Source organism: Microlunatus phosphovorus NM-1, from assembly GCF_000270245.1.
Lineage (GTDB): Bacteria > Actinomycetota > Actinomycetes > Propionibacteriales > Propionibacteriaceae > Microlunatus > Microlunatus phosphovorus.
The window spans coordinates 4,776,068-4,830,906 of sequence record NC_015635.1 but is presented as its reverse complement, the minus strand read 5'-3'; the positions used below and the strand labels follow the sequence as shown (position 1 = coordinate 4,830,906).

Here is a 54,839-nt window from a genome sequence, read left to right as displayed (position 1 = left end):
AGGAGGTCCTGCGTGATCCACTGGGCGTCGCGGCGGTAGATCCCCACGTGGGGTGCCACGTGGCCCGCTCCGGCGGCGGCCCGGTCGGCGGTGAAGTCGGCCAGTTCGTCGAGACGGGCGACAGTGGCGCGGAGGATGTCGGTCGTCTCGATCACGATCTGGTCCCCAGCTGCGGCGTACGCGCCGGCGAGCAACTGGAGTCGTCGCTGCCGTTCCTCGGCTGTGATGGGCCCGATGCCGGTGTCTTCGGCCGCGCTGAGCGGCACGATTCGATAGGCGAGGTAGGCCAGATCCCAGACTCGAGGGCCGGGGGAGGCGGTGTCGAGATCGATCAGGCCGCTGAGCTGGTGATCGTCGTCGAAGACCATGTTGTACGGCGCCATGTCGTTGAGGCAGATGACCTCGTCGGGCTCGTGCGGCCGGAGCTGCCAGACCGCATCCGAGCGATCGAACGTCGTGCTGGCCCGGTGGATCCTGGCGAGCAGCGCTCCAGTCTCTGCCAGCAGACGATCGGTCCAGACCCAGCGCGGCAGGGGATAGGCGGGCACTGTGCCAGGCAGGTACGGCAGCACCTCGCGTCCCCGCTCGTCGAACCCGAGCGGACGGGGGAGGCAGTCGATCCCGGCGCTTGCGAGGTGTTCGAGGAGCCGGTGGATCGTCGGCGTCCATGGTCCCGCGGTCCGGTGCACGGTGTCGCCGCGGCGGACGACGGCGTTCATGTTGCCGCCGGTCAGGGTGATCTCAGGCTCCTCATCAGCTGACCTGGTGCGTGCCGGTTCGTCTCTGCTCCTCTTGTCCATGGCCCTCCTGGTCACCGGGGTGAGGCGGAACCGGTCAGTAGACACCGGATCGGTGCCCGATCGTGATCGCGATGATGACCAAGGCGTGGTCGCGAATCTCCACGATCACGCGGTAGTCACCGATCCGGTACCGCCAGTACCCGGCGAGCTTGCCCGTCAGTCCTTTGCCGCGAGTGCGTGGGTCTTCGAGTTCGCAGACCTGGTCAAGGTGGGCCCGGACGCGATGCAGTGTCTGTTGGTCGAGCTTGCGTGCCGTTTTGTCGAACTGGGGTGAGGTCTCCAAATGCCAGTGCGTCACACGCCCAGCTCATCCCACAACTGCTGAGCTGGACGGGATCTCTTGCCCGAGGCCTCCCACTCGCGCACGGCCTCATCAGCCCAGTACTGCTCTTCGAGGTCCTCCAGATAGGCCTCGATGGCTTGGCGCACATAGAAGGTCTTTGAGCGACCAGTCCGCTCCGCGAGCGCGGTCAGACGTGCTTCTTCGTCTTCGGTCAGCCGAATGGACAACGGCATTGGGCCACCTCCTGCGGTCTGCGATACATGTATCGTACTAGGTGATCTCGGTTCTCGTGGGTGGAAATGGCGTTCGCTCTGCGATGCGGTGGTGGCTCCTCCTGAGTGGCAAGCCACTAGCTTCGCAGCGCGTACCAGCGAGCTCGGTCTCGAGCTCCTCCCCTTCATCAGGTCAGGCTAGGGCACCCGAGAGGGCTGGCGATTCCGGTGCGTCCGAACTCCACTCATGACCATAAGTACAAGTAGACACTTGTGCTATCGTGCCCAGAGTCGGCAGGTCGAACGAAGGGGAGTCGTGAGCGCACAACCAGGTCGAGATCTCGATCGGGCGTTGCGCGCGCTGGCCGATCCGAACCGACGTGCGATCTTGGCTGTGGTGAGGACCGGGCCGCGAGCTGTCGGTCAGATCGCCGAGGAGGTCGGGCTGTCGCAGCAGACGACCTCGCATCACCTTGGCGTGCTGCGCTCGGCTGGCCTGGCCACACAGACCAAGGACGGCACGCGACACCTGTTCGTGGTGAACACCGACGGTCTCGCGGCGGTGCGGTCCTATCTGGATGACTTCTGGCCGACGAAGTTGGCGGCTCTCAAGGCTGCCATCGAGAACCGGAAGCCGAATGCCGATGGCTGAGTACGCCACCTCGATCGAGATCGACGCAGCACCTGAGGTCGTCTTCGACTATCTGACCACCGAAGCCGGCATGACGGCATGGATGGGCCAGCACGCCCGTCTCGACCCGCATCCGGGTGGCGAGTTCGCGGTCGACATCGCCGGGTATGCGGTCCGCGGTGAGTATCTGTCGGTCGAGCCGCCCACGCGAGTGGTCGTCTCCTGGGGCATCGTCGGCACCTCGGATCTTCCGGTCGGCGCGTCGACGGTCGAGTTCCGGTTGGCCGCGATCGCGCGGGGTACGCGGCTCGAGCTCATCCACTCGCAGCTGCCTGACACCGCCGTTGCCGGTCATCGGTACGGCTGGGAGCACTTCGTACCCAGATTGGCCGCTGCTGCCGCGGGGACACCCTTCGGCCCCGATCCCTGGCGTCCGATGACCGAGTGAGTTCGAACCGAAGAAGCACGTCCAACCAGGAGCGAGACAACCAGAGCCGAGGAGCCACCCGATGTCAAAGAGTTCTGCAGCAGCAATCGTGCAGGAATATCACCAGGCCTGGACCGGCGGTGACGTCGACCGCGCCATGGCGTACGTCGCGGCCGATGTCGTGTGTCGCGCTCCGGGCCAAGATCTGTCCGGAATCGAGGCCTATCGCGCCTTTCTCGCCGGGTTCGCACCGATGCTCACCGGGATCGGCGACATCGCCGCCTTTGCGGAGGGGGAGCGGGTCGCGTTGTTCTACTATCCGCGAACTGCGGTGACCTCGACGGCTCCGGCCGCGGAGTGCTTCACCGTCCGGGACGGCCAGATCGTCGAGAACGTGCTCATCTTCGACCGGCTCTCGTACGCGCCCCCGGCTGCGGGGGAGCAGGAATGAGGACACCACTGCCCCACCCGGATCTGCTCGAGCGGATCCGCGCCGAGCTCGCAGCTGAGCCGTCGACCATGGAGAAGGCCATGTTCGGCGTGCGCTGTTTCATGGTCAACGACAAACTCGTCGTCGGGGCACGCAAGAACGGTGATCTGCTGGTCCGGGTGCCGGCCGAGCGCCATGACGAGCTGCTCGACCAGCCCGGCGCATCCCAGTCAGAGATGGGAGCTGGGCGGTCGATGGGGCCGGGCTGGATCTCGGTCGCGGCACAAGCGCTCGACACTGACGAAGCGCTGGCGTACTGGGTGGAGATTGCCCTGGACCACAACCGACGGATCACCGGCGCTCACTCCTGATCCTCCCGCGCGCCCTGCTGCTCGCGGTGGGTGCGATAGAGGCGGCGACCGCCGACGGCAGCGAGGAGTACGCCGCAGCCGCCGAGGACGACGCCGAGGAACAGACCCAGGTGGATCGGGCTGATGGCGGTGCCGCCGCTGCCCGGCCCCAAGGAGGTGCCGACCAGGAACCCGAACATCGGCGCCAGCAGCGCCATCACGGCACCGATCAACGTCGGCCACAGGCCGCGCGGCGCAGCTTCAAGGACGACCGGACGTCCCGGCTGTGGCGTGGTTGGTGATGTCATGGATGAGACCTCTCTGAGCGGTGCTCTGCTGATCGCTGTACGCGGCGAGGAAGGGGCCGACGATGTCCATCGGCAGGGGGAAGACGATCGTGGAGTTCTGGTCGGCGCCGAGCTCGAGCAGGGTCTGCAGATAGCGCAGCTGCAGCGACGCCGGGCACTCGCTCAAGGTGAGCGCGGCATCGCGGAGCTCCTCGGACGCCTGCAGCTCACCATGGGCGCTGATCACCTTGGCGCGCCGCTCCCGTTCGGCCTCGGCCTCCCGGGCCATCGCCCGCTGCATGATCTCGGGGATCTCGACGTCCTTGATCTCGACCACCTGGACCTCGACACCCCAGGGCTTGGTCTGCTGCGCGATCGAGGTGGTCAGGTCCTCGTTCAGATCCGAGCGATGGGCGAGCAGCGTGTCCAGCTCGGCCCGGCCGACCACCGACCGCAAGGTCGTCTGGGCGATCTGGGAGGTGGCCACGGCATGGTTCTCCACCGCCATCACCGACAGCACCGCGTCGGTGACCCGGAACATCACCACCGCATTGACCCGAGCGGTGACGTTGTCCCGGGTGATCACCTCCTGCGGCGGAATGGTCAAGGTGACGACCCGCAGATCGACCCGGACCAGCTTGTCCAGGCCCGGCAGCAAGAACAGGATCCCCGGTCCGAGCGGTCCGCGCAGCCGGCCGAGCCGGAAGACCACAGCCCGCTCATACTCCCGGACGATCCGTACGCTGGCGATCAGCAGTCCGATCAGCGCCAGGATCGCGAGCGGGATGAGCACCACGGTCGGACTCATCGGTTCCTCCTTTGGGACTCGTCGTTCACGGAGCTACCAGTCACCGGGCCACCAGTCATGGGCCCTCCATTCGTAGTGCCTCCATCCGTAGGGCCATGGGTGACAGACACGATCGGCAGCCGATCCGAGCGATAGCTGGTCCGCCGGGCGTGATAGCGGCGTGCGATCTCCTGCCGGTCGGCGACGTTGTCGTCCGTGCTGCGGGTCAATACTCCGGTCGGGTCGGCCGGCGTCCGGCGCAGATGCGCCCACAAGGGGAGCGAACCGAGGACCAGCAGGACGACGGCGATCGCCAGCAGCACCCCGTCGATCAAACCGGGCGCAGCGAAGACGGCAGCGAGCGGCCAGGCAGCAGCCATCACGGTGACGGCGCAGGCGATCCCCCGATGGAACCTGGCCGACTCCGAGGCGGGCCACGGGTCCACCTGTCGTTGGACCTCCCGGCCGCTCGCTGACGTGGTGCAGCTCTCGCGTACCGGGCAGGAGTTGCAGACCGTAGGGCTGCCCCGATAGCGCATCACCCGGTTCTCCGGATCGAAGGAGTGGGGCCAGAGCCACTGGTCCTCAGGACACACCCAGGCGTCGTGATCGGCGTGATAGCGAAAGCCGCCACTGCGCTGCTGCTCGATGTTCGTCGCCGCCCGCCGGGCCAGCCGGTCGATCCCGTACGCGACCGCGAGCAGCACAGCCGCGTAGCCCAGCGCAAACCAGGTGCTCGGCGCGACGGCCGCCAGATCAGGCATCGCTCAGCCATCCACGTCGCCGGCCCGAGCCAGCCCGGTCCGATCCGCACGCGCCTGCTCGTGCTCCTCCACGAACAGGGTCTCCGGCTCCAACGTGTGGGTGGTGGCCGGGATCGCGTACCGAACACCGAGCCAGCAGATCCAGATGAACGGCAGGATGCCGCCGACCAGGAACAGCACGTCGCCGGGCAGTCGCAGCCATTCGAGTACGGCGTTGCCGGGTTGCGAGATGTAGCCCAGGGTCCGAGCCTCGTAGTAGCCCTCGTTGACCGAGTGCCACAGCTGCAGCACGCCGAGTGGCAGCAAGGTGGCGAACACCATCCAGGCCAGACCGATGTTGAGCGACCAGAACGACAGCTTGGCCAGCCGGTCCGGCCAGCGCTCCGGCGGGATGAGATAGCGCAGCGCGAACAGCGCCAGGCCGACCGCGAGCATCCCGTACACGCCCATCATCGCGCCGTGCGCATGGTTGGCGGTCAGCGCGGTGCCGATCTGGTAGTACGACACGATCGGCAGGTTGATCAAGAAGCCGAAGATGCCGGCCCCGACGAAGTTCCAGAAGCCCACGGCGACCAGGAACATCACCGCCCATCGGTGTGGGAACGGGGCGCTGCTGCGGGAGTCCTGGCGCGAGCCGAGCTGCAGGAACGTCCACGCCTCGACCGTCAGGAAGGTCAGCGGGATCACCTCCAGCGCGGAGAAGAACGCGCCCAGCGCCATGTGCTCGACCGGGGTGCCGGAGAAGTAGAGGTGGTGCATGGTGCCCAGCACGCCGCCGGCGGAATACAGGATGACGTCCAGGAAGATGATCTGGATCGCGATCTGGCGGCGCACCACGCCGAGCATCACGAAGATGTAGGCGACCATCACCGTGGTGAACAGCTCCAGGAAGTCCTCCACCCACAGGTGCACCACCCAGAAGCGCCAGAACTCGGCGACGGTGATGTGGGTCTCGGTGCCGGCGAGCAGACCGACGGCATAGAACGCCGGGATCGCCAGACCGGAGTAGAAGAACAGCCACGGCATGTTGAATTTGCTCTCGGTCCGCAGCCGGGACCGGATGGCGCGGAAGATGATGATGATCCACAAGAACAGCCCGACCACCAGCAGGAACTGCCAGAACTTCGGCAGGTCGAGGTACTCCCACTGCTGGTCGGCCAGGATCGAGCCCTTCGCCCACGGGACGCCGAAGGTGCTCAGCGCCGTCCCGGTCAAGGTGCCGGCGACCACGATCGCCAGCGCCCCCAGCAGGCCTGTGGCCAGCCAGGACTGCTTCTTGGGCTCGCGGCCGGAGATGATCGGCGCCAGGAAGATGCCGGCGGCCAGGAAGGAGGCCGCGGTCCAGAAGAGCGAGAGCTGGACGTGCCAGGTGCGGGCCAGGTTGAACGGCAGCACCCGCGCCAGGTCGAAGCCGAAGAAGCTGCCCAGGTCCGCCCGATAGTGCTCGATGGCGGCACCGAGGGTGGCCTGGATCAAGAAGAGCACCGAGACCACCAGGAAGAACCAGCCGGTGACCCGCTGGGACGGGGTGATCGCCACCTCGCCCGGCTGCAGGAAGGACAGTGTCGGTGCCTCGTTGCCGTGCCAGCCGATCTTGCGGCTCCACCGTCCATAGAGGGCGAACAGCGCACCCAGCCCGGCGAGCAGTGCCACCAGCGACATCGCCGACCAGACCAGGATGTCGGCGCTCGGCGTGTTGCCGACTCGGCTCTCCGAGGGCCAGTTGTTGGTGTAGGAGTAGCTGTGACCAGGGCGTTCGGCCGCCGCTGCCCAGGCGGTCCAGGCGAAGAACGCCGTGATGTCATGGATCTCGGCCGGGTCCGTCATCATCTGCGGGATCAAGCCGTATTTGGTGGAGTCCTCGCCGAACACCGTGGCGTAGTGCCTGGTCAGCTTGTCGAAGGCCGCGGCCTGCTCCGGGGTGAAGACCAGGACGCCGCTCGGCTCGTCGAAGCGGTTGGTCCGCAGCATGGTCCTGACCTCGGCCGCGGCATCGTTTGCGCCTTGGTTGCGGAGCTGCTCGGTGATGTCCTCGCTGGACAGTCGCAGATACTCCGCCGTGTAGTCGGGCCCGAGGTAGCCACCATGGCCCAACACCGACCCGTACTCCTGCAGGCCACGGCGCAGGAAGATCGCCTGCCCGTTGGTGACCTCCTCGCCGGTGAAGACGGTGGTGCCGTCCTCGGTGACCACCTTCGCCGGGAGCGGCATCCCGTCGGTGTAGGTCCGGTAGGCGAGGATGCCCATCACCAGGAAGCCGAACACCAGGACCAGGGCGACACCTTGCACCCAGGCCTTGGAGATCACGATGCTGGCGCGCTCTGCCATGTCGCCCCTTCCAGTCGCGGAGAGTCCAGTTGGGCACATCACGACGACGCGTGCCGGGCTATCGACCGTGTTTATTCGGTGTTCACTCGGTGGCGGGGGTGTCCTTGGCCCTGTCCGGCCGGTCGGTCGTGTCCTCCCGGTAGAGGTGGGCGATGCAGGTGGCAGGCCCGACGAAGGGCCGGAGCTCGCGCAGCCGTAGCGGCCCGGGTGCCTGCGCCAAGGTGTCGCGCAGTAGCTGGGCGTGGACGGCGCAGGCGAGCTGGGGATCCTCCTCGAGGATGCGATAGAAGGGGCAAGGCACGAGGTCGACCTCGAGGCGCTCCTGGTCCACGACCGGCTCCAGTCCGGAGTCGTCCAGGTGCAGATAGAGCGTGTCGAGCTGATGCAAGGCGGCCTCGCCGAGCTCGGCGCTGGTGGTGTCGGGCGGCAGAATCCGGCGCAGCGTGTCGCCCCGCTCCCGGGCTCGTTCGACCCGTTCCTGGGCCGCGCTGCTGGTGGCGGGATCGACGACCGGCCGGTACGTGGTCGGTGGCCGGCCCCGCCCGCCAGTGTGGGTCGCTTCGGCTGTGACGAGTCCTTCGTCGGCGAGCGCTTGGAGGTGCTCGCGTACGGTGTTGACGTGCAGCCCGGTGTGCTCCGCGAGCACCTTGACCGTGCAGCCGGGTGCGGCCTGGATCCGACGCAGCAGGCGGATCCGACTCGGGTCCGCCAATCCGCGGAAGTCTGTCCGTCGCCTCGGCATCTCGTCATGCTGCCTTGTGGGCCGCTGACCTCGGCAGGGCCGAATCGATGAATCCGCCGGGACCTTCGCCCCTCCCCGACCCGGACACGGTCATCATTGGCCCGTTGGCGCCAGGCGTGCTGGATCTCGTACGTTCGTGGCCCGGGGGCGCGAGCCGTTCGGAAGTTCCGTCTGGCCTGCGGTCGTTTGTGGCCCGGGGGCGCGAGCCGTTCGGAGGTTCCGTCTGGCCTGCGGTCGTTTGTGGCCCGCGGGCGCGAGCCGTTCGGAGGTTCCGTCTGGCCTGCGGTCGTTTGTGGCCCGCGGGCGCGAGCCGTACGGAGGTTCCGCCTGGCCTGCGGTCGTTTGTGGCCCGCGGGCGCGAAGCGTGCGTGATTCCTGCGTGACCGGTGCGTCTGTGTGGCCCCCGGGCCAAGGACGTGCGTGTTCCACGCTCGACCTGAGGTCATCTTGGGCGGGCGAACGTATCCGGAGTGCGCCCAGCCTCGGCGCGCATGTCGCCCGCGTGCGGCCGAGGTCCACATCGCGCGCCCGGCCTCGTGCGCATCGCGGACGTTCCTTTGCCGGGCACCGTGACGGGTCTCGGGTCAGCGGTTGTCGGAGCGGACCTGATTGACATAGTGGCCCAATGGCAGCGACAGTACGCCGGCTCGATCCAGATGACTGGCGAATGCTGCGGTCCGTCCGGCTGGAAGCGCTGAGGGAATCGCCCAAGTCCTTCGGCGGAAGCCACGCCGAGGAAGTCAGCCAGGATGAGTCGTACTGGAGAGGGCTGTTCTCGCCGTCAACTGCCCTGTTCCAGGCACAGATCGAAGGTGACTCGGTCGGCCTTGCGGTAGGGATCGCGGCCCGCCCGGACGACGTTGATCCCGAAGCCGCCCACCTCGGCTCCATGTGGGTCGCTCCCGCGTCTCGAGGGTCAAGGGCCGCCGATCTGCTGGTCACCGCCGTCGTTGGCTGGGCCCGTGAGACGGGGCACCCTCGGGTGGTGCTCTGGGTCTTCGACGACACTCCTCGCGCAGCGGCGTTCTATCGTCGGGCAGGCTTCAAAGAGACCAGCCGAACGAGAACGGACGACACTCGTTCACGAACGATGCGGCTCCTGTCAATGACCGTTTGACGTTTCGCGCCATGCCCTGTCGCGAGAAGTAGCTTCTGGTTCGGAAAGCGGCCGATTTCGGAACCGCAAGGTACTTCTCGATGAGTTGGCTTGGCTCCACGTCAGGTGTGGACAACGGACCAAAGGTTCGCCGGGGACGGCGCCGGCGGAACCAGCCGACGAGGTCAGTCGACGACGAGGGTGAGACTGCCGAACGGGGGAATGGGGATCTCGTGCAGACCGCTGCCCAGGAGTCCGATCTCCGTGACGACCGCGGCCGACGCGGCTCGGATGACGATGCTGCTGACCTGGAGGCCGTCAGCCACGCGTACCACGACGGAATCGGCCGAGGTCGCGTTCAGAACGGTCACCTCGCCCGCGTCATCGAGCCCGACCACGGCAGGCACGTACCGGCCGACCACCCGGCGACCGAGATCGGGTCGGGATGCCTCGACGAGGTCATAGCAACGCTCGGTTCCCTGCACAGACAAGGATCCGTCCAAGGTCACCGGGGCCAACTGCTGCCACAAGTCCAGCAGCCCGGCCAACGCCTCGGTCTGTTCGGTCGACAGCTCGGCCAGCTTCATCGAGATCTGCGGCACCGAGAACCAGCAGCCGTACAGCTGCTGCGCCACCGCCTCCGCCCCGCCTGTCGGACCCCACATGAGCATGTCGCCATGCACCACCTGGCCCACGGCGAGCAATCGGGAATCCACGGTTCGGCGGCGATTGACCACGGCGTCGCCGGGACAGTCGGCCGCCCGCAGGATCTGCCCGTACGCGGCGATGGCCGGACTGACATACGGCTGCCGGAACTCGACGGCCAGGTCGCTGCGGCCGACGGCGGCCAGTTCGGCCCGGATCAGCGCCAGCAAGGCCTGCATCGCCTGACCGACATCGTCCAGATCGCCGGTCGATGGCGTGCCCCGATAAACCATCGCATCGTCCAGGAAATCGATCTTGAGACCGGCCAGGTCGTAGTCGACGACCAGCCGTACGCAGGTCGCAGCCAGATGTTCGCGGACCTGCCGATGGCGCGGGTCGAGCACGTAGCAGCGTAGGTGGTCGACCCACTGCGGCGCGCACTCCTGCAGCGAGCTGAACACCGCCGAGTCCGGCCCGAGCAGAAGCGGCGCGATCCACAGCACGACACCGGCGCCGTGCTCCTGGACGGTGGCCGAGAAGCCTGCCAGGTCAGGGAACTTGTCGGTGTCCGGCACCCAGTCGCCGCAGCCGCTGTAGCCGCGACCGAAGGCGAGCCGCTGCCAACCGTCGTCGACGAACACCGAGCCAAGACCCAGCCGCGTGCCGAGTGCGATCTCGGCTTCGACGCCGGCCTGGTCGAGGTCCTGGGTGAAGGTGTACCAGGTGGAGTAGACCGGTCGGCGTGCCACGGCGGGCACCGGTAGCGCGGGTGTCTCGAGCCCTTCGGTCAGCCACGCCGCGAGGGTGCCGATCGCCTCGGCCACCGGGGCTCGGCTTGTGCTGGTCATCAGCCGTAGCCGGCGTTCGGCCGGCAGGGCGCGCGCCCGCAGTTCCAACGCGAAAGTCTTGTGCTCCTCGGAGACGCCGTACCTGATCTCCAACTCGTCGACCAGTTCGTCGAGCGCCCAGCTGAACAGACTCTCACCGGCCGCGTCGTACAGGCAGCCGACCGGCGCTCCGCAAACCAGGCTGGTGGAGGTCCTGGCCGCCCAGTCCGGCGGCAGGGTCCGATACTCACCGGCCTCGGGATGCCAATAGCCGATAGCGGCACCCAGCTCCACCTCGACCCGCAGCTCCAGCGCGGCACCGGCCTCGACGAGGAGCTCGAACGGCCACAGTTCGTTGGCGGCGGCCTCCGTGCCTGGTCGGAGTGTGGTTCCGGCGCCGACCCGGACGAGTCGGAAACCTCCCGATGACGCGGAGTGGGCAGGTGTTGTTGTCATCGCGGACCTTCCGGTGCGGTAAGAGCGATCAGGTGTTTGAGGGCTTCGCGGCGGCTCAGCGGGCTGAGTGAATGCTCGTCGGCATAGACCAGGACCCAATCCGAGTCGATCCGGGCATATTCGCGCAACGCCCAGCCGATCGCCTTGCGGATGAAGAAGTCCGGGTCCGCAAGGTTCGGCTCGATCACGCTCGCGAGCAGGTCGCGGTCCAGCCGGTCGCGTCGGCCGAGCTGGGACAAGATCGCGATCCGGCGGATCCACAGATCGTCGTCCCGGCACCAGCTGAGCACCAGCGCTGCGGTCAGCTCGGGATGCCGGTCGTGCAGCTCCGCCAGTCGATGCGCCAGCTCGTCGGTGATGTCCCACCATTGGCCGGTCCGCACCATGTGCTCGATCAGCCCCAGATTCGCCAGATCGCCCCGGACCGGCGGCAGACCCAGCAGGGCCATGGCTGCGTACCACTCCTCGCGGAACTCCGCGGTCTCCCACAGTCGCTGTGCCGCGTCCCTGATGGACGCCGGGTTCTTCAGCGGTCTTCCGGCGGCTCGGGCTATGCGCCTGACCTCCGGTACGCGAACCCCGAGAAAGGGCATGGCCGACTTCATATAGGCCTGCTGGCCGGGTGCGCGAGCGGGATCGGCGGCCGCTCGAAGCTCGCGACGGATCTCACCCTCGACGTCCACCGCACGATCCTGGCACGGGACCCCGACCAAGATCACTATCCTGCCCGGGTGACTTCTGCTCGATCGGATTCCACCGCTCCCGTCCGGCTGCTGCTGGTGGGCATGGGCAACATCGCCGGTGCCTGGCTGCGAGCGATCAAGACACTTCCCGGGGTCCAGCTGGCCGCGGTCGCCGAGCCGCGTACGGAGGTCGCGACAGCCAAGCTGGCCGAGTTCGGCCTGACCGCACCGATCGAGCCCGACCTGACCACCGCCATCGGCCGACACGATATCGACGTGGTCGCCAATCTGACCCCACCGGCGGTACACGGGGCGGTGATCACGGAGGCCCTCCTGACCGGCTGCGATGTCTTCTCGGAGAAGCCGCTCTCCACCTCACTGACGGAGGCGTACGCGCTCGCCGACTTGGCCGCCGAGACCGGCCGTGCGATCTCGGTGATGCAGAACCGCCGGTACGCGCTGGCGATCCGCGCGCTGCGGGCCCGGGTCGCCGCCGGCCAGTTGGGCCGGCTCTCGGCGTTGAGCGCCGACCACTGGATGTCGCCGCACCACGACGCGCCGTACCTCAATCTGCTGCCGCATCCGCTCCTGGAGGACATGAGCCTGCACACCTTCGACCAGGCCCGGTTCCTGACCGGAGCAGAGGCGGTCCGGGTGCTCACCCACGAGTACAACCCGTACGGCTCCTGGTATCACGCCGGCGGCGCAGCGACCGCGCTGTTCGAGATGTCCGACGGCTCACTGTTCAGCTATCGGGGCAACTGGGCGACCCCGGGCTTCGCGACCAGCTACGACGCCGCCTGGCGGCTGAGCGGAGAGCAGGGTACGGCGATCTGGGACAGCTGGAGCGAGCACGTCCGGACCCAGACCTTGTACCAGATCGGCCATGGCGACGACCACGATCAAGATGCGACCGACTGGTCGGTCGAGTCCGAGCCGGGTCAACTGCGCGGCCACACCGCTGGGCTGGCCGCGATGCTCGATGCCTGGCGGCAGGGCCGACCGGCCGAGACCTCCATCGCCGACAATCTCGGCACCTTGAGCATGCAGGCAGCCGCGATCGCCAGCGCTGAGCGGGGCGGTTGGGTCGACGTCGCCGAGGTCGTCGACGCGGCGCGCTCTGCCGACTTCAGGAGCGCTGCGTCGTCTGCAAGAGGCCACGTCCAGCGCGGATAGCGGTGCAAAGGTCGGGCTCAGGGATTGGTGCGCAGTTCCAAGCTGAGCTGGTCGGCGTCCAACTGGGTGAGAGTGTCCTCCAGCACCGACGACGGATAGGTGCCCAGATCGCGGATCCGCAGCAGTTCCTCGCGCTGCAGTTCGATCAGGGCCAGCCGTAGTTGGCCGCGCTCGCTGTGCAGATTCGTGCCTTCGGCGGTGTGCTGATCGTCGGCAGCGGCCAGCGAACTGATGATCTTGAGGGCCCAGTCCACCGCCAGCGGCGAGAAGGCCGTGCCGTCCGGTTTGGTGAGCGAGTTGTCGGAGAGCCGTTCGGCGGCCACGTCGCTCAGCTCACGCCGCAACTCGTGCAGCTTTTCCTGATGCTCGTCGGGCTCGGTCCGGGCCAGCCCGAGGAGTCGGACCAGCCACCCCAGCGTGCCGCCCTGGACCAGCAGCGTGCCGGCGGCGACGAAGAAGGCGATCAGGATCAGCGAGGCCCGTTGCGGGGTGTCGGCGGGCAGCGACTGGGCGGCGGCCAGCGTGACCGCACCCCGCATCCCCGCCCAGACCAGCACGATGCCTTCCCGCCAGCCGAACGCCTGTGCGGACAGGTAGTCCAGGTCGGCGATCTGGCGGGTCAGATACGTCGACAGCTGTGCCGATCGCGCACTCACCCTGGCCTCGTGTTCGGCCTTGTCGGTGCCGGGGCGACGGGTTGGTGGTGATAGATCGCCGGCATCCAACCGATCTTTGATCGCGGCGATGCGTGCCCGGGTTTTCGGGTTGCGACGCCCGCGGCGGGCCAGCAGCCACAGCGATGGTGCGACGAAGGCGGCACGCAGCACGATCACCATGACCGTCCCAAGGGCGGCCAGCCAGAGCGCGGTCTGGATGCTGCCGTGTTCCTCGTGGACCTCGAGCACCAGCCCGTACAGCTCCAGGCCCATCAACAAGAAGATGGCGCTCTCCAGCAGCATCTCCAGGGTCTGCCAGACCGCCTCGGTGGTGAGCCGGTCCTGGGGCCGCAGCCGGCTCGGCGAGCCGTGCCCGGTCACCAGACCGGCCACGACGGCGGCGACCAGACCGGAGGCGTTGAGGTGCTCGGCGGGAATGTAGGCGACGAACGGCACCACCAAGGAGATGGCGACACTGCTGGTGGTGTGCGGGATACGCGCACGGACAGCCAGGTTGAGCTTGCCGATCACCAGTCCGATGCCCACCGCGACGACGACCGCCCAGAGGAAGTCACCGGCGATCTCGCGGGCCGACAGCAGCGCAGTGGCGGCGGTCGCCGAGCGTAGCAATACCAGGGCCGAGGCGTCGTTCAGCAGGCTCTCGCCCTCGAGCACGGTGGTCAGGCGGGACGAGACGCCGGCGCGTTTGACGATGCTGGTGGCGACCGCGTCGGTGGGGCTGAGGATCGCGCCGAGGGCGATCCCGGTGGCGAGGTCGATCCCGGGAACGAGTCGGCTCATCACGTACCCGATCACCACCGCCGAGGCGATCACCAGCAACACCGAGTACGCCGAGATGGTGCGCAGGTCGCGCCGGAAGTCCATCGTCGGCATGTTGACCGCGGCCGAATAGAGCAGCGGCGGCAGCACGCCGCCGAGGATCCACTCCGGCTCGATCTCCACCGGGGCGACCATGGGCAGGAAGCTGATCCCGATGCCGAGCAGCACCAGCAGCAAGGGAGCGGCGATCCTGATCTTGGGTGCGATCACATTGACCGCGACGATCGCCACGATTCCGATCAGCGCGACCTCGAGCAGATCCATGGTCACTCAGATCCAGCTGCGGAACCACATTCGCGCTTGCCACTGCGCGTACGTGATGGGTTGGCCGGACAGGATCGGATAGAGCCAGGCGAAGTTGGCGGCGACCAGGGCGACGAAGGCGCCGGCCAGGACCCCGCCGAGCAGTCGTCGATCACCTGCTCGGGCGTCGCCGATCACCTTCCCCAGACACAACGCGACCGCCATCACGGTGAACGGGATCAGGGCGATCGCGTAGAAGTAGAAGACCGGCCGGCTGTCGTAGGAGAACCAGGGCAGCCACACGCTCAGCACTCCGACCACGGGGATGCCGAAGCGCCAGTCGCGCGCGCCGACCCACAGGATCACAGCAGCGATCAGGGCAATGACGCCTGCCCACCACAGCACCGGCGTACCGATCGCGAGCACGGCGCCGACGCATTTGTCGCCGGTCGTGCAGCCGTCGGTGCCGGCCGGCAGGTCGCCCTGGTAGTACATCGACAGAGGCCGCACGACCAGCAGCCAGCCGATCGGCTTGGCGTCGTAGCTGTGGGTGGCGTGGTTGATGTAGTCGCCGGTGTGGAAGCCCCAGATGTCCTTGTGGTACTGGATGAGCGAGGCCAAGCCGTCGCCCAGGAACCGGCTGGTCCAGGCGTCGGGATGCTTGCTGCCCCAGTCCCGGTCGTAGCCGCCGGTGCTGGCCAGCCAGCTGAACCAGGTGCTGAGGTACACCACTGCGGAGAGCAGCACCAGCGAGACGAACGCGGGAATGCCGTCGCGGAGGATCGCCGTGTACGAGCGGACACCGGCGCCGGCCAGGCGGCGGGCGCCGACATCCCAGGCCAGGCTGAGCAGGGCGAAGGCGGCGAGGACATACAGGGCACTCCACTTGCTGCCCAGGGCAAGGCCGAAGCAGAGCCCGGCGGCGATCCGCCAGGGTCGCAGGATCAGCGCCGGACCGAACCGGCCGCCCAGGTCCAACAGGCCGTTGCGTTCGAGGTGGTCGGCGAGCCGGTTGCGGAACCAGTCGCGATCGGCGGCCAGGCAGGCGACCGCGGCCAGCGCGAAGAACGCGAGGAAGATGTCGAGTAGGGCGACTCGCGACATCACGAAAGCCAGGCCGTCGAAGGCCAGCAGCAGCCCGGCGATGCCGCCGATCAGCGTCGAGCGGGAGACTCGCCGGACCAGCCGGGTGAGGACCAGCACGAGCAGGGTGCCGACGATCAGCGGGCCGATCCGCCAGCCGACCGAGGTCATGCCGAAGAAGTGCTCGCCGAACGCGATCAGCCACTTGCCGAGCTGCGGGTGGACGATGAACGCGGCGGAGTCCTTCATCACGTCCAGGTTGCCGGCGATGATCTTGGCATTGGCATCGTCGGGCCAGGACCGTTCATAGCCGAAGCGCAGCAGTGAATAGGCGTCCTTGGCGTAGTAGGTCTCGTCGAAGATCAGCGAGTTCGGCCGGCCGAGGTGGACCGCGCGCAGCACGAAAGCGATGGCGGTGACGGCGATCGTCACCAGCCAGCCGGTCAGCCGGTCGGCCATCGGTGGCACCCGAAGCCGCTCGATGGTCGTCTTCTCGGGCGGCGGAGGCGGTGCCGTCAGCCCCACCTGGGACGCGACGTCCTCGGGCGGGGCGAGCACACTCACGGGGAAGAGTGTATGTAGGGGAGTTATGAGTGGAGTACTGCTGCTGGCGGGTACGCCGATCGGTGACGCGGCTGATGCCAGCCCGGCCCTGATCCGGGCGCTGACCGGGGCCGATGTGATCGCGGCCGAGGACACCCGTCGGCTGCGGATGCTGCTGACCAGACTCGGGATCGAGACGTCGGCGCGGATCGTCTCCTACTTCGACGGCAACGAGGTGGCCCGGACCCCCGAGTTGGTGGCCGCCCTGGTCGACGGCGCCACGGTGGTGGTCGCCACCGATGCCGGGATGCCGTCGGTCTCCGATCCCGGCTATCGGATCACGGTGGCGGCGATCGGGGCCGGAGTGCGGGTGAGCGTGGTTCCGGGGCCCTCGGCTGTGCTGGCTGCACTGGCGGTGTCCGGGCTGCCGGTCGACCGGTTCTGCTTCGAGGGTTTCCTGCCGCGCAAGGCGGGGGAGCGGTCTCGCCGGCTGGCCGACCTGGTCCGGGAGCCGCGGACGATGGTGTTCTTCGAGGCACCGCATCGGACGGCGGAGATGTTGAGTGCCGCCGCCGAGGTGCTCGGTGCGGACCGGCCGGGGGTGGTCTGTCGGGAACTGACCAAGACCTATGAGGAGGTCGTCCGTGGTGGGTTGGGGGAGCTTGCGGCTTGGGCCGCCGGTGGTGTGCGTGGTGAGGTGACGATCGTGATCGCCGGCGCGCCGGGCTCCACCGAAGACGACCTGGCCAGGGCAGTGCAGCAGGTCCAGGCGCTGGTCGCCGACGGCGCTCGGCTCAAACAGGCCGTCGCCGACGTCGCGGCGGCCACCGGAGTGCGCAAGAACCGGTTGTACGACGCAGCGTTGAGCGCGAGAGATCTGCCAGAGTGAACCCGTGAACCTGCCGCCGCTGCCTGAGCCACTCCCGCACCCGGTGATCGACTCGCACTGTCATCTCGACTCCGCGTTCGAGGTCAGTGGGCTGGATCCTGCGGAGGCGATCGAGCAGGCGGCGCAGGTCGGGGTGACCCGGATTGTGCAGATCGGCTGCGATCTGGCCGGCGCCCGGTTCGCGGTGGAGGCGGCGGAGCGGTGGGACAGCGTGATCGCCGGCGTCGCGATCCACCCCAACGACGCAGCCCGGATGCGGCCCGACGAACTGCCGCTGGCCTTGGCCGAGATCGAGCAGATGGCCCGTCGCCCTCGGGTCCGGGCGATCGGTGAAACCGGGCTGGACCACTATCGGACCAGGGACGAGGCCGGACACCAGACCCAGCGCGATGCCTTCGCCTGGCACATCGCCCTTGCCCAGGCGACCGGCAAGACGCTGGTCATCCACGACCGCGACGCGCATGCCGACGTGCTCGACGTGCTGGATGCCGAGGGCGTGCCGGAACGGGTGGTGATGCACTGCTTCTCGGGCGATGCCGACTTCGCCCGGGCCTGCCTGGACCGTGGCGCCTGGCTGTCCTATGCCGGTCCGATCACCTTCAAGCCCAACGAGCAGTTGCGTGCGGCGCTGCGGATCACCCCGCTGGATCGGATCCTCACCGAGACCGATGCTCCCTACCTGACTCCGGTGCCGTATCGGGGTCGCGCCAACGCCTCCTATCTGATCCCGCACACGGCCCGGTTCATGGCCGAGGTGCTGGATCGCGATCTCGTCGAGGTCTGCGGGGCGCTGGAGCAGAACGCGTACGCCGCCTTCGGCGGACCTTGGGGCTGAAGTCGCGGTGGAGTCGGGCAGCGATGGAACTGGCTGAGATACGTCGGAAGCGCCGAATGGTGCGGCGCTACGACCCGGCAGCCCCGGTGCCGGAGGATGCGCTGGAGCGGATCCTCGACGCCGGTCTGCGAGTGCCGTCGGCGGGCTTCACCCAAGGAGTGAGCCTGCTGGTCCTCGACGGGCCGGACAAGCAGCGCTACTGGGAGATCACCACGGACCCGGAGGCACCGCCGGATCGTTGGCTCGCCGGAATGCAGACCGCGCCGGTGCTGATCGTCGTCTGGACCGATCGCACCGCCTACCTGGACCGCTACGCCGAGCCCGACAAGGGCTGGATCGATCGCGATCCCGTGCGGTGGACTGCCCCCTATTGGTACGTCGATGCGGGGATGAACACTCTGGCGCTGCTCTATGCCGCCGTGGACGAGGGGCTGGGTGCGTGCTTCTTCGGTGTTCCCCCGGACCGGATCGGACCGGTCCGAGCCGCCTTCGGCGTACCGGAACATCACGAGTTGATCGGGGTGGTCAGTGTCGGCCGTCCGGCAGAGGTTGCCGCCAGGTCACGACGCGGCCGCAGGTCGGCCGAAGAGCTCGTCCACCGAGGGTTGTGGGGGCACGCCGGATAACAACACGAGGGTCATTTCGTGACGATTTGGGCGCGTGTCGCCAGACCGTTATGATTCCGTGATCGTGGGCCCTTGAGGTCCCGTCCCATCACTGACATCAAACCGCCCGGTGCTGTCCACTCCGGGCCAGGAGTTCACGTGCGGAAGATCATCCCCGTTGCCGCGGTCGGAGCGACGGCCCTCGCCGTCGCCGGTACGACGTTCGCCTATGCGGCGCTGAACAACGACGTCACGCTGGCAGTCGACGGTCAGGCGCAAGAGGTCTCCACCATGAGCCGTACGGTCGGTGATGTCCTCGCCGGTCAGAACATCACGGTGGGCGAGCACGATGTCGTTGCACCGAGCCTGGACGCTCCGGTCGTCGACGGCACCAAGATCGCCGTGCAGTACGGACGCCAGGTCACCGTCACTGTGGACGGCGCGAAACAGACCTTCTGGACCACCGCGACCAGCGTCGACCAGGCCCTGCAGAGCCTGCAGTTCGACTCCGCCGGTGCCGATCTGTCCACCAGCCGCAGCGCCGGGATCGGCCGCGAGGGGCTCGACTTCACCGTGAACACCGTCAAGGCGATCACCGTTGATGCCGGTGGCAAGGAGCGGAAGGTCAAGACCACCGCGCTGACGGTGGGCGACGCCTTGAACGACGCCGGGATTGCGGTGGACGCCAATGACAAGGTGAGCGCCAAGGAAGCCGCCAAGGTCGCCGACGGGATGTCGCTCACGGTGGTCAAGGTGGACATCAGAACCGTGACCAAGACCAAGAAGGTTGCGTACCGCACCGTCAACAAGAACACCGATTCCCTCGCCAAGGGCAAGACCAAGGTCCAGACCGCGGGCAAGACGGGCGAGCGGGTGGTCGTGCTGACCGAGGTCCGGCACGACGGCAAGGTCGTGAAGCGGACCGAGAAGTCCTCCAAGATCACCAAGAAGGCGGTCGACCGGGTGCTGCTGGTCGGCACGAAGGAAGACTCCATGGCCGCCCCGTCGGTCGCCGGGAACTCCGTCTGGGATCGGCTGGCGCAGTGCGAGTCCGGTGGCAACTGGTCGATCAACACCGGCAACGGCTTCTACGGTGGTCTGCAGTTCACCGCCTCCACGTGGCGGGCGATGGGCGGCACCGGGTTGCCGCACCAGCACAGCCGGGAGACCCAGATCGCGGTTGCCAAGAAGCTGCAGGCGCGGGCCGGCTGGGGTCAGTGGCCGGCCTGCACCTCCAAGCTCGGCCTGCGCTGACCTCGCGGTTCTGCACTGACCGGGCGGGTTCTGCACTGACTGGTCGGGTTCGGCACTGACTGGGCGGGTTCTGCACTGACTGGGCGGGTTCTGCACTGACTGGACCGGATACTGGTCCGGTGGAATCCCGCCCCGGTCTGCTCTCGGCGAGCGCTGTACGTCGGCTCGCAACCCGACTCGACCTGCGACCGACCAAGCAACGCGGTCAGAACTTCGTCACCGACGCCAACACGGTACGCCGGATCGTCGCGCTGGCCGGGGTGCAGCCGGACGACGTGGTGCTCGAGATCGGGCCCGGACTGGGCTCGTTGACCCTGGGGCTGCTGGAAGCTGCCGAGCGAGTGGTGGCCGTGGAGATCGATCCGCTGTTGGCGGGCGCGCTGCCCGACACCGTTGCCGAGCGGCTGCCGGCTCGGTCGGCCGCGCTGTCGGTGGTCGAGGCGGATGCACTCCGGGTTGCTGAATTGCCGTACGAGCCCACCCGGGTGGTGGCCAATCTGCCGTACAACGTGTCGGTGCCGGTGCTGTTGCACTTGCTCGCCACTTTCGAGAGTTGGCAGCACGGCCTGGTGATGGTGCAGGCCGAGGTGGCTGACCGGCTGGCCGCCGGGCCAGGGTCGAAGACGTACGGCATCCCCTCGGTGAAGATGGCCTGGTACGCCGCCACGGCGCGGGTCGGGACGGTGCCGCCGAGTGTCTTCTGGCCGGTGCCCAACGTCGACTCGGGACTGGTCTCGATCACCCGGCGCCCCCCACCGGAGACGACAGCGACCCGGGAGCAGGTCTTCGCGGTGATCGACGCGGCGTTCGCGCAGCGCCGCAAGATGCTGCGTTCCGCGCTGGCGGGGCTGGCTGGTTCGTCCGCGGCTGCCTCGGCTGCGCTCGAGGCGGCCGGCGTCGATCCCCAGGCCCGCGGCGAGGTCTTGGACGTGACCGCGTACGCGCGGATCGCCGAGCAGCTCACGGTGGCTGCCGGCTGAGATTCGGAGCATCCCCGGCAGCGCGGTGTGAGGCCCGGCTGAGCCGCGGGCTAGCCTTCGGTTGATGTCTGCCCCGATCACGCCCGTGCCCGCTGGCGTCCGCGTCCGCGTGCCGGCCAAGATCAACCTGGCGTTGTGCGTGGGGCCGCCGCGACCCGACGGCTTCCATCCACTGGCGACCGTCTATCAGGCGGTGTCGCTGTTCGACGAGATCCAGGCGGTCTGGGACGAGCCCGGCGTATTCACCGTCTCGGTGAGCGGCGAGGGCGCCAGTCAGGTGCCGTGCGACGAACGCAACCTGGCGCTGCGGGCGGCCCGGCTGCTCGCCGCGAAGCACGGCGACGGCCAACCGCTCGGAGTGGCGCTGTCGATCCAGAAGTCGATCCCCGTCGCCGGTGGGCTGGCCGGCGGATCATCCAACGGTGCGGCGGCCCTGTTGGCCTGCGCCGACCTGTGGGCGCTGGACGTGTCGCTGGAGCAGATGCTGGCCCTGGCCGCAGAACTGGGCAGCGACGTGCCGTTCGCATTGCTCGGTGGTACGGCGCTCGGTGGCGGCCGGGGCGAACAGGTGGTCCCCGCACTCGCGCGCGGGTCCTATCACTGGGTGCTCGGTTTCGGCTGGACCGGATTGTCGACGCCAGCGGTCTATCGCACCTATGACGAGCTGCGGCCCGATGCGACCAAGCCCCAGGTGCCGGCCGAGCTGATGGCCGCCTTGCGGGCCGGTGATGCCGGCCGGCTGGCCAAGGCGCTGGTCAACGACCTGCAGGAGCCGGCCTTCCACCTGCAGCCGCAGCTTCGCCGTACTCTGGAGACGGGGCTGGACTACGGCGCGTTGGGTGGGATCGTCTCCGGCTCCGGCCCGACCTGCGCCTTCCTCGTCGCCTCGGAGGCGGCCGCCATCGACCTGTGTGTGGCGCTCACCGCCGATGGTGTGGTGCGCACCGCCCGGCCAGTCGTCGGACCCGTGCCGGGGGCACGGCTGCTCGGCTGAGCTGACCGGTACGCCAACCACATTGCTGGCTCAGCCCCCGATGTCGGGGACAAGCCAGCAACTTGTGTGCCGATGGTGGGTTCAGGAGTCGAAGTCGGTGCCGTACCGGGCCAAGAGCTCGCGGAGCGCGACGGTGATGGCCTGCCGGTGCTGCGGAGCCAACTCGGCCAGGATCTGCTGCTCCGCCGTCATCAGATCGGCGAAGGCCTGATCGACCGCCTCACGACCGGACTCGGTCAACGCGACCACGACGGCCCGCCGATCCCCGGGATGGGGGTCGCGGGTGACCAGGCCACGGGCGCTGAGCCGGTCGATCCGGTTGGTCATGGTGCCCGAGGTGACCATGGTCTCCTTGAGCAGCTGACCGGGGGACAGGTGGTGGCTCGGGCCGGCTCGGCGCAGCGCGGCGAGCACGTCGAACTCCCAGGACTCCAGGCCCGAGGCCGCGAAGGCTGTGCCGCGTACCTTGTCCAGGTGCCGGGCCAGCCGGGTCACCCGCGAGAGCACCTGCATCGGGGAGACATCGAGGTCAGGGCGTTCCCGCCGCCAGGCCTCGACCAACCGATCGACCTCGTCGCGCAGCTGTCCCGATGACTCAGGAGACTCGGACGGCGCAGCGGGCACGCATCGCAGTGTAGAAGGCTCGAACCTGCGGGTTCGGAACGGTCAGCGCGCGGTGCGGGCGTTCTCCAGGTCCGCGTCGGTCTTGGGGAGCGTGCTGGCCAGGAACACGACGCCGACGCACAGCAGGGCGGGCACCACCATGGCGTGCTGGATGCCGACGTGATTCACCAGGAAGCCGATGATGGCGGGCCCGGCGAGGAAGGTCGCGTACCCGAAGGTCACCACCACGGCGAGCACTCGGCCGCCGCCCAGGTGACCGGCCACCGCATAGACCTGCGGGGCGATCATGCCGACCCCGAATCCCACCAGTGCCCAACCGACGACGAGCAGCGGCAGCGAACTGACCAGGGCGACCATCGCATACCCGACGGCCGCGCAGGCGCCGCCGTACCGGACCACGGTGCGCCGACCGAAGCGGGCCACCAGGCCGTCGCCGAACAGCCGGATGATCACCATGAAGCCGCTGACCGCGATCAGGCCGAGGGCGCCGACCGTGGGGTCGACCTGGGCGACATCGGTGACGTGCAGGGACGACCAGTCGACCGCCGTACCCTCCGACAGCCCGAACGCCATCGACATCAGACAGAGCACCCAGGCCATCGCCGGGATCTTCGTCCGGGCGCCGCCGTCCGTGGAGTGGCTGACGACCGCAGCCTCCGGTGCGATGCGGACCAGCAGGACGAGCACGGCCACCGCGATGGCGGCGAGGGTGACCATCACCGGCAACACGATGCCTGAGCCGGTGATGCCCAGCGCCTTGGCCATCACGAGCACCACACCGGCACCGACGAAGTTGCCGATCGAGAAGAAGGCGTGGAACCGGCTCATGATCGGCCGGCGGCGGGCGGCTTCGACCTGCACGCCCAGGGCGTTCATGGCGATGTCCATGGCGCCGTTGCCGAGCCCGAACAACAGCCCGGCGACGATCGCGATCGGGTACGTGGGCGCGAAGGCCAGCACGACGGCAGCGGCGATCAGCAGCGGCAGGCCGGCGAAGACGATGCGACGTGCCCCGATCTTGTCGGCCAGCCGGCCGCCGATCTGCATGGTGGTGATGCCGGCCAGTCCGCCGCTGAAGAGCATGATCGCGATCTGAGTGGCATCGAGATCCAGCCGGTCCCGAACCGACGGGAGACTGCCGCCGTAGCCGCCCAGGAGCATGCCGTTGACGGCGAACATGAGGAGTACGGCGTTGACGGCCGTGCGGCTGGACAGCGGGGTGGCGGCGCGAACGGGCCGAGTAGGCAGGGTGGGGGCCTGAGGCACGGGAAGTGTAGTCCTGATTCGATGTTTCTGTAACGTTCTAGAGGGAACTCTAGATCACTGCCTCGGCATCGCGCAAACCCTCCGGAATCGCGGTTGTCTGTGGCCCCGTGGCGGCAGACGTCTGCCCCGTGCGCGTGGTGGGTGATCGTTCTTGGCCCGGTGGCGCCAGGCGTACGAATTTGCCACCGGACCTGGGGTCGTCTGTGACCCGGCGGCGCCTGGCGCGGCGCAGCTCAGGGATCGGTGACCAGCCGCGGCTTGGTGTCGAGGTGGGCCAGGCCGTTCCAGGCCAGGTTGACCAGGTGGGCGGCGACCTCGGACTTCTTCGGCTTGCGGGCGTTCAGCCACCACTGGCCGGTCAGAGCGATCATCCCGACCAGCATCTGGGCATACATCGGGGCGGTCTTGGCCTCCAGCCCGTGTCGCTTGAACTCCGTGACCAGCAAGCCTTCGACCTGAGAGGCGATGTCGCTCAGCAGACTGGCGAAGGACCCCGAGGAGCTCGCGACCGAGGAGTCGCGGACCAGGATCCGGAATCCGTCGGTGTGCGTTTCCACATAGTCCAGCAGCGCCAGCGCGGCCTGCTCGACGAGTTCCCGGGAGCGTCCGCCGGTGGCCAGTGCATCCTCGATCGAGGTCAGCAGATAGCTGACCTCGCGGTCGACGACGACCGCGTACAGGCCCTCCTTGCCGCCGAAGTGTTCGTACACGACCGGTTTGCTGACCTGCGCGGCGGCCGCGATCTCCTCCACCGAGGTGCCTTCGAATCCCTTCTCGGCGAACAACGGCCGAGCGATCTCGATCAGCTGCTCACGGCGCTCGGTGCCGCGCATCCGGACCCGCCCGGGCCGGCGCGCCCGCGTGGGTTCCCGCTGGGCAGGGGCGACGCCGCGGTCACGAGAGCTGGTGGCCATGGGCACAGTCTTGCTGATCGTGTTTCGCGAGCTGGTCGATGGCGGTCCGCAGGCTTGTGGCGGCAGGCCGATCGGTGGCTGAGGATGCAGCCTGGCGCTGAGATGCGTACGCTGGTCCCCGCCGTGGGGCTCCCTGCTTGTAAGGCAGGTGCTCTACCCAGCCGATCCCCGGTTGGTCTGCCGGCAGGGCCCGCCTGACTTTGAATCAGGATTAGCGACGTAGGTTCGACTCCTACCCGGGGAGCAAGGTGTGGGGATATCCCCACCATCGATTCGCCAGGTAGCCTGATCGTGCGTCGGCGCGGTTTCCGGGACCGTGGAGACATGAGCCAATCACCGTCGTACGAACCGAATCCCTACAGTGCTTATCCGATTCCATCCAGTGGGCACCCTGTTCTCTACAGCGAGCACGCCACCCCGGACTTCTTGTACGAGCCGACGCCGGAAGCCGACCGCGATCATGGAACCGAGCCGCAGAACGACGGGACCTCGGTGATGGTGCGCAAAGCAGGCCGGAACCTCGCCGTCATCTGCGGTCTCTTCTTCGTCTCTCTTGCGGCCTTCATCGTCGGGGTGACGCTGTTCAGCCTTGGCGTGAGCCTGGTCGTCGTGGTCGTCGGGCTGTTCATCCTGGTCGGCTGTCTGGTGGCGGCCGGCGCGACTGCCCGAGCGACCAAGGGCCTGCTGGCGTACGCCGGGGTCGAGTTGCCTGCCACGGCCTATCCGTCGGCGGGCGGGAGTTGGCGGATGCTCGGTCGACTGCGCGATCCGCAGTCGTGGCGTGACCTGATCTACACCGTGGTCGGCTTCGTGCTGAGTACGTTCACCTTCTCGGTCGCGGTGAGCTGGGTGTTCGGTGGTCTGGGCGGCCTCACCTACTGGTTCTGGAGTCGCTATCTGCCGGACGACAACCAGGGCCTGCCCTATCTTCTCGGGTTTCCCGGACGTTTCGCCGATGTGTTCTTCAACACCGTGCTGGGATTGATCCTGGTCATGTCCGCTCCGGCAGTGTTGCAGGGCCTGGTGCGGCTGCACGAAGTCGTGGCACGTGCTCTGCTGGTGGACGAGAGCTCCGCGCTGCGGGCCCGGGTGAGCCAGTTGACCACCAGCCGCAGCGCCGCAGGTGAGGCGGAGACACAGACCCTTCGCCGGCTGGAGCGCGATCTGCATGATGGGCCGCAGCAGCGACTGGTACGGCTGGGGATGGACATCTCCAGTGCCCAGCGGCGGATGGGCACCGATCCCGAGCAGGCCCGGCGACTGCTGGACGAGGCGTACCAGCAGACGCAGGAGGCATTGAGCGAGATCCGTCAGCTGTCCCGTGGCATCGCGCCGCCGATCCTGGCCGAGCAGGGACTGGCCGCCGCGATCACCGCCTTGGCCGCCCGCAACACGGTGCCGACTAGTGTTGATGTCGGCGACGTACGGCTGTCCGACGTGGCTCAGAACGCGGCGTACTTCGTCGTCGCCGAGGCGCTGGCGAACATGGAGAAGCACAGCGGCGCGACCCGATGCAGCGTGGAGATCCACCCGCTCGGCGGGGTCGTGGTCGTCGTGGTCACCGACAACGGCGTGGGCGGTGCCTCATTGTCTCGTGGGCACGGGCTGGCGGGTCTGGCCGATCGCCTGGCTGGGGTCGACGGCACCTTGACCGTGACCTCACCGGCCGGTGGGCCGACCCAGATCACCGCCACCATTCCGGCCGCGCTCGGCTGATCGCCGCCTCACGAATTTCTGGTTTCTGGTCACCGTGACACGTGGACAGGACGCCGGAAATCGGGCGGGCAGGGGTGGCACTGGTTGAATCGGGCACCATGCGGGTGCTGGTGGCCGACGACTCGGTGTTGCTGCGAGAGGGACTGCTGCGGTTGCTGGATGAGGCCGGCCATATCGTGGTCGCGGCCGTCGGGGATGCTCCGTCGCTGGTGTTGGCTGCTGCCGAGTATCGGCCGGAGGCGGCGGTCGTGGACATCCGGATGCCGCCCACGATGACCGATGACGGGCTGCGCGCTGCGATCGAGGCCCGGCGGGCCGACCCGGACCTGGCGGTGCTGCTGCTCTCGGCGTATGTGGAGAAGTCGTACGCCGAGGCGCTGCTCGCCGATGGCCGGGGTGGAGTGGGCTACCTGCTGAAGGACCGGGTCGCCTCGCTTGAGGTGCTGACCGATGCGCTCACCACGATCCGGGGCGGCGGCACCGTGCTCGATCCCGATGTCGTCGCTCAGCTGCTGGTCCAGCGTCGGGCCGATCCGTTGGACCGGCTCACTCCGCGGGAGCGTGAGGTGCTGGCCCTAATGGCCGAGGGACGCAGCAATGCCGCCATCGCGGACCGGCTGGTCGTCTCCCCAGGAGCGGTGGAGAAGCACATCGGCAACATCTTCGCCAAGATCGACCTGCCCGATGCCGGTGGCGACAATCGTCGGGTGCTCGCCGTTCTCGCCTGGCTTGAGCGTCGCTGAGCCTGCTGATCTGACTGACCCTGGTTCGTCCGGCTCTTCTGCGCCGGATTTCTGGTCTCTGGTCCACGTCACAGGGGGACCAGGGACCAAAACCGCGATCGAGGGGCCGGCGGATTGGTGCACCGGCCACGCCGGTAGCTGAACAGCCGGTAACGTGTGCCAGCGGAGAGGTTCGCACCCGCACCGAGGAGCGCTGTTGTCTGGTCTGACCACCGATCTGCCAGAGTCTGCTGATTCACCCGACCCCACAGCTGCATCCGACCCAGCTGCCCAAGACCCAGCCACCCAGTTCGATTCACCGTCTGGTCCCACGCCACCGGTGGTCATCGTGCTCGCGGCCGGCGGGGGCACCCGGATGAAGTCCAGCAGATCCAAGCTGCTGCACGAGGTCGCCGGCCATTCGCTGCTCGGCTATTCCGTGTCGGCGGCGACCGAGATCGGCCCCGAAGAGGTCGTCGTGGTGGTCGGTCATCAGCGCGACCAGGTGCAGGCTCATCTCGCCGAGATCGCGCCACACGTCCGTACGGCCGTGCAGGAGGAGCAACTCGGCACCGGACACGCGGTGGAGTGTGGGCTTGCGGCGCTCGCCGACCTGGCCCAGCTGCCGCCGGAGATCGTGGTCACCTACGGCGACGTGCCGATGTTGACCAGCGAGACCCTGCTCGATCTGCTCTTCGAGCACCGCACTCAACGGGCCTCGGTCACCGTGCTCACGGCCACCATCGCCGACCCGACCGGCTACGGCCGGATCGTCCGCGACACCGACGGCCATGTCGCCCGGATCGTCGAGCACCGCGACGCCGACGACGAGACCCGCGCCATCACCGAGATCAACTCCGGCATCTACGTCTTCGACTCCGCAACGCTGGAGGCCGGTCTCGGCCAGCTCGACACCGACAACGATCAGGGCGAGCTCTATCTGACCGACGTGCTGGCGTACGCACGCTCGATCGGCGGAGCGGTCGCGGCGCACCGGATCGCCGACCACTGGCAGACCGAGGGGATCAACGACCGCGTCCAGCTGTCGGCGATGAACGCCGAGATGAACCGGCGCATCCTGCTCGACTGGATGCGCGCCGGCGTCACGATCCTCGACCCGGCGACCACCTGGGTGCACTCCTCGGTCGATCTGGCACCGGATGTCACGCTGCTGCCCGGCACCTCACTGGAGGGCGCCACCTCGGTCGCCGCCGGCGCCACGATCGGCCCTGAGGTGACCCTCAAGGACGTCGAGGTGGGCGAGGGTGCGACCGTCGTCCGGGCTCACGCCGAGCTGAGCGTCATCGGACCAGGCGCCGACGTCGGTCCGTACGCGCGGCTGCGGCCGGGCACCCGACTCGGCGCCAAGGGCAAGATCGGCACCTTCGTGGAGACCAAGAACGCCCAGATCGCCGAGGCGGCGAAGGTGCCCCATCAGACATATGTGGGCGATGCCGAGATCGGCCGGGGGGCGAACATCGGCGCCGGTGTGATCTTCGCCAACTATGACGGGGTGAACAAGTCGACCACAGTCGTCGGTGACTACAGTTTCGTCGGCAGCAACTCCGTCCTGGCCGCTCCGGTGGTGGTGGGCGACGGCGCGTACGTTGCCGCGGGGTCGACCATCACCGGCGATGTCGGCTCTGGTGATCTTGGTGTGGCACGAGGCCGGCAGCGCAACATCCGCGGTTGGGTGCTGCGCAAGCGAGCCGGTACGAAGGTCGCCGCCGCGGCGCAGGAAGCGCTCGACAGCGCAGCAGGAACGTCGGACGAGACTCCGGCGGCAAGGGAAGCGAAGGAATCGAACGGTCGATGACGACCGCAGCGAATCGATCGGCGACGGAGCAAGCAGCGATGGCGGAGTCACACGTGAGCGGTGTCAAGAAACCCAACGACAAGCACCTGATGCTCTTCTCGGGCCGGGCCTACCCCGAGTTGGCGGACGAGGTGGCCACCTTGATGGGGGTCGACCTGGTGCCGACCCGGGCCTTGAACTACGCCAACTCCGAGACCTATGTCAGGTTCGAGGAGTCCGTTCGCGGTTCCGACGCCTTCGTGATCCAGAGCCACGCCGCTCCGGTCAACGAGTGGGTGATGGAACAGCTGATCATGGTCGACGCCTTGAAGCGGGCCTCGGCCAAGCGGATCACCGTCGTCGCGCCGTTCTACCCGTATGCCCGGCAGGACAAGAAGCATCGCGGCCGCGAACCGATCTCCGCCCGGCTGATCGCCGACCTGTTCAAGACTGCCGGCGCCAACCGGCTGATGTCGGTCGACCTGCACGCCGCTCAGATCCAGGGCTTCTTCAACGGGCCCGTAGACCACCTGTGGGCACTGCCAACGCTGGCTGACTACATCACGGCTAAGTACGACACCTCGACGATGACGGTGGTCTCGCCGGATGCCGGCCGGGTCCGGGTGGCCGACATGTGGAGCGACCGGCTGCACAGCGCGCTGGCCATCATTCACAAGCGCCGGGACCCGGACGTGGCCAACAAGGTGGCCGTGCACGAGGTGGTCGGCGACGTCGAGGGCAAGGTGTGTCTGCTGGTCGACGACATGATCGACACCGCCGGCACCATCTGCCAGGCCGCCGAGGCGCTGATGTCGCGCGGCGCGGCCAAGGTGATCGGCGCCGCGACCCACCCGGTGCTGTCCGGACCGGCCATCGAACGGCTGCGGAACTCGGCCTTCGAGGAGGTCATCGTGACCAACACGCTGCCGATCCCGCCTGAGCGACGCTTCGACAAGCTGACCGTGCTGTCCATCGCGCCGCTGCTCGCGCGGGCCATTCACGAGGTGTTCGAGGACGGCTCGGTGACCAGTCTGTTCGGCGGCCAGAGCTAGCGTCCTTCGCTGCTCTCCAGATCGCCAGACGTCGAGCGAGTCAGCGGGGACTCGGCGTAGATCGTGCGGAGTCTCACCGCTCCTCGCCGGCCGTTGTCTCGACCCGTCCCGCCAACGCGAGTATGAGCGGCTGCCTGCCCTGATCACCTGACGCCCTCGGCCTGGCATGGCATGGCATGGCACGAGTCTGACTCGACGTCGGCCAGATCCGTTCTGAGCGCTGACTCGATTATGCCCTTGACTTTAGTCCCCTGGGGACTGACACTGATCATATAGTCCCAAAGAGACTAAGCGATCGGGAGTCACGGATGGACCTGCGTGCCATGGCTTTGCTGGCGGGGAGCGCGTCGACGACGTTGTTCGTCGTCAGCTACCTGCCGATGCTCGTCCGTGCCATCCGGACCCGGGATCTGCGGTCGTACAGCCGCTCCAGCCTGGTGATCGCGAACGTGGGCAATGTCGTCCAAGCCTGCTACGTGATCAGCCTGCCGGTCGGGCCGCTGTGGTTCCTGCACGGCTTCTATCTCGTGGCCAGCGCACTGATGCTCGGTCTCCACCTTCGTCACGGCGCCCGCGCGGATCCAGACGGCGCCCCGCCACCGCCCTCAGCAGGCCAGCAACCACCTGGAGCAAACCCATGACCATGTCCACACCGGCACCTTCCACGTCGGCACCTTCCACGCCGGCACCTTCCACGCCGGCGACTACGGCACCCGCGATCCCGTTCGCCGGGCTACGGCGTCTGCGCGCCGCGATCCGCGGCGAGGTCTACCTGCCCTCCGACGAAGGCTTCACCGCCACGGTCAGAGCCTGGAACCTCAACGGGATCCACCATCCGGCGGTCGTCGTGCTGCCGTCCGACACCGACGACCTTCGCGCGGCGATCGATTGGGCGGCCGGTGCCGGCGTCGGAGTCGGTGTCCAGGCGACTGGCCACGGCATCGCTCGGCCCTGCGACGGCGGCATGCTGGTGAACACCTCGCGCCTGACGCGACTGCAACTCGACCTCGACCGCCGCCGGGTGCGCGTAGGAGCGGGGGTCGGCTGGCGCAGCGTGGTCGAGGCGGCGGCGCCGTACGGGCTCGCCGGTCTCCATGGCTCCAGCATCTCGGTCGGCGCCGTCGGCTACACGCTCGGCGGAGGCTTCGGCTGGTTGGGACGCCGTTTCGGGCTGGCGGCGCACTCGGTGACGGCAGCCGAGATCGTCACCGCTGACGGCCGGGTGCGCACGGTCTCCAGACATCGCCATCCGGATCTGTTCTGGGCGGTGCCCGGTGGCCTGAGCAATCTCGGCGTCGTCGCCCACCTCGAGTTCGCGCTCCACCCGGTGCCGATGGTCTATGCCGGCAATCTCTTCTATCCCCAGCGACGGCTCGGCGAGCTGCTGACCTTTTTCGCGGACTGGAGCCGCCGTACCCCCGACGCGCTCACCGCGGCGGTGACCGTACGCAGGTTCCCGCCAATCCCGGCCGTGCCGGAGCCACTGCGCGGCCAGGTCTGGGCAGCCCTGCGAGGTGCCTACTGCGGCGATCTCGCCCAGGGCCGCCGCCTCGTCGACGAGGCTCGATCCGCTCTCGGGCCGGCCACGGTCGACACCTTCGCACCGCTGCCGACGAATCGGCTGGCCGAGGTGAGCGCCGATCCGGTCGACCCGCTGCCGGCTCGTGGCCATCATGAGTTGCTGGCCGACCTGACACCGGAGGCCATCGACGACCTCGTCCAGTTCGCCGGCGCCGAGGCGGCCTGGCCGCTGGTGATGACCGAAGTACGACAACTCGGCGGTGCCCTGTCCGGCTCGCCGGAAGCACTGAGCCCGATGGCTCACACGACAGCCCGCTTCAGCCTGAACGCGATCGGGGTCACCGCTGACCCCGATCAGCAGACCAGGGTCCGCTCGCATCTGACTGCGCTCGCGGACCGGATGGAGCGTCACGCCACCGGCGACACCTACCTCAACTTCCTCGACCTGGACGCCGCCACGCCGGCGCGCATCCGAGCCGCCTACCGGCCCGCGGACCGGGAGCGCCTCCGCGGCCTCAAACGCCACTACGACCCGACCGATGTGTTCCGCTTCGGTCGGCCACTACCACCCGAAAGGCCCCACTCATGAACAGCACAGTCCTCGTCACCGCTGCCACCGGCACCGTCGGCCGGCATCTCGTGCCGCAGCTCCTCGACCGAAGGACGCAGGTCCGCGTCCACGACCGGTCTCGACCCATCGCTCCCCAGCTGAGTGGCGTCGATGCCGTCTTTCTGGCCTGTCCCAACGTCGGAGAGCAGGTGGCGTACGAGTGTGCAGTCGTCGACGCCGCTGCTGCGGCGGGCATCGGCCGGATCGTGAAGCTGTCGGCGCGGGGCGCGCGGCTGGGGTCGCGAGTCGCCTTCTGGGACTGGCACGCGCAGATCGAGCGGCACCTCGCCGACCTCGACGTCCCAGCCGTGGTCCTGCGGCCGGGCTTCTCGATGGCCAATCTGCTGGGCCAGCTCGACACCGTACGCGACCACGGCGTGCTGCCGGTGCCGGCCGGCGATGCGCGGGTCGCGATGATCGACCCGGCCGACGTCGCCGCTTGCGCGACCGCGGGCTTGCTCGACGCGGTCCCGCCGGGCTGCTACGAACTGACGGGAGCGGCGGCGATCGGTTTCGCCGAGGTGGCCGCCGCGCTCACGGCCGTGGTCGGCCGCGAGGTGGCCTTCGTCGATGTGCCGCCGGAGCAGGCCGTGCCGGCGATGATCGCCAACGGCCTACCGGCCTTCGCCGCCGCACAGATCTCCCATGTCTTCACTGAGCTGCGGGCGGGCGCCCAGCGTGAGGTCACCACCGAAGTGCAGCGGTTGACGGGTTGCAGGCCGGGCAGTCTGGTGCGTTTCCTGGCCCGGGTCGTTCCCGCTGAGCATCGATCCGATGTCGGGAGCCGGTCGGCCTGACCGCTCGGATCCCTGCTCGAGTCGGGTCCAGCGGCCCCGACCAGGACTCAGCCGGCTGCTCGCTCGACTCGCTCCCGCGCCTGCTCGACTGTGGCCTGCAACGACGCCAGATCTGGTTGGGCCGCGGCCGGATCGTCGGGCCATTGGGCGACGACCTCCTCGGCCCAAGCGGCCCAGCGGTCGAGCAGCTCCAGATAGTCGTCCAGGAACCGGCCGGTCAGCACCAGAGTGGCCAGCCGCTCCGGATGGGCGCCCACCCCGGCGAGATAGCGGGAGCCGACCTCGACGTTGGGCCTGGACTGCTCGACCACCCAAGATCGCAGGCCCGCCAACGTGGCCCGGACGTCCTCGGTGGTGCCGTTCTCGGCGTAGAACACCTTCAGCAGGTGCTCGGACTCGAACAACGGTGGGACTGACTCCTGCGTCAGCCAGCGGGCGAGGGCCGTGCGACCCGCAGGGGTGATCGAGTACACCGTGCTCCGTCGCCGACCCGTGGCGCTTGCCGTTGCCTCCGCCAGCCCGGCCGCAGCCAGCTTCTTCGGCTCCTCGAACAGCTTGCTGCGGGTTCGCGGCCAGAAGCGGCTCAGCGTCTGGTCGACCTGCTTGGCCAGTTCGTAGGTCGTCCACGGTTTCACGGCCAGCAGCCCGAGAATCGCGTACGACGTGGACGTCAGCGCCTTGGCGGTCGGCATGGCTCTCCTTGACACTCGACTGTCAGAGGACAGGTTGTCCCCAGGGGACTGTACGACGCAGAAGTGGGGTCTAGCACGGATGGTCTCGAGCCGGTCGCTGCGGTGAGACTGCTGAATGGATCGGTGAGCACGCCGAATCCGTGACGAGCGTCGAGGCGGAGGTGGCTATCGTGGCAAGCTCTCGCGTCCGCGGCGGCGGCCCGGCGCGCAACGTATCCTGGGCACCGGTTGGCCTATGCGCGGAGGATAGGTGGCATGCAGGCGAGCGACATCGCGGTCGAGGTTCCGACGGTCACCCTGGACGATCCTGTCACCAGGGCGGTCAAGATCATGGCAGATCGGCAACTGCCGGGTCTGATCGTGGTCGATCGGGCGTCCCATCCACGAGCTGTGCTGCCCGGCAGCCAGGTGTTGCGGATGATCGTGGCGCAGACCTACCAGCGCGATCCTGCGCTGGCCAGGACCATCGACGAGGCCCATGCCGACCTCTTCTGGCAGGAGTTGGAGCACCGTACGGTCAGCGACTGTCTGCCGCCGCAGCCCTCGAAGAAGGTCGCCGTCCAAGCCGACGCGACGCTGCTCGAGGTGGCCGGCGTGATGGCCCGGATGCACAGCCCACTGGTGGCCGTCGTAGCGCCGGACGGCCGGCTGTCCGGCTGCATCACGCTCAGTGCGCTGCTGATCCATCTCGATCTGCCCGACACGACTGGCTGACCGTACGCGGTCCCAGGATCGGCCTCGGGATCGAATCCAGATCTGACGCGCCAACCCGGTTCGCATCCGAGCTGCAACCAGTAGGAGGGTCGTGTCAAACGACGACCTACTGCGCGGCACCCGAGCACGCACCGGACTGCGTTGTCGTCGTCGCGGATAGAACCCCGCTATCCGACTCCTCCGACGCCTTGTCCGGCACGCGCTCGGGCGCCTGCTCGCTACGGCCGCCGTTCAACACGACCCTCCTAGGCCGGGGGCGCTGATGCAGGCCGCACTGGCGCTGGCAATCTTCATCGTCGCGTTCGTGTTCATCGCCACCGAGCGCGTCGACAAGGTGAAGGTCGTGCTGATCGCGGCCGCCTTGATGGTCGTCACCGGCATCGTGCCCGGCTCAGAGGTGTTCTTCTCCGAGCACGAGGGGATCGACTGGAACGTCATCTTCCTGCTGCTCGGCATGATGATCATCGTCGGGGTGATCAAGCAGACCGGTCTGTTCGAGTACTTGGGCATCTGGGCGGCCAAGAAGTCGCAGGGGAAGCCCTATCGACTGATGGTCATGCTGATGCTGATCACGGCCATCGCCTCGCCGATCCTGGACAACGTCACGATCATCATGCTGGTCGTACCGGTCACGATCGTGGTCTGCGACCGGCTGCACATTCGCGCGCAGCCGTACATCATCGCCGAGATCCTCGCCTCCAACATCGGCGGTGCCTCGACCTTGATCGGCGATCCGCCCAACATCATCATCGCCAGTCGGGCCGGGCTCAGCTTCAACGACTTCCTGATCCACATGGCGCCGATCGTGATGGTCGTCTTCGTGGTGTTCGTGCTCTTCGCCAGGTTCTTGTTCCGGAAGGACTTCCAGTACAACCCGCGGTATGCCAGCGCGGTGATGGCGCTGCAGGAGAAGCGGGCGATCACCGACCCGAAGCTGCTGGTCAAGTGCCTGGTCGTGCTGGCGTTCGTGATCCTCGGTTTCGTGCTGCACACGGTCCTGCACCTGGAACCGTCGATCGTCGCCCTGGTGGGCGCGCTGGTGATGGTTCTGGTGACCCGGAGCGACATCTACGACATCGTGCCCGAGGTCGAGTGGCCGACCCTGGTGTTCTTCGCCGGTCTGTTCGTGATGGTCGGCGGTCTGGTCCACACCGGGGTGATCAAGGCCATCGGGGACTGGGCGGTCGGCATCGTCGGCCATGACTACTTCGCCGCCGCCACCGCGCTGCTGTTCGGCTCGGCCATTCTGGGTGCGTTCTTCGACAACATCCCCTATGCGGCCACCATGGCCCCGATCGTGGAGGATCTGGTCTCCCAGGGCACCGATCCGGCCGCCGGTGGGGCGTTGTGGTGGGCGTTCGCCCTCGGCGCCGACTTCGGCGGCAACGGCACGGCGGTGGCGGCCAGCGCGAACGTGGTCGGCATCGGCATCGCCGGACGCGCCGGTCATGCCATCACGTTCTGGGAGTTCACCCGGAAGGGCATCGTCGTGACCCTGCTCAGCACCTTCATGGCCTGGGTGTACGTGGCCCTGCGCTACTTCACGTAAGGCTCGGTCATGGTTGCACTGGTGCTGGCCGCCGAACGGGAGCACGACGGCCTCTACGCTGGCGCGATGGCTGTGCTGTCGCGGTTGCCGCTCTACTGGCGGGTGTGCCTGATCAACGGAGGCCTGTTCGCGCTTGGGACGCTGGCGCTGGTGGTCACGCCGGCCACGGTGTCCTCCCGGGCGGTGGTGTCGGAGATCGTCGTGCTCGTGGTTGGGCTGCTGGCGATCCTGGTGGCCAACGCCGCACTGCTCCGCTCGGTGTTGGCGCCACTGGATCAGCTGAGTGCCACCATGCCCAGCATCGATCTGCTGGAGCCGGGGCAACGCCTGCGGGTCCGCGGACACGGCCCGGTGGTCGAGCTGATCGCGAGTTTCAACTCGATGCTGGACCGGCTGGAGGCCGAGCGCGCAGCCAGCACCCGCCGGGCGCTGCAGGCTCAGGAGGCCGAGCGGCAACGGGTCGCCACCGAGTTGCACGACGAGGTCGGGCAGAGCCTGACGGTGGTGCTGCTCGGGCTCCGACGAGCACTTGATGCCGCGCCGCCGGAGCTCGGCGAGGAGATCCGTTCGGCGCAGGAGACCACCCGGACCAGCCTGGAGGAGGTGCGGCGGATCGCGGGCCGACTGCGGCCGGGGCTGCTGGAGGATCTCGGGCTGATCAGTGCGCTGACTGCGCTGACGTCCGAGTTCCACGCGTACAGCAAGATCGAGGTGCACAAGGGGTTCGCGCCCGGGCTGCCGGACTTGTCGCCCGAGGTCGAGCTGGTCGTCTATCGGGTCGCGCAGGAGGCGCTCACCAATGTGGCCCGGCATGCCCATGCGCACCTGGTCGAGCTGTCGCTGTCCCGGCAGGGCAGCGCAGTCGCGCTCCGGGTCGCTGACGACGGCATCGGTGCCGACCGGATCGTGCCGGCGTCCGGGATCCGCGGAATGCGCGAGCGGGCGGCCATGATCGACGGCCAGCTGAGCATCCGTCCCCGGGTCGGTGGCGGCACGGAGCTCCGGCTGCTGGTGCCCTCGCAGGTGGCCGAGAGAGCTGGGTCATGACGGGTTCGGAGAAGGCGGTGGCGCGGGTGCTGCTGGCCGACGATCATGTGCTGGTGCGTCGCGGGGTCCGGCTGATCCTGGACGCGGAGTCCGATTTCGAGGTCGTGGCGGAGGCCGGAGACGGTGCTGAGGCGGTCGAGCTGTTGCGGCAGCTCGAGGTCGATCTCGCCGTGCTCGATGTGGCGATGCCGAGGATGACCGGGCTGCAGGCGGCCCGGGAGATCTCCCGGCGCTGGCCCCGGATCCGGATCCTGATCTTGTCCATGCACGACAACGAGCAGTACTTCTTCGAATCGTTGAAGGTCGGGGCCGGCGGCTATGTCCTGAAATCGGTCGCCGACCGGGACCTGGTCGAAGCCTGCCGCGGTGCGATGCGCGATGAGCCGTTCCTCTATCCCGGGGTCACCAGCACCCTGATCCGTACCTATCTCGATCGACTCCGCTCCGGTGAGCGGCTGCCCAAGGCCCAACTGACCCCGCGGGAGTCCGAGATCGTCAAGCTGATCGCCGAAGGCTATTCCTCCAAGGAGATCGCTTCGGCCCTGACCATCAGCGTCAAGACCGTCGAGCGGCACCGGGCGAACATCCTCGCCACACTCGGGATGCGCGACCGTACCCAACTCACCCGGTACGCCATCCGTGCCGGCCTGATCGAGCCATAGGCGCGGCGGCGAGTCTTCTGTCCCTGCCTCCTGCAATGCGGAGGGTGTTCGCCGATGCTGAAGTGAGTGCTCACTCACTGGTGCGCTGCGGTGGCTTCGAGTGACTTGAAGCAACCCCTGCGCACCAGTGGATGAACCTCATCCATGCACCGCACTCCCATTCGTCCGGCTACGCGCGCCCGACATGGTGGTCGGAATGCGGCGTATAATGTGGTGTATGCGTCGGACCAATATCTACCTGGAAGACCGTCAGACCGAGGCGCTCGATCGGTTGGCGGCGGGGGAAGGCGTGTCGCGGGCCGAGGTCATCAGGCGGCTGCTGGACCGGGCGCTTGCCGGGAACGACGACAGGCTTGCGGAGGATCTGGCCGCCATCGACTGCTCGTTCGGCGTCTTGGCGGAGTTCGATGTTCCGGATCGTGAGGCAGGCGCGCGCGAGGAGCATCTCGCGCGCATCTGGCAGGTTGGCTCAGCTGGGGTCGACGCATGATCCTGGTCGACACGGATGTGCTGATCGCTCACCTGGGAGGGGTCGAGGCGGCACGTCGATGGTTGCGTTCGGCGCGTGACTTGGCACCGCTGCATGTGAGTGTCGTGACGATCGCCGAACTCATCGGCGGCATGCGTAGCAGTGAGCGTCGCGAGGTCTGGACACTGCTGGCCTCGTTGCATGCTGAGCCGGTCACCGAAGTGATCGCCCGACGAGCCGGTGAGTTCAGGCGAAACTATGCGCGTGGTCATTCCGGGATCGGGATTGCGGACTATCTGATCGCCGCGACCGCGGACTACCACGGTGCTGACCTGCAGACCCTCAACGTCCGCCACTTCCCGATGTTCCCCGACTTGGAACCGCCCTTCACCCTGTAGTGCTCGTCCGTCCGCCTGGCAGTCCCGGGCCGGATGGGCTAAGGTTGACCGGTTGCCTGGGCGAGGGTCGATGCAGACCGTGATCGACGAGGTGGATCGAATTCCTGGTCTAGGCGCGCCCAATCTGACAGTCGCCATTTGCTACAGAATCCATCAGTCCAAGGAGTTCCGTTCGTGCCCGAGGTCAAGCTCACCGCCGAATTGCGTACCGAGTTCGGTAAGGGTGCTGCCCGCCGGATCCGCCGCGCCCACAAGGTTCCCGCCGTTCTCTACGGCCACGGCACCGATCCCGTCCACATCACGTTGCCGGGTCACGAGACCCTGCTGGCTCTGCGCCAGGCCAACGCGCTGCTGTCCATCGACGTCGACGGCAAGTCCCAGCTGGCGCTGCCGAAGCAGGTGCAGCGGGATCCGATCAAGCACAGCATCGAGCATGTCGACCTGGTGCTGGTCCGGCGTGGCGAGAAGGTCACCGTCGAGGTGCAGATCGAGATCGAGGGCGAGGCCGCTGCCGGCACCCTGGTCGACGTCATCGCCCCGACCGTGTCCATCGAGGCCGAAGCCACCCATATCCCGCAGCAGATCGTGGTGTCGGTCGAGGGCGCCGAGGCCGGCACCCAGATCACCGCTGCCGACCTGCAGCTGCCGGCTGGTTCGACCGTCCAGGCCGAAGCCGAGACCCTGATCGTCAACATCACCAACGTGCCGACCGGCGAGCCTGAGGACGAGACCGCCGAGGGTGCCGAGGCCGAGGGCGCCGCGTCCGAGGAGTCCTGACCCTCAGGTGTCAGCGTGGCTTGTGGTCGGGCTCGGTAATCCGGGTCCGGCCTACCGCGGGCACCGGCATAACGTCGGCTATCTGGTCGCCGAGGCGCTGGCTGCCCGGATCGGCGCGCGGTTCAGCGCACCACGGGGCATGCGGGCCGAGGTCGCCGAAGGCCGCCTGGGTCCGCTGGGGCCGGATTCGGTGAAGCTCGCGATCATGAAGTCGCGCAGCTATATGAACGAGACCGGCGGGCCGGTCTCCAAGGTGCAGTCCTGGTTTGGGGTCCCCACCAGCCACCTGATCGCCATTCACGATGAGCTCGACATCGACCCCGGCAAGATCCGAGTCAAGTTCGGCGGTGGCGACAACGGCCACAACGGGCTCAAATCGATCCGTCGCTCGCTTGGCACTGGCGACTACTTCCGGGTCCGGGTCGGGGTCGGTCGCCCTCCTGGTCGGCAGGATCCCGCCGACTTCCTGCTGTCCAACTTCACCGCCGCTGAACGCGCTGATCTTGGTGTCGAGGTCGAGCGCGCCGCTGACGCGGTGGAGTCCTTGATGACCCTGGGCTTGGAGCGTACGCAGTCGGCGTTCAACTCCTGAGTTCTCCTCGTGACAAATCCGCGGCTCAATCGCGTATCTGGGTCCGACACGCCGCACGACCACGAATGAGCCACGCGCTTGTCCCCGAAATGCTCCGCTAGACCCCGCCAGACCGCGAGCACACCGGAATGAAGTTCATCGAGAAGGAGCGCCCGGCGTCGAGAAGGGAGCACTTACATCCCGAAAGTGAGTTTCGAGGTGTAACTGCTCCTTTTCGATGAGCGTTCGGTGCTCCTCGGGCGGGCCCGCCTCACGAGGATGATCGGTCGCGGAGGATCCAGCGGATCGGATGATCGGGATCGGAGTCATAGCGACACTCGAACCCGGTGCGCACCCGATCATGCAGGTGACGACCCAGCCATGGGTCGTTCTCGGCGATTCGGGCCAGCGCGGCCACGATCGCCTTGCGCACTGCGACCCGGGCGCGTTCACCGGACGAGCCAGTGGTCCGGCTGCGACCGCCGAGACCGGATCCGGCGCCCAGGTAGGAAGTGATCGCGTCCCGCTCCTCGCGCAACTCCGGCCGGTCGGCGAACTCGATCTCGGCGGTCAGGTCGGCGAGTCGAGCGGTGAGGTAGCGGCGGGACTCATCGTCGATCACCTCGAGCCCGCCTTGGTCGATCGTCGCGCCGATCAGCGCCACGACGGGGTGATCCGTGTCCGGTCGGCTGAGCAGCGCATGCAGGTGCGTCAGGCCGCGCATCCGCGGCAGTACGAAGGTCGCCTCCTCCCGGCCGACCAGCCACATACCGCCCGGCTGCCGATGCAGATGCACGATCTCGTCGGCGATTGCGGGTCGCCGCTTCGGATCATGCAGTTGGACGCGCAGTCGATTCCGCCACCAGGTGGCGCCGATCCGCTCGTATGTCGCCAGCGCCGCTTGGGCGTGCCGGGTGGCTGCGTCCGCGTCGCCGACCAGCGCGTACGCCCGTGCCAAGGTGTCGTCGGTCATGCCGTGCCACATCACCGCGCCCGCGTTCACGACCGATCGCCCGGAGTACGGCCCGAGCAGCGCGAGCGTCCCATTGATGACGGTGAGATCGCGGACGGCCAGAGCCCCTTCCAGCACGCACTGCAGCGTCAGCAGCCAGTCGCTGTCGCGGGGCAGATCGGCCAGGACGTCCGGGGTGAACACGCCGATCATCTCGGCGACCTTGTCCAGTCGCCCGGCGCCCAGCCACACCACCGCCGCCTCGGCGCGAACCGTCGCCACCCCGAAGGCGGTGGCGTGTTCCTCGTACGCCGGTGCCTCTGCGGCGCAGCCCGCAGGATCTCCGGCGAAGAAGGCGGCGTACCCCCGCATCGAGTGCAGGATGTCCGATCCGTCCGGGATCACGGCACGTTTGACGGCCGTCGCAGCACGCTCGATCAACAGCGGCACGACGTCGAGATTCTGGCGCAGCAGTTCGAGCGGGAGCCGACGGCTCGCGGCGAAGAACTCGGCCCGCGGCGACTCGTCGGCCAGCAGGTCGAGTGCCCGCATCGCCCGGTGCATCCGCGGTAGGTCAAGCACCTCCCAGGCGACCGTGAGCGTCCAGAGTTCGGCCTGCAGCCGGGCATCGTGGTCGACCAGATGTGCGGCGGCGTCGCCGAGTTTGATCGCCCAGTCTCGCCGCAGCGCCAGGTCATCGGGACCCCAATGGGAGACCAAGGCGGCGTCCAAGGCATCGACCAGCAACACCGGGTCGTCGGTCTGCTCGGCCAGGCGCAGGGCTTCGACCGCGAACGGCTGCGCACGCCGCGGCTCGTTGGCGTACGCCCAGCAGCGGGTCAGGGCGGCCGCCAGTCGGATCCGCAGCCTCGGATCGTCGACCAGGTCGTACAGAGTGTGCAGCTGGACCGGCAGCAACCCCGGGGTCAGGTTGTAGCGCTGGCCGCGTGCCAAGCCGAGCACGGCCGTGACCCGACCGAGCAGATCCTTGCTCTGCTCGGCCAGGGCGCAGGCCTGTTCGAAGAAGGCCATGGCGGTCTCACCGTCGCCGCTGGCCCAGGCTCGCTCGGCCTGAGCCAGCAACGAGGCCGCGGGTGAGCTGTCGGTGGCAGCCGACGAGGGCTCCACGAACGGAGGCTCCACATCTGGAGGCTATGTCAGCCGCGGAGCAAGCGCACCTGATTGGCGTGACGTTGCTGCACCTCCTCGTCCCAGTCGCCGGTGCAGTAGATGGCCAGTTCCGCGATGCGTCCGTCGGTGACGACGCCGTGGATCAGCTCGCGGCAATACCAGTCCTGGCCCTCGGCCCGCCAGCGCTCCTCGAACTGGATCAGGAAGCCGCGTGAAGTGTGGTCCAGGGCTTCGACCCTGACCTTGCCCGGGAATGGATGCGAGTCCTCCCGTAGCCGGAACACGGCGTCCGGGCCGGATGCCTGCACCCGCCAGTGCGGCAGGCTGAGATCAGCGAACACGTTCTCGCTGAACATGTCGTCCGGTCGTACGCCGGTCTCGAGCCAGCGGACGAAGGTCGCGGCCAGCTCGTCGTGCAGCCGGTCGTCGACCACGGCCTGCTCCATGGTGGTCATGACCGGGCCTCCGCCATCGCGTCGATGTTGCGGCCGATGACCTCCATCACCGGTTGCAGGTCGGCCGTCCTGGTGAACTCCACGGTCGACGTGCCAGCGGCGATCAGCGGGCTGTGACCAGGGCCGGCCACGTACGCATCGCCTTCGACATAGGTCTCCTCGTGGTCGGGCCAGCGGAAGGTGATCTGCCCTGCGGTGACGTAACCGAGGTGTTTGCAGCTGCAGACGTCACCGGGTAGGCCGTGGAAGTACGGGGTCACGTCGAGATCAGTCTTGAACGTCTCGAACGCGACCGTGTAGTCGCCGAGCTCGGCATAGCGGCCCTCGACGATGTCGAGGTCGATACCGACCGGTGTGGTCGAGCGGGATGCACTGGGCATCGGATCCTCCTCCAGGTGGTGGTTTGTCCTTCACTCTTGAGGCGTGACTTCCGACGTCACAGTGTGAGCATCGGATGTTCCTTGCAGGGGGTGGGTCATTGGCGACGTCAATCGGTCGCCGAAAAGGAGCTCACGGCGCCGACAAGGAGCACTTACATCCCGAAATCGAGGTTTGAGGTGTAACCGCTCCTTCTCGATGAGCGTCCTGGGCTCATCGGCCGTTGAGCGTGGAGGTTGACTGTCGCCGCACGCGAGTACGTTGTCCCGCGTGAGTTTGCAGGGGCTTGTCGAGCTGTTCGCCACCGATCCGACCATGGCGGGGGCGGTTGGTGACGCACGTTCGCGTACCCTGCCTGCGCTCGATCTGACCGCGCCGCCGGCGATGAGGTCGCTGATCGCGTCGGCTCTCGCGGCTGGTGTCGATCACGGTGGATCCGGGCGACCGGTGCTGCTGGTGACCTCCACGTTCCGGGAGGCCGAAAACCTGGCGGCCGCCTGCCGCAGTCTGGTGGGGGAGGAGGAGGTCGCCTACTACCCGGCCTGGGAGACGCTGCCACACGAGCGGTTGAGCCCGCAGTCCGACACCGTCGGCCGGCGGTTGGCGGTGCTGCGTCGCCTGGTCGGCAATGACGAACTGCCACCACCGAGGATCATCGTGGCCCCGGTCCGCAGTGTGCTGCAGCCACAGGTGAAGGGCCTGGGGCATATGACCCCGGTCCGGCTCACGGTCGGCAAGGACATCGACCTCGACGATCTCGCCAAGTCGCTGGTCGATGCCGCGTACATCCGGGTGGACATGGTCGAGCGGCGCGGTGAGTTTGCCGTCCGCGGCGGCATCGTCGACATCTTCCCGCCGACCGAGGAGCATCCGGTCAGGGTCGACTTCTTCGGTGACGAGGTCGAGGAGATCCGCTATTTCACGGTTGCCGACCAGCGGTCCTCCGACCTCACCCGGACCGAGATCATCGCCTCGCCCTGCCGTGAACTGCTGCTCACCGACGAGGTACGCCGGCGCGCTTTCGCCTTGTCACAAGCACATCCCGAGCTCATCGACATGCTGGACCGGATCGCCCAGGGGCATGCGGTGGATGGCATGGAGGCGCTGTCGCCGGTGCTCGTCGACGGCATGGAGCTGCTGATCGACGTCGTGCCCGAAGACACGCACGTGCTGATCTGCGATCCCGAGCTGGTCCGCGGTCGGGCCATCGATCTCGTCAAGACCAGCGAGGAGTTCTTGCAGGCATCGTGGGCCGCGGCAGCGGGCGGTGGACAGGCACCCATCGACCTGGGTGCATCGTCGTACCAGCCGTTGGCCGATGTCCGGGCCGCCGCGATCGACCGCGGTCTGGCCTGGTGGACCCTGTCGCCGTTCAACGCCGGACCAGGCGCCGAGGAGGCGGGACGGCAGCCGATTCGCACCGAGGACGGCGAGATCATCGACTTCTCCACCGCGGTCTCCATCGCGGGCGTCGAGTCGAGGACCATCGCCGGCCACGTCCAGGACAGCTATCGCGGCGAGGTGGAGACCGCCGTCGCCGAGATCGGTCGGCGGTTGGCCGAGGACTGGCGCGTGGTGCTGACCGCCGAGGGCAAGGGCATGACCGGCCGGATGGCCGAGGTGCTGACTGAGCACGAATATCCCGTACGCGTCCTGGACGCCCTTCCAGCCCAACCCGAACCCGGCATCGCCACCATCGTCCTCGCCGATCTGCAGCACGGCTTCGTCGCCGACCGCGTCAAGCTGGCACTGTTCACCGCGGCGGACCTGTCCGGGCAACGTGCCGCTGACAAGGCCACCCGCAAGATGCCGGCCCGACGCAAGAACCAGATCGACCCGCTGGAACTGCAGCCCGGCGACCCGGTCGTGCACAACCAGCACGGCGTCGGTCGCTACGTCGAGATGGTGCAGCGCAGTGTGGCCGGTTCGGTCCGGGAATACCTGGTGATCGAGTACGCGCCCTCCAAACGGGGCCAGCCCGGCGACCGGCTCTACGTGCCGATGGACTCCCTCGACCAGGTGACCCGCTATGTCGGTGGCGAACACCCGACCCTGGACAAGATGGGTGGTGCCGACTGGGCCAAGCGGAAGAGCCGGGCGCGCAAGGCGGTCCGGGAGATCGCCGGTGAGCTGATCAAGCTGTATGCCGCCCGGCAGGCTTCCCGTGGGCACGCCTTTTCGCAGGACACCACCTGGCAGCGCGAGCTGGAGGATGCCTTCTCGTACGTGGAGACCCCCGACCAGCTGGCTGCGGTCGACGAGGTCAAACACGACATGGAGCAGATCGTGCCGATGGACCGGCTGATCTGCGGCGACGTCGGCTATGGCAAGACCGAGATCGCGGTCCGGGCCGCGTTCAAGGCGGTGCAGGACGGCAAGCAGGTGGCGGTGCTGGTGCCGACCACCCTGCTGGTGCAGCAGCACTATGCGACGTTTGCCGACCGCTATGCCGGCTTCCCGGTCAACGTCGCGCCGCTCAGCCGGTTCCAGACCGACGCGCAGGCCAAGGCCACCCTGGAAGGGGTGGCCGAGGGCAAGGTGGACGTGGTCGTCGGCACCCATCGGTTGCTCAGCAAGGAGATCCAGTTCAAAGACCTGGGTCTGGTGATCATCGACGAGGAACAGCGATTCGGTGTCGAGCACAAGGAGCAGCTGAAGAAGCTGCGGATGGACGTCGACGTGCTGGCCATGTCGGCGACGCCGATCCCGCGCACCTTGGAGATGGCAATCACCGGCATCCGGGAGATGAGCACCATCGCCACCCCGCCGGAAGAGCGGCATCCGGTGCTCACCTTCGCCGGGCCGTACGAGGAGGGTCAGCTGATCGCCGCCATTCGCCGCGAGCTGCTGCGCGAAGGCCAGGTGTTCTACATTCACAACCGGGTGCAGAGCATCGAGAAGACCGCCAAGCGGATTGCCGAGCTGGTGCCCGAGGCCCGGGTCGTGACCGCCCACGGTCAGATGGGGGAGCAGCGGCTGGAGCAGGTGATGGTCGACTTCTGGGAACGACGGGCCGACGTGCTGGTCTGCACCACGATCGTCGAGGCGGGGCTGGACATCTCCACCGCCAACACCTTGATCGTCGAGCGCGCCGACATGCTCGGTCTGTCCCAGCTGCATCAGCTCCGTGGCCGGGTCGGTCGCGGGCGCGAGCGCGGCTACGCATATTTCTTCTATCCCCCCGACAAGCCGCTCACCGAGACCGCGCACGACCGGCTCGCGACCATCGCCGCCCACACCGATCTGGGTGCGGGCATGGCGGTGGCGATGAAGGACCTGGAGATCCGCGGCGCCGGCAATCTGCTCGGTGGTGAGCAGTCCGGGCACATCGCCGACGTCGGCTTCGACCTCTATATCCGGCTGGTCGGCGAGGCCGTTGCGGAGTTCCGCGGCCAGGACACCGAGCCCGAGCCGGAGGTCCGGATCGAACTGCCGATCACCGCCCATCTGCCCGAGGACTACGTACCGTCGGAGCGGCTGCGACTGGAGATGTACAAGCGGCTGGCCGAGGTGCGCTCCGATGCGGACATCGAGGCGGTCCGAGAAGAGCTGGCGGATCGCTACGGGGCGTTGCCGTCGGTGGTGGAGACGCTGCTGCAGGTCGCCAAGTTCCGGCTGGTGGCTCGGGCTGCGGGTCTCACCGACATCGTCAGCCAAGGCAACTTCATCCGGTTCGCGCCGGCGGAGCTGCTGGAGTCGCGGCAGCTGCGGTTGAAACGGCTCTATCCGGGGGCGGTCGTCAAGGACACCGCCAAGCTGATCCTGGTGCCGCGTCCTCGATCGAAGACCATCGGCGGCGAGCCGCCGAAGGACGGCGAGCTCCTGGACTGGTGCACGGCCGTGGTCACCGCGATCTTCGCCAGCTGATCTGCGTCGCCACCGCCCGTCACCCAGCGATCACGCCACCAACCCCGCGGTTTGTTCAATGGTCCCTGCGGCGCGAACGGAGTCAGGTTGTCGATCCGGATCTGCGGTGCTCCGACGGCGATGACCACGACGAGAATCAGCGCCAGCAGACTGGACGGTTGGCGCCGGCGGGCCACCAACGATCGCGGGCCGCGCGGGACTTGGGTACGGCTGGCGCCGGCGGCCGCAAACGTACGGGTCATCCGTCTGCTGCCTGGACGGCTGCCGCCCCCGGCCACAAAGCGTTCGCTCGACGCTCAACGCCCCTTGAGTACGTGCAGCATGTAGCGGTGACGAACCACCACATGAGAGTCCCGTAGGATCGCGGACGCGACCATACGCAGATTCCAGAGGCAGATGACGAGGAGGCCGACGGTGGCACAGGGTTCGATCGTGACGCGGGGTTCGATCGTGGCACGGGGTTCGATCACGGCAGTGGCTCCGCGGTTGGGACTGGCGCGCCCGATCCGCGCTCTGATCGCCGGTCTGCTGGCCGCGATCGTCGTGCTGCTGGCTTCCGGTTGTGCCGTCGAGGGCGCGCCCAGCACGGTCGCCTATGTCGGCGACGAGCGCATCACGCAGCGGCAGCTCGATGCTGCGGTGGCAAGTGTGCAGGCGGCGCTGGGCACGGAGGAGGAGGTCTCGCCGCAGGCGGTCGTCAACGTCAAGATCCAGGGTGCGGTCGCCAACCAGATCGCCGCACAGCGCGAGATCCCGGTGACCGACGCGCAGCGTGACGCGCTGCTGGCGGAGACCAACCTGAAGCCGCTGCTGGCCGACCCGGTCGCGCGCCAGGTGGCGTACGACATCGCGACTCCCCAGATCGTGGCGCAGACCGTCGGCACCGAGGCTTATCTGCGCGATCTGCAGGCGACCGACGTGACGCTGAATCCGCGCTACGGGGTGCTTGACCCGGCCACCAAGACGATCATCGACGGGCAGTCCTCCTCGCTGTCGTTGCCTGCTGCCAGCTCCTGAGGATGCCGCCCCAGCCCCATCCCGAGTTCGACCGTCTGGTCGAGGTGATGGCGACGCTGCGTACCCAGTGTCCCTGGGACCGGGAGCAGACCCACCGGTCCTTGGTGCCCTATCTGGTCGAAGAGACCTGCGAGGTCGTCGAGGCCGTCGAAGGACTCCCGGACGGAACCGTCGCCAGTTCCGGACCAGCGGCCCACCACCTCAAGGAGGAGCTGGGTGACCTGTTGCTCCAGGTCGTCTTCCACGCCCAGCTGGCCAGCGAGCACGGGGACAGCCCAGGCGGCCACGGATTCGACATCGAGGATGTCGCCGCTGGGATCTGCGACAAGCTGATCGCCCGGCACCCGCACGTGTTCGCTGCCGAGGAAGCCCCACACGACCTGAACGACGTCTGGGAGCGGCGCAAGGCCCAGGAGAAGGGCCGTACGTCGGCACTCGACGGCATCCCGGAACGACTGTCGGCGTTGAGCAGAGCCAGCAAGATCATCGGTCGCGCCCGGTCCCACCGGGTCCCGCTCGACCTGCCCACAGCTGAGGTCGACGCGACCACAGTCGGCCAGCAGATCGTTGCGCTCGTGGCCCGCGCCCAGGTGAGCGGTGTCGACGCCGAACAGGCCGTACGCGATGCGGTCCGCGCTCTCGAATCCGATGTCAGGGCGGCCGAGAGCAACGCGATCGCACCCAGCCCGACGTAGTCTGGCCCGCATGAGCGAGCCGCCCTACGCTCCCTATCCACCGCCTCAGCAGCAGCGCAGACCCCCGCAACCGGGCTATGGTCAGCCGCGACCTGACCTGCCGAGGCCCGAGTTGGCGCGCCCCCAGCCCCCTCGGCCACCGTATCGGCGACCCGATCCCGAGACGGCCAGCCAGGTGCGGGCGGCGTACGACGCCCGGGCCGAACTCGGCCCGGAGTACGAGGACGCGATCGCGGCCGGGCTCGCCGAACGCGTCGAGGAGCTGGTCGCCTATCGGACTGCCGAGCTCCGCCAGGTCAACGCCCGATCCCGCGAGGACCGCGATGACGTGCGGCGCGGGAACACCCACCGGTTCGTCCTCGGCATCGTCTCGCTCGGCACCGGCGTGCCGATCACCGCGATCGCCGCGAACAGTGTCGACCAGGGGCTGCTTGGCGTGATCGCCGCGTGGGCCGGCATCGTCGGAGTGAACGCCGTCTTCGCCTGGGGCAGCCGTCGCAAGTCGCGCGAGTGAACTCTCCGAAGTGAACTATCCCGGGCACCGCCCAGCCTCGCGGGCTAGACCGGTCGGCGCCATTAGGGTGGAGTCGACAATCTGAAGGTCCGGGTCGTTGGACCCGGGCGGTACGGAAGGCAGTTCGACGTGGCAAGTATTGAGTTCATCGGCGCCCGCGAGATCCTCGATTCCCGCGGTAACCCGACCGTGGAGGTCGAGGTCATCCTCGACGACGGCTCAGAGGGGCGTGCGGCAGTGCCGTCGGGCGCGTCGACTGGCGCCTTTGAGGCGGTCGAACTGCGTGACGGAGACAAGGGTCGCTATGGCGGCAAGGGTGTCACCAAGGCCGTTCTGGGCGTGATCGACCAACTCGGCCCCGAACTGGTCGGCTATGACGCCAGCGAGCAGCGGCTGATCGACCAGGCGATGATCGACCTGGACGGCACCGAGAACAAGGGCAACATCGGCGCCAACGCGATCCTCGGCGTCTCCCTCGCCGTCGCGCACGCCGCCGCCAGTTCGGCCGACCTGCCGCTCTACCGCTATGTCGGCGGGCCGAACGCGCACGTGCTGCCGGTGCCGATGATGAACATCGTCAACGGCGGCGCCCACGCCGACTCCGACGTGGACGTGCAGGAGTTCATGATCGCCCCGATCGGTGCGGCCACCTTCCGTGAGGCACTCGAGATGGGTGCGGGTGTCTATCACTCGCTCAAGGGCGTGCTGAAGAAGCAAGGTCTGTCGACCGGCCTCGGTGACGAGGGCGGCTTCGCACCGAACCTGCCGGCCAACGTGGCCGCGCTCGAACTGATCTCCACGGCCATCGAGGCCGCCGGCCTGACCGTTGGCCGCGACATCGCCCTCGCCCTGGACGTGGCCAGCACCGAGTTCTTCAACGCCGACAAGGGCCTCTACCTCTTCGAAGGCCGCGAGCTGTCTGCCGACGAGATGACCGACATCTACACCCAGTGGATCGACGCCTTCCCGATCGTGTCCATCGAGGACCCGCTGGCCGAGGACGACTGGGCCGGCTGGAGCTCGCTGGTCGAAAAGATCGGTGACAAGATCCAGGTGGTCGGCGACGACCTCTTCGTCACCAATGTGACCCGGCTGCAGCGTGGCATCACGGAGAAGGCCGCGAGCGCGTTGCTGGTCAAGGTCAACCAGATCGGCTCGCTCACCGAGACCCTGGACGCGGTGACCATGGCTCAGCGGGCCGGGTTCGCCTGCATGATGAGCCACCGTTCCGGCGAGACCGAGGACACCACCATCGCGGACCTGGCCGTGGCTACCAACTGCGGTCAGATCAAGTCCGGTGCCCCGGCGCGGACCGATCGGGTGGCGAAGTACAACCAGTTGCTGCGGATCGAGGAGGATCTCGACGACGCGGCCCGCTATGCCGGTGCCTCTGCCTTCCCGAGGTTCACGGCCTGATGCCGACGGGCCCACGGCCGACCGCACGTCCGGGAGCCGGTCCCGGGCGCGGTCGGCCGCGCGCCCGCAGCACCGGCCGGCCCACCAAAGCCAACGCCGGTTCGACAGCCGAGGCTCGGACCAGCGGTGCCACGGCCCCGGTAGGCGCTGCCGCCAACGGCTCGGCGGCGCGCGCCGAGAGTGCTGCTCCGACGGGTCACCAGGCTGCTGGCAACAAGGCGCCCAAGCAGGCCAAGAATCGCACCGGTGCGAAGAAGCCTCGCCGTCGCTCCAGTCTCACCACTCGTGCGGTCGCGCTCGCGGTGGTGATCTTGATGCTGACGATCTCGTATGCGAACAGCCTGCGGGTCTATTTCGCCCAATCGCACGAGGTCGCCACCACCAAGGCCGAGATCGCCGACCGCCAGGCCAAGATCGCTGATCTGCAGACCGAGCTCAATCGGTGGAACGACCCGGGCTTCGTCGAGCTCCAGGCCCGGACCCGGCTCGGCTGGGTGATGCCCGGCGAGATCGGCTTCACGGTGGTCGATGCCGACGGGAAACCGCTCGGCGGGGGCTCCGAGCTGACCACCGGCACGAAGCCGGCCAGTGACAAGGTTCCCCAGTCCTGGTACACGCGGTTGTGGGGGTCGGTCGAGGCGGCCGACAAACCGGCGCCCGATCCCAAGCCGGACCCGGCCGACGTCAAACCGATCACCGAGGACGACGTCAACGACGCCACGACGGGCGGTCGCTGAGCACGCGTGGTGATCGAACCGATGACCACCGCCGACGAAGCCGTGGTGACCGAGCAGCTGCAACGGCGGCCGCGGGGCGTGGTCGGCGTCGCATACCGCTGTCCGGCCGGGCATCCCGGTGTGGTCGCAACGCTGCCGCGGCTGGCGGACGGTACGCCGTTCCCGACCACCTTCTATCTCACCTGCCCGCGAGCAGTGGCTGCCTGTTCGACGCTGGAGGCATCCGGGCTGATGACCGAGCTGTCCGAGCGGCTGGCGGCCGAACCCGAGCTCGCGGTGGCGTACGCGCAGGCCCATCGCGCCTATCTCACCGCACGAGAGGCGATCGCCGCCGATACCGTCGGGCCAGTGCCCGAGATCGCCGAGGTCTCGGCCGGCGGCATGCCGGCGCGGGTCAAATGTCTGCACGCGCTGCTGGGGCATGCACTGGCTGCCGGGCCAGGGGTGAACCCCATCGGCGATCTGACCTTGGCGCTGATCCGGGATCGCTGGCCGTTCCCCTGCCGGGCCGGCGGATGACAGGAGCGCCGGTGGCCACTGAGCCGGTACGGGTGGGCGCGATCGACTGTGGCACCAATTCCATTCGGTTGCTGATCGCCGAGGCTCGGGTCGACGGGAGCCTGATCGACCTGGTCCGCGAGTTGGAGATCGTCAGACTCGGGCAAGGGGTCGATGCCACCGGTGAGTTGCACCCAGATGCGCTCGCGCGGACCTTCGCCGCGGCTGAGCGTTACGGCGAGCAACTGCGCGCGTACGGAGTGAGGCCGGAGCGGACCAGGGTGGTCGCGACCTCGGCCACCCGGGACGCCCGGAATGTCGAGGACTTCGATGCCGGGATGGCAGCTCGCCTGGGTGTCCGCCCTGAGATCATCAGCGGCACTGAGGAGGCCCGGCTGTCGTTCACCGGCGCGCTCAGCGGTGTGCGTGTTGCTAGCGATGGGCCGATCCTGGTGATGGACATCGGCGGTGGCTCCACCGAGCTCGTGCTGGGGGATCGGACGGGCCGGATCGACCGAGCAGTATCGCTGAACATCGGCTCGGTCCGGCTGACCGAACGGTTCGGCTTGGTCGGCCCGCTCACCACCGAAGCGCGGCAGTCCGCCGCCGCGTACGTGGACGGGCTGCTGGACCAGCTCGAGTGGCCGAGCGGACTCCTGGGCCAGATTGGCAGCTGGATCGGGGTCGCCGGCACCGTGACGACGATGTCGGCGTTGAAGCAGGGCCTGATTAGCTACGACCGATCCAAGGTGCACGGCTCGGTCCTCAGTCTGGCCGAGATCGCCGGACTGTCGAACCGGCTCGCGACGCTGACGACCGAGGAGATCCACGATCTCGGGGTGCCCGCCGGTCGTGCCGACGTCATCACCGCCGGCTCGCTGATCGCCGACCGAGTGGCGAATCGCGTGGGTCGGCCGATGATCGTCAGCGAGAGCGACATCCTCGATGGCATCGTCCTGGGCCTGCTGGCGCGCTGACCCATCCGACGTGCTTCGGGGCGCTCGCAGGAGCTACCCGCTGCGTACGAGGCGGAGCTGCCCGCTAGTTGCGTTCGAAAGGAAGGAGATGCACCTGTGCCTGGCAGCGAAAGGGTGTCCACCCCGAGTCTGGGTGAGGCGGTGCCTGGATGCGGATCAGGCGGTGTAGGGCTCGGCGTTCCATCCGCAGTCGGCGAGCACTCTCGCGGTGGCATCCGCCAGTGATTCTTCGGGACCGATGATCTGCTCGCTGACGTCAAGCAGCGAATCCGGACACTTGCGCCACCTGATGGTTCAAAGGCTCTTGAGCAGGAGATTGGGGCGAACTTGCTGGATCAGCTCGAAATCGCTGTCAGCGTGGAGAACGCCGGCCTGGTGGGCGAGGGCGGTCTCGGCGATGAAGAGGTCGCCGAGTGCTCGCCGATGCCACATGCTGCGATGGTGTGCGAGGTCGGCTTGTAGCTGAAGCACGCGGTCGAAGATGTTGGCGGGCGCTTCGACGATGTGGAACATCTCGCGTAGTTCGGTGTGCTGGGTGTCGTAGTCGAGGGCGGACCGCGCGGAATAGAGCCACTCCAGCAGACCCATCTCGCAGATCGCCAGCCGGGCAGGGCTGATCCCGGCTGGCAGTGGCGATCCGCCGATGAGGCGTACGTGGGCGCTCTTGTCGATGATCCAGAGGTTCAGCGCCATGCTTCGCCCGACAGCAGGACCTCGAGGTCGACGCTCTCGCCGGCGCCGGCGAGGTGTCGGTTGAAGAGGTCGAGTCGATGCTGCTCCTCGAGGCGGCTCTGGGCGATCAGGAGCCGCAGACCCTGCTCAACCGTGGCGCGCAGGGTGCTGCCGGTCACGTCGACAGCCTGCGCGGCGAGGGTCACATCGAGTTCGATGGTGGTGCGCTTCACGGCCATGAGTACATACTAGTAGATGACAGGTACATATCATCCACAAGGCGGGGCCGTTGGCCGCCGCTCATTAGCCGCGAGGGGACGTCGCCCCGCGCCGGATCGGCCCGCATTCGTAGGCAGCGACGATCAGCTGCACCCTGGTGGTCAGCTCGAGCTTGCGCAGCAGCCGGTTGACGCGGGTCTTGACGGTGGCTTCGGAGACGACCAGGTCCGCGGCGATCTCGCCGTTGGAATAGCCACTCGCCACCAGGCGAAGCACGTCAATCTCGCGCGCCGTCAGGTCGGCCAGCGTCGAGTCGGTGAGTCGCGGTCCGGGCAGACTCGGGTAGCTGTCGATCAGTCGTTCGATGAGGCGGCATCGACGATCCGATGTCCGGCGGCCACATCGTGACCGACGCCTTCGAGGCCCGCGCGTTGCAGCACGAGATCGACCACTGCAACGAGTCACTGTTCCTGGACCGGGTGGCCGGCGCGCACGCCCTGCACACTCAGAAGGTCTACTTGGAGGCACCCGCTGGGGCAGCGCCTGCGGTCGATGTCGATCTCGGTCGGCGCTGGTTTCGCGAGAAGGAGACTCGGACCGCTACCTGACCGGTCGGTAGGTGATGTGGGTGACCAGGGACGCGACTCGGACCGACACACGTTCGAGTGTTTGGGCCGGAACGCCGTCGAACACCCGCTCGCCGGCGCCGATGACGCACGGCGTGACATGGAGTCGCAACTCGTCCAGGAGCCCGGCGGCAAGGTACTGATTGACGGTTCTCGCGCCGCCTGCGATCGAGATGTTCCGGTCACCGGCGGCGGCGCGTGCTTGTGCCAAGGCGGACTGGATGCCGTCGGTGACGAAGTGGAACGTGGTGCCACCCTCCATCTCGATCGGCCCGCGCGCGTAGTGGGTGAGCACGAAGACCGGGTTGTGGTACGGCGGATTCGGGCCCCACCATCCGCGCCAGTCGCGGTCCCACTCGCCCCGGACCGGGCCGAACATGTTGCGGCCCATGATGGTCGCGCCCGAGTCGACGATCCCATCGACCTCGGCGGCATTCTCCTCGTACGTATCGAACATCCAGCTATGCAGCCAGGACTCGTTGATGTCGCCGAACGGAGCCTCCTCTCGCTGGTTGAGGCCCGCGGCGAAGCCGTCGGCGGAGACTGCGATGTCGCAGTAGACAGTGCTCATGATGTGACCCCTCACCGATGGCGATTCGCACGTGGTCAACAGGCTAGTGGCCTGTCGCTGCGATTCCCCGAGGAATAGGAGCGACAAGCCACTAGTCAAACGGGTTGAATCCGTACGCCAAGATCGCCGGCTTCATCGCCAGAAGGTGAACAGGTGTTGACCAGGGTCGAGAGGCACGGGCGCCCCGTCGTAGCGGACGGCCCCCAACGCGGCGCCTGATACCGGATCGGATTCGGCGTACGTGAGTTCGCCGAATCCGACCTCTGCGAACTCGGCCCGAATGCGGTCGTTGATGTCGTTGCGACTACCGTCGCGCCCCCGTGACCAGAGCACGGTCGCCCCCGGCGCGCAGAACTGCGGGGCCGTCGCAAT

Annotated in this window: 60 protein-coding genes and 1 tRNA gene (2 of these 61 running past the window's edge); 37 read left to right on the top strand and 24 right to left on the bottom strand. The window is 67.9% G+C overall.

Going from position 1 to position 54,839, the window contains the following annotated elements; genetic code table 11:
• The 3 genes in view from MLP_RS21905 to relB are tightly spaced (at most 34 nt apart) and all read right to left on the bottom strand, a layout consistent with a single transcriptional unit that may run on beyond the window.
• Nucleotides 1-800 carry the 5' portion of a phosphotransferase enzyme family protein gene (locus MLP_RS21905; protein WP_013865381.1) on the bottom strand. 7 nt of this gene lie to the left of the window's left edge, so 800 of the gene's 807 nt are visible here — the first part of the coding sequence; it begins with the start codon at nt 798-800; its stop codon lies beyond the left edge, outside the window.
• 34 nt (nt 801-834) lie between these two features.
• Nucleotides 835-1,098: a type II toxin-antitoxin system RelE family toxin gene (locus tag MLP_RS21900; protein ID WP_013865380.1), complete on the bottom strand. Its 264-nt coding sequence runs from the start codon at nt 1,096-1,098 to the stop codon at nt 835-837.
• The gene (gene relB, locus MLP_RS21895; protein ID WP_013865379.1) at nt 1,095-1,316 is read right to left on the bottom strand and encodes a type II toxin-antitoxin system RelB family antitoxin; all 222 of its coding nucleotides are present in this window, start codon (nt 1,314-1,316) and stop codon (nt 1,095-1,097) included. The genes MLP_RS21900 and relB overlap by 4 nt, the downstream gene beginning before the upstream one ends.
• Nucleotides 1,317-1,611: 295 nt before the next feature.
• Here relB and MLP_RS21890 point away from each other — a divergent pair, with 295 nt between their 5' ends.
• From MLP_RS21890 to MLP_RS21875, 4 genes are all read left to right on the top strand, one after another.
• Entirely contained in the window at nt 1,612-1,947 is a 336-nt protein-coding gene (locus MLP_RS21890) for an ArsR/SmtB family transcription factor (RefSeq protein WP_013865378.1), read from the top strand.
• Nucleotides 1,940-2,374, top strand: a complete 435-nt coding sequence (locus MLP_RS21885; protein ID WP_041793204.1) for an SRPBCC family protein — start codon at nt 1,940-1,942, stop codon at nt 2,372-2,374. Before MLP_RS21890 ends, MLP_RS21885 begins: the two co-directional genes overlap by 8 nt.
• A gap of 61 nt (nt 2,375-2,435) precedes the next feature.
• A complete protein-coding gene (locus tag MLP_RS21880) occupies nt 2,436-2,804 on the top strand; it encodes a nuclear transport factor 2 family protein (RefSeq protein WP_013865376.1) in 369 nt (122 codons plus the stop codon).
• Nucleotides 2,801-3,154: a TfoX/Sxy family protein gene (locus tag MLP_RS21875; RefSeq protein ID WP_013865375.1), complete on the top strand. Its 354-nt coding sequence runs from the start codon at nt 2,801-2,803 to the stop codon at nt 3,152-3,154. Before MLP_RS21880 ends, MLP_RS21875 begins: the two co-directional genes overlap by 4 nt.
• Here the strand turns inward: MLP_RS21875 and MLP_RS21870 are convergent.
• From MLP_RS21870 to MLP_RS21850, 5 genes are all read right to left on the bottom strand, one after another.
• On the bottom strand, nt 3,145-3,441 hold the full coding sequence (locus tag MLP_RS21870) for a hypothetical protein (RefSeq protein ID WP_013865374.1): 297 nt from the start codon (nt 3,439-3,441) through the stop codon (nt 3,145-3,147). The two genes, MLP_RS21875 and MLP_RS21870, sit on opposite strands and share 10 nt — an antisense overlap.
• Complete coding sequence (locus tag MLP_RS21865) at nt 3,395-4,228, bottom strand: SPFH domain-containing protein (RefSeq protein ID WP_013865373.1); 834 nt, start codon at nt 4,226-4,228, stop codon at nt 3,395-3,397. Before MLP_RS21865 ends, MLP_RS21870 begins: the two co-directional genes overlap by 47 nt.
• The gene (locus tag MLP_RS21860; protein ID WP_013865372.1) at nt 4,225-4,971 is read right to left on the bottom strand and encodes a hypothetical protein; all 747 of its coding nucleotides are present in this window, start codon (nt 4,969-4,971) and stop codon (nt 4,225-4,227) included. The genes MLP_RS21865 and MLP_RS21860 overlap by 4 nt, the downstream gene beginning before the upstream one ends.
• A gap of 3 nt (nt 4,972-4,974) precedes the next feature.
• Entirely contained in the window at nt 4,975-7,299 is a 2,325-nt protein-coding gene (locus MLP_RS21855) for a nitric-oxide reductase large subunit (RefSeq protein ID WP_013865371.1), read from the bottom strand.
• An 82-nt stretch (nt 7,300-7,381) separates the two neighbouring features.
• Nucleotides 7,382-8,041: a helix-turn-helix transcriptional regulator gene (locus MLP_RS21850; protein ID WP_013865370.1), complete on the bottom strand. Its 660-nt coding sequence runs from the start codon at nt 8,039-8,041 to the stop codon at nt 7,382-7,384.
• 625 nt (nt 8,042-8,666) lie between these two features.
• Between MLP_RS21850 and MLP_RS29580 the strand changes: the two genes are divergently transcribed.
• Nucleotides 8,667-9,158: a GNAT family N-acetyltransferase gene (locus MLP_RS29580; protein ID WP_013865367.1), complete on the top strand. Its 492-nt coding sequence runs from the start codon at nt 8,667-8,669 to the stop codon at nt 9,156-9,158.
• A gap of 164 nt (nt 9,159-9,322) precedes the next feature.
• Here the strand turns inward: MLP_RS29580 and MLP_RS26770 are convergent, their stop codons facing one another.
• Nucleotides 9,323-11,065 (bottom strand): glycoside hydrolase family 36 protein, encoded by a 1,743-nt coding sequence (locus tag MLP_RS26770; protein WP_013865366.1) that lies wholly within the window; start codon nt 11,063-11,065, stop codon nt 9,323-9,325.
• Nucleotides 11,062-11,748, bottom strand: a complete 687-nt coding sequence (locus tag MLP_RS21835) for a DNA alkylation repair protein (RefSeq protein ID WP_013865365.1) — start codon at nt 11,746-11,748, stop codon at nt 11,062-11,064. The genes MLP_RS26770 and MLP_RS21835 overlap by 4 nt, the downstream gene beginning before the upstream one ends.
• A gap of 48 nt (nt 11,749-11,796) precedes the next feature.
• Here MLP_RS21835 and MLP_RS21830 point away from each other — a divergent pair, with 48 nt between their 5' ends.
• Complete coding sequence (locus tag MLP_RS21830; RefSeq protein ID WP_013865364.1) at nt 11,797-12,924, top strand: Gfo/Idh/MocA family protein; 1,128 nt, start codon at nt 11,797-11,799, stop codon at nt 12,922-12,924.
• A gap of 17 nt (nt 12,925-12,941) precedes the next feature.
• On the opposite strand, the gene MLP_RS21825 is transcribed toward MLP_RS21830, so the two are convergent.
• Both MLP_RS21825 and MLP_RS21820 read right to left on the bottom strand, forming a co-directional pair.
• A complete protein-coding gene (locus tag MLP_RS21825) occupies nt 12,942-14,684 on the bottom strand; it encodes a cation:proton antiporter (RefSeq protein WP_041793195.1) in 1,743 nt (580 codons plus the stop codon).
• 6 nt (nt 14,685-14,690) lie between these two features.
• Nucleotides 14,691-16,205, bottom strand: a complete 1,515-nt coding sequence (locus tag MLP_RS21820; RefSeq protein ID WP_041793194.1) for a dolichyl-phosphate-mannose--protein mannosyltransferase — start codon at nt 16,203-16,205, stop codon at nt 14,691-14,693.
• Nucleotides 16,206-16,335: 130 nt separating this feature from the next.
• Here MLP_RS21820 and rsmI point away from each other — a divergent pair, with 130 nt between their 5' ends.
• The 6 genes from rsmI (at nt 16,336) to MLP_RS21790 (ending at nt 21,846) form a co-directional block, all read left to right on the top strand.
• Nucleotides 16,336-17,178, top strand: a complete 843-nt coding sequence (gene rsmI / locus MLP_RS21815; protein WP_013865361.1) for a 16S rRNA (cytidine(1402)-2'-O)-methyltransferase — start codon at nt 16,336-16,338, stop codon at nt 17,176-17,178.
• A gap of 4 nt (nt 17,179-17,182) precedes the next feature.
• Nucleotides 17,183-18,013, top strand: coding sequence for a TatD family hydrolase (locus tag MLP_RS21810; RefSeq protein ID WP_013865360.1), 831 nt, complete (start codon nt 17,183-17,185; stop codon nt 18,011-18,013).
• A gap of 56 nt (nt 18,014-18,069) precedes the next feature.
• Nucleotides 18,070-18,639 carry a nitroreductase family protein gene (locus MLP_RS21805; RefSeq protein WP_231851367.1) on the top strand — a complete coding sequence of 190 codons (570 nt, stop codon included), beginning with the start codon at nt 18,070-18,072 and terminating at the stop codon, nt 18,637-18,639.
• A gap of 138 nt (nt 18,640-18,777) precedes the next feature.
• Entirely contained in the window at nt 18,778-19,872 is a 1,095-nt protein-coding gene (locus MLP_RS29285) for a resuscitation-promoting factor (RefSeq protein ID WP_013865358.1), read from the top strand.
• Nucleotides 19,873-19,991: 119 nt separating this feature from the next.
• Nucleotides 19,992-20,852, top strand: a complete 861-nt coding sequence (gene rsmA / locus MLP_RS21795; RefSeq protein WP_013865357.1) for a 16S rRNA (adenine(1518)-N(6)/adenine(1519)-N(6))-dimethyltransferase RsmA — start codon at nt 19,992-19,994, stop codon at nt 20,850-20,852.
• A 64-nt stretch (nt 20,853-20,916) separates the two neighbouring features.
• Nucleotides 20,917-21,846 (top strand): 4-(cytidine 5'-diphospho)-2-C-methyl-D-erythritol kinase, encoded by a 930-nt coding sequence (locus MLP_RS21790; protein WP_013865356.1) that lies wholly within the window; start codon nt 20,917-20,919, stop codon nt 21,844-21,846.
• An 81-nt stretch (nt 21,847-21,927) separates the two neighbouring features.
• On the opposite strand, the gene MLP_RS21785 is transcribed toward MLP_RS21790, so the two are convergent.
• From MLP_RS21785 to MLP_RS21775, 3 genes are all read right to left on the bottom strand, one after another.
• Nucleotides 21,928-22,470 (bottom strand): MarR family winged helix-turn-helix transcriptional regulator, encoded by a 543-nt coding sequence (locus tag MLP_RS21785; RefSeq protein ID WP_013865355.1) that lies wholly within the window; start codon nt 22,468-22,470, stop codon nt 21,928-21,930.
• A 42-nt stretch (nt 22,471-22,512) separates the two neighbouring features.
• Nucleotides 22,513-23,736, bottom strand: coding sequence for an MFS transporter (locus tag MLP_RS21780; RefSeq protein ID WP_013865354.1), 1,224 nt, complete (start codon nt 23,734-23,736; stop codon nt 22,513-22,515).
• A 233-nt stretch (nt 23,737-23,969) separates the two neighbouring features.
• On the bottom strand, nt 23,970-24,650 hold the full coding sequence (locus tag MLP_RS21775; protein WP_041790439.1) for a TetR/AcrR family transcriptional regulator: 681 nt from the start codon (nt 24,648-24,650) through the stop codon (nt 23,970-23,972).
• Between the two features lie 165 nt (nt 24,651-24,815).
• Between MLP_RS21775 and MLP_RS21770 the strand changes: the two genes are divergently transcribed.
• From MLP_RS21770 to MLP_RS21735, 8 genes are all read left to right on the top strand, one after another.
• A tRNA-Gln gene (locus MLP_RS21770) sits at nt 24,816-24,894 on the top strand.
• Nucleotides 24,895-24,974: 80 nt separating this feature from the next.
• Nucleotides 24,975-26,366, top strand: a complete 1,392-nt coding sequence (locus MLP_RS21765) for a sensor histidine kinase (RefSeq protein ID WP_013865352.1) — start codon at nt 24,975-24,977, stop codon at nt 26,364-26,366.
• Between the two features lie 98 nt (nt 26,367-26,464).
• A complete protein-coding gene (locus MLP_RS21760; RefSeq protein ID WP_013865351.1) occupies nt 26,465-27,109 on the top strand; it encodes a LuxR C-terminal-related transcriptional regulator in 645 nt (214 codons plus the stop codon).
• 319 nt (nt 27,110-27,428) lie between these two features.
• Nucleotides 27,429-28,904: a bifunctional UDP-N-acetylglucosamine diphosphorylase/glucosamine-1-phosphate N-acetyltransferase GlmU gene (gene glmU / locus MLP_RS21755; protein WP_013865349.1), complete on the top strand. Its 1,476-nt coding sequence runs from the start codon at nt 27,429-27,431 to the stop codon at nt 28,902-28,904.
• 53 nt (nt 28,905-28,957) lie between these two features.
• Nucleotides 28,958-29,935, top strand: a complete 978-nt coding sequence (locus tag MLP_RS21750) for a ribose-phosphate diphosphokinase (RefSeq protein WP_013865348.1) — start codon at nt 28,958-28,960, stop codon at nt 29,933-29,935.
• Between the two features lie 308 nt (nt 29,936-30,243).
• Complete coding sequence (locus tag MLP_RS21745) at nt 30,244-30,576, top strand: hypothetical protein (RefSeq protein ID WP_013865347.1); 333 nt, start codon at nt 30,244-30,246, stop codon at nt 30,574-30,576.
• Nucleotides 30,573-32,045, top strand: coding sequence for an FAD-binding oxidoreductase (locus tag MLP_RS21740; RefSeq protein WP_013865346.1), 1,473 nt, complete (start codon nt 30,573-30,575; stop codon nt 32,043-32,045). The genes MLP_RS21745 and MLP_RS21740 overlap by 4 nt, the downstream gene beginning before the upstream one ends.
• The gene (locus MLP_RS21735) at nt 32,042-32,863 is read left to right on the top strand and encodes an NmrA family NAD(P)-binding protein (protein ID WP_013865345.1); all 822 of its coding nucleotides are present in this window, start codon (nt 32,042-32,044) and stop codon (nt 32,861-32,863) included. The genes MLP_RS21740 and MLP_RS21735 overlap by 4 nt, the downstream gene beginning before the upstream one ends.
• 47 nt (nt 32,864-32,910) lie before the next feature.
• On the opposite strand, the gene MLP_RS21730 is transcribed toward MLP_RS21735, so the two are convergent.
• Entirely contained in the window at nt 32,911-33,555 is a 645-nt protein-coding gene (locus tag MLP_RS21730; RefSeq protein ID WP_041790436.1) for a PadR family transcriptional regulator, read from the bottom strand.
• Nucleotides 33,556-33,810: 255 nt separating this feature from the next.
• Here MLP_RS21730 and MLP_RS21725 point away from each other — a divergent pair, with 255 nt between their 5' ends.
• From MLP_RS21725 to pth, 8 genes are all read left to right on the top strand, one after another.
• Nucleotides 33,811-34,269, top strand: coding sequence for a CBS domain-containing protein (locus tag MLP_RS21725; RefSeq protein WP_013865343.1), 459 nt, complete (start codon nt 33,811-33,813; stop codon nt 34,267-34,269).
• A gap of 262 nt (nt 34,270-34,531) precedes the next feature.
• The gene (locus tag MLP_RS21720; protein WP_013865342.1) at nt 34,532-35,818 is read left to right on the top strand and encodes an ArsB/NhaD family transporter; all 1,287 of its coding nucleotides are present in this window, start codon (nt 34,532-34,534) and stop codon (nt 35,816-35,818) included.
• Nucleotides 35,819-35,827: 9 nt separating this feature from the next.
• Nucleotides 35,828-36,865 (top strand): HAMP domain-containing sensor histidine kinase, encoded by a 1,038-nt coding sequence (locus MLP_RS21715; RefSeq protein WP_013865341.1) that lies wholly within the window; start codon nt 35,828-35,830, stop codon nt 36,863-36,865.
• On the top strand, nt 36,862-37,527 hold the full coding sequence (locus tag MLP_RS21710) for a response regulator (protein ID WP_013865340.1): 666 nt from the start codon (nt 36,862-36,864) through the stop codon (nt 37,525-37,527). Before MLP_RS21715 ends, MLP_RS21710 begins: the two co-directional genes overlap by 4 nt.
• A gap of 217 nt (nt 37,528-37,744) precedes the next feature.
• Nucleotides 37,745-38,017: a ribbon-helix-helix domain-containing protein gene (locus tag MLP_RS21705; protein WP_013865339.1), complete on the top strand. Its 273-nt coding sequence runs from the start codon at nt 37,745-37,747 to the stop codon at nt 38,015-38,017.
• Nucleotides 38,014-38,394: a type II toxin-antitoxin system VapC family toxin gene (locus MLP_RS21700; protein ID WP_013865338.1), complete on the top strand. Its 381-nt coding sequence runs from the start codon at nt 38,014-38,016 to the stop codon at nt 38,392-38,394. The genes MLP_RS21705 and MLP_RS21700 overlap by 4 nt, the downstream gene beginning before the upstream one ends.
• Before the next feature lie 174 nt (nt 38,395-38,568).
• Entirely contained in the window at nt 38,569-39,171 is a 603-nt protein-coding gene (locus MLP_RS21695; RefSeq protein ID WP_013865337.1) for a 50S ribosomal protein L25/general stress protein Ctc, read from the top strand.
• A gap of 7 nt (nt 39,172-39,178) precedes the next feature.
• Nucleotides 39,179-39,763: an aminoacyl-tRNA hydrolase gene (gene pth / locus MLP_RS21690; protein WP_041790432.1), complete on the top strand. Its 585-nt coding sequence runs from the start codon at nt 39,179-39,181 to the stop codon at nt 39,761-39,763.
• Nucleotides 39,764-40,013: 250 nt separating this feature from the next.
• Here pth and MLP_RS21685 read toward each other — a convergent pair whose 3' ends face one another.
• From MLP_RS21685 to MLP_RS21675, 3 genes are read right to left on the bottom strand one after another with little or no spacing between them, the layout of a single operon-like run.
• Nucleotides 40,014-41,837, bottom strand: coding sequence for an ATP-binding protein (locus MLP_RS21685; RefSeq protein ID WP_013865335.1), 1,824 nt, complete (start codon nt 41,835-41,837; stop codon nt 40,014-40,016).
• Nucleotides 41,838-41,851: 14 nt separating this feature from the next.
• Entirely contained in the window at nt 41,852-42,280 is a 429-nt protein-coding gene (locus MLP_RS21680; protein WP_013865334.1) for a hypothetical protein, read from the bottom strand.
• Nucleotides 42,277-42,660 carry a cupin domain-containing protein gene (locus tag MLP_RS21675; protein WP_013865333.1) on the bottom strand — a complete coding sequence of 128 codons (384 nt, stop codon included), beginning with the start codon at nt 42,658-42,660 and terminating at the stop codon, nt 42,277-42,279. Before MLP_RS21675 ends, MLP_RS21680 begins: the two co-directional genes overlap by 4 nt.
• Before the next feature lie 313 nt (nt 42,661-42,973).
• On the opposite strand from MLP_RS21675, the gene mfd reads away from it, so the two are divergent.
• The 8 genes from mfd (at nt 42,974) to MLP_RS21635 (ending at nt 52,379) form a co-directional block, all read left to right on the top strand.
• Nucleotides 42,974-46,525, top strand: coding sequence for a transcription-repair coupling factor (gene mfd, locus MLP_RS21670; RefSeq protein WP_083844053.1), 3,552 nt, complete (start codon nt 42,974-42,976; stop codon nt 46,523-46,525).
• A gap of 414 nt (nt 46,526-46,939) precedes the next feature.
• Nucleotides 46,940-47,542 (top strand): hypothetical protein, encoded by a 603-nt coding sequence (locus MLP_RS21665; protein WP_013865331.1) that lies wholly within the window; start codon nt 46,940-46,942, stop codon nt 47,540-47,542.
• 2 nt (nt 47,543-47,544) lie between these two features.
• Nucleotides 47,545-48,237, top strand: coding sequence for a MazG family protein (locus tag MLP_RS21660; RefSeq protein ID WP_013865330.1), 693 nt, complete (start codon nt 47,545-47,547; stop codon nt 48,235-48,237).
• 10 nt (nt 48,238-48,247) lie between these two features.
• Nucleotides 48,248-48,751, top strand: coding sequence for a hypothetical protein (locus tag MLP_RS21655; protein ID WP_156821253.1), 504 nt, complete (start codon nt 48,248-48,250; stop codon nt 48,749-48,751).
• Between the two features lie 129 nt (nt 48,752-48,880).
• The gene (gene eno / locus MLP_RS21650) at nt 48,881-50,167 is read left to right on the top strand and encodes a phosphopyruvate hydratase (protein ID WP_013865328.1); all 1,287 of its coding nucleotides are present in this window, start codon (nt 48,881-48,883) and stop codon (nt 50,165-50,167) included.
• A complete protein-coding gene (locus MLP_RS27620) occupies nt 50,167-50,904 on the top strand; it encodes an FtsB family cell division protein (RefSeq protein ID WP_013865327.1) in 738 nt (245 codons plus the stop codon). Before eno ends, MLP_RS27620 begins: the two co-directional genes overlap by 1 nt.
• A gap of 9 nt (nt 50,905-50,913) precedes the next feature.
• A complete protein-coding gene (locus tag MLP_RS21640; RefSeq protein ID WP_407938963.1) occupies nt 50,914-51,423 on the top strand; it encodes a DUF501 domain-containing protein in 510 nt (169 codons plus the stop codon).
• 11 nt (nt 51,424-51,434) lie between these two features.
• Nucleotides 51,435-52,379 (top strand): Ppx/GppA phosphatase family protein, encoded by a 945-nt coding sequence (locus MLP_RS21635; protein ID WP_013865325.1) that lies wholly within the window; start codon nt 51,435-51,437, stop codon nt 52,377-52,379.
• A gap of 294 nt (nt 52,380-52,673) precedes the next feature.
• Here MLP_RS21635 and MLP_RS21630 read toward each other — a convergent pair whose 3' ends face one another.
• The 3 genes from MLP_RS21630 to MLP_RS29575 all read right to left on the bottom strand — a co-directional run bounded on the left by MLP_RS21630 (nt 52,674) and on the right by MLP_RS29575 (nt 53,735).
• Nucleotides 52,674-53,072 (bottom strand): PIN domain-containing protein, encoded by a 399-nt coding sequence (locus MLP_RS21630; RefSeq protein WP_013865324.1) that lies wholly within the window; start codon nt 53,070-53,072, stop codon nt 52,674-52,676.
• The gene (locus MLP_RS21625) at nt 53,063-53,290 is read right to left on the bottom strand and encodes a type II toxin-antitoxin system VapB family antitoxin (protein ID WP_013865323.1); all 228 of its coding nucleotides are present in this window, start codon (nt 53,288-53,290) and stop codon (nt 53,063-53,065) included. Before MLP_RS21625 ends, MLP_RS21630 begins: the two co-directional genes overlap by 10 nt.
• A 64-nt stretch (nt 53,291-53,354) precedes the next feature.
• A complete protein-coding gene (locus tag MLP_RS29575) occupies nt 53,355-53,735 on the bottom strand; it encodes a response regulator transcription factor (protein ID WP_083843909.1) in 381 nt (126 codons plus the stop codon).
• Here MLP_RS29575 and MLP_RS28165 point away from each other — a divergent pair.
• The gene (locus tag MLP_RS28165) at nt 53,657-53,878 is read left to right on the top strand and encodes a peptide deformylase (RefSeq protein ID WP_013865321.1); all 222 of its coding nucleotides are present in this window, start codon (nt 53,657-53,659) and stop codon (nt 53,876-53,878) included. The two genes, MLP_RS29575 and MLP_RS28165, sit on opposite strands and share 79 nt — an antisense overlap.
• Here MLP_RS28165 and MLP_RS21615 read toward each other — a convergent pair.
• Entirely contained in the window at nt 53,871-54,467 is a 597-nt protein-coding gene (locus tag MLP_RS21615; RefSeq protein WP_013865320.1) for a dihydrofolate reductase family protein, read from the bottom strand. The two genes, MLP_RS28165 and MLP_RS21615, sit on opposite strands and share 8 nt — an antisense overlap.
• A gap of 132 nt (nt 54,468-54,599) precedes the next feature.
• Nucleotides 54,600-54,839: the 3' end of a class I SAM-dependent methyltransferase family protein gene (locus tag MLP_RS21610; RefSeq protein ID WP_013865319.1), read on the bottom strand. 402 nt of this gene lie beyond the right edge of the window; 240 of the gene's 642 nt are visible here — the last part of the coding sequence; its start codon lies beyond the right edge, outside the window; the stop codon is at nt 54,600-54,602.

What these genes read in the sequence shown, in the direction of transcription:
- MLP_RS21825 (WP_041793195.1), bottom strand. Translation starts at nt 14,684, where the DNA reads ATGGATCTGCTCGAGGTCGCGCTGATCGGAATCGTGGCGATCGTCGCG.
- MLP_RS21875 (WP_013865375.1), top strand. Translation starts at nt 2,801, where the DNA reads ATGAGGACACCACTGCCCCACCCGGATCTGCTCGAGCGGATCCGCGCC.
- MLP_RS21710 (WP_013865340.1), top strand. Translation starts at nt 36,862, where the DNA reads ATGACGGGTTCGGAGAAGGCGGTGGCGCGGGTGCTGCTGGCCGACGAT.
- MLP_RS21880 (WP_013865376.1), top strand. Translation starts at nt 2,436, where the DNA reads ATGTCAAAGAGTTCTGCAGCAGCAATCGTGCAGGAATATCACCAGGCC.
- MLP_RS21675 (WP_013865333.1), bottom strand. Translation starts at nt 42,660, where the DNA reads ATGCCCAGTGCATCCCGCTCGACCACACCGGTCGGTATCGACCTCGAC.
- MLP_RS21705 (WP_013865339.1), top strand. Translation starts at nt 37,745, where the DNA reads ATGCGTCGGACCAATATCTACCTGGAAGACCGTCAGACCGAGGCGCTC.
- MLP_RS21720 (WP_013865342.1), top strand. Translation starts at nt 34,532, where the DNA reads ATGCAGGCCGCACTGGCGCTGGCAATCTTCATCGTCGCGTTCGTGTTC.
- relB (WP_013865379.1), bottom strand. Translation starts at nt 1,316, where the DNA reads ATGCCGTTGTCCATTCGGCTGACCGAAGACGAAGAAGCACGTCTGACC.
- MLP_RS21855 (WP_013865371.1), bottom strand. Translation starts at nt 7,299, where the DNA reads ATGGCAGAGCGCGCCAGCATCGTGATCTCCAAGGCCTGGGTGCAAGGT.
- MLP_RS21885 (WP_041793204.1), top strand. Translation starts at nt 1,940, where the DNA reads ATGGCTGAGTACGCCACCTCGATCGAGATCGACGCAGCACCTGAGGTC.
- MLP_RS21625 (WP_013865323.1), bottom strand. Translation starts at nt 53,290, where the DNA reads ATGGCCGTGAAGCGCACCACCATCGAACTCGATGTGACCCTCGCCGCG.
- MLP_RS21860 (WP_013865372.1), bottom strand. Translation starts at nt 4,971, where the DNA reads ATGCCTGATCTGGCGGCCGTCGCGCCGAGCACCTGGTTTGCGCTGGGC.
- MLP_RS21775 (WP_041790439.1), bottom strand. Translation starts at nt 24,650, where the DNA reads ATGGCCACCAGCTCTCGTGACCGCGGCGTCGCCCCTGCCCAGCGGGAA.
- MLP_RS28165 (WP_013865321.1), top strand. Translation starts at nt 53,657, where the DNA reads ATGTCCGGCGGCCACATCGTGACCGACGCCTTCGAGGCCCGCGCGTTG.
- mfd (WP_083844053.1), top strand. Translation starts at nt 42,974, where the DNA reads ATGGCGGGGGCGGTTGGTGACGCACGTTCGCGTACCCTGCCTGCGCTC.
- MLP_RS21760 (WP_013865351.1), top strand. Translation starts at nt 26,465, where the DNA reads ATGCGGGTGCTGGTGGCCGACGACTCGGTGTTGCTGCGAGAGGGACTG.
- MLP_RS21660 (WP_013865330.1), top strand. Translation starts at nt 47,545, where the DNA reads ATGCCGCCCCAGCCCCATCCCGAGTTCGACCGTCTGGTCGAGGTGATG.
- MLP_RS21615 (WP_013865320.1), bottom strand. Translation starts at nt 54,467, where the DNA reads ATGAGCACTGTCTACTGCGACATCGCAGTCTCCGCCGACGGCTTCGCC.
- MLP_RS21655 (WP_156821253.1), top strand. Translation starts at nt 48,248, where the DNA reads ATGAGCGAGCCGCCCTACGCTCCCTATCCACCGCCTCAGCAGCAGCGC.
- MLP_RS21850 (WP_013865370.1), bottom strand. Translation starts at nt 8,041, where the DNA reads ATGCCGAGGCGACGGACAGACTTCCGCGGATTGGCGGACCCGAGTCGG.
- MLP_RS21740 (WP_013865346.1), top strand. Translation starts at nt 30,573, where the DNA reads ATGACCATGTCCACACCGGCACCTTCCACGTCGGCACCTTCCACGCCG.
- MLP_RS29580 (WP_013865367.1), top strand. Translation starts at nt 8,667, where the DNA reads ATGGCAGCGACAGTACGCCGGCTCGATCCAGATGACTGGCGAATGCTG.
- MLP_RS21790 (WP_013865356.1), top strand. Translation starts at nt 20,917, where the DNA reads ATGTCTGCCCCGATCACGCCCGTGCCCGCTGGCGTCCGCGTCCGCGTG.
- MLP_RS21735 (WP_013865345.1), top strand. Translation starts at nt 32,042, where the DNA reads ATGAACAGCACAGTCCTCGTCACCGCTGCCACCGGCACCGTCGGCCGG.
- MLP_RS21630 (WP_013865324.1), bottom strand. Translation starts at nt 53,072, where the DNA reads ATGGCGCTGAACCTCTGGATCATCGACAAGAGCGCCCACGTACGCCTC.
- MLP_RS21680 (WP_013865334.1), bottom strand. Translation starts at nt 42,280, where the DNA reads ATGACCACCATGGAGCAGGCCGTGGTCGACGACCGGCTGCACGACGAG.
- MLP_RS21725 (WP_013865343.1), top strand. Translation starts at nt 33,811, where the DNA reads ATGCAGGCGAGCGACATCGCGGTCGAGGTTCCGACGGTCACCCTGGAC.
- MLP_RS27620 (WP_013865327.1), top strand. Translation starts at nt 50,167, where the DNA reads ATGCCGACGGGCCCACGGCCGACCGCACGTCCGGGAGCCGGTCCCGGG.
- MLP_RS21730 (WP_041790436.1), bottom strand. Translation starts at nt 33,555, where the DNA reads ATGCCGACCGCCAAGGCGCTGACGTCCACGTCGTACGCGATTCTCGGG.
- MLP_RS21715 (WP_013865341.1), top strand. Translation starts at nt 35,828, where the DNA reads ATGGTTGCACTGGTGCTGGCCGCCGAACGGGAGCACGACGGCCTCTAC.
- MLP_RS21870 (WP_013865374.1), bottom strand. Translation starts at nt 3,441, where the DNA reads ATGACATCACCAACCACGCCACAGCCGGGACGTCCGGTCGTCCTTGAA.
- MLP_RS21700 (WP_013865338.1), top strand. Translation starts at nt 38,014, where the DNA reads ATGATCCTGGTCGACACGGATGTGCTGATCGCTCACCTGGGAGGGGTC.
- MLP_RS21745 (WP_013865347.1), top strand. Translation starts at nt 30,244, where the DNA reads ATGGACCTGCGTGCCATGGCTTTGCTGGCGGGGAGCGCGTCGACGACG.
- MLP_RS21805 (WP_231851367.1), top strand. Translation starts at nt 18,070, where the DNA reads ATGGTGCGGCGCTACGACCCGGCAGCCCCGGTGCCGGAGGATGCGCTG.
- MLP_RS21865 (WP_013865373.1), bottom strand. Translation starts at nt 4,228, where the DNA reads ATGAGTCCGACCGTGGTGCTCATCCCGCTCGCGATCCTGGCGCTGATC.
- rsmI (WP_013865361.1), top strand. Translation starts at nt 16,336, where the DNA reads ATGAGTGGAGTACTGCTGCTGGCGGGTACGCCGATCGGTGACGCGGCT.
- MLP_RS21820 (WP_041793194.1), bottom strand. Translation starts at nt 16,205, where the DNA reads ATGGCCGACCGGCTGACCGGCTGGCTGGTGACGATCGCCGTCACCGCC.
- MLP_RS26770 (WP_013865366.1), bottom strand. Translation starts at nt 11,065, where the DNA reads ATGACAACAACACCTGCCCACTCCGCGTCATCGGGAGGTTTCCGACTC.
- MLP_RS21765 (WP_013865352.1), top strand. Translation starts at nt 24,975, where the DNA reads ATGAGCCAATCACCGTCGTACGAACCGAATCCCTACAGTGCTTATCCG.